This window comes from Candidatus Clostridium radicumherbarum (assembly GCF_045310525.1).
Lineage (GTDB): Bacteria > Bacillota > Clostridia > Clostridiales > Clostridiaceae > Clostridium_AT > Clostridium_AT radicumherbarum.
In genome coordinates, this window is sequence record NZ_JBJHZY010000001.1 from 519,043 (window position 1) to 576,713 (window position 57,671).

The window sequence follows — 57,671 nt, forward strand, 5'->3', positions numbered from 1 at the left end:
TTGCCTTTATTCAATATTCAAGATCCTTTACTATGCCTATAGTTCAAACTGCAAATATAGCTAATATAATACAATCAACTGTAGCTTGTGCTGAACGTGTATTCGAAATATTGGATGAAGATGAGGAAATTCCTGACAACAGTGATGCTGTAGTACTGAAAAATCCAAAGGGAGAAGTTGCCTTTGAACATGTTGATTTTAGATATGTAGAAGATGTACCTCTAATAGAAGACATGAATTTGGAAGTGAAACAGGGACATACAATTGCCATTGTTGGACCTACAGGGGCAGGTAAAACAACACTTGTAAATCTGTTAATGCGTTTCTATGAGATAAATGCAGGTAAGATATCAATTGACGGAATTAATATTAATGATATCAAACGAAGTGAATTGCGGAAGATGTTTGGTATGGTTCTTCAAGATACATGGCTGTACAATGGATCAATTAAAGACAATATAGCTTACGGTAAAGAAGAAGCTGCCATGGAAGACATTGTCCGAGCTGCAAAAGCTGCCCATGCTGACCACTTTATAAGAACACTGCCTCAAGGATATGATACAATCCTAAATGAAGAAGGAACAAATATTTCGCAGGGGCAAAAGCAGCTCTTAACTATTGCACGTGCAATACTTGCAGATCCAACAATATTAATTCTTGATGAGGCTACTAGTAGTGTTGATACCAGAACAGAAGTATTAATACAAAAGGCTATGGCTAATTTAATGAAGGATAGAACAAGCTTTGTAATTGCCCACAGACTTTCTACTATCCGTGACGCAGAGCTTATCTTAGTTATGAATAAGGGAAGAATTATTGAAATGGGTAATCACAAGGAATTGCTCAGCAAGGGTGGTTTCTATGCTGATCTATACAACAGCCAGTTCACAGGTGCTAACCTGGATAGTGAAGCTGTGTAATATATTTAAGATTAATTAAAAAGGTAAAATTAAGGTGACTCTATGCATATATAAGACCACGTATGCATAGGGTCACTTTTGATTTTATAATAAAATGTTTTTATATTGACTTATGATAAAAACTTTCCTAACATATATAATATATATGAAAAGTCTTTAAACCATCAGGAGGTCAAAATGGAAGTGAATAGCAGCACAGAGCAGTCAGCTAATGAATATATTGAAAAATTAATGATACTTTATAGAGCCCTACTAAAGGATTTTAACGAATACTTCATAGAAAAGACAAAGGAGTTTGGTTTTTCAGGTTCACAATGGTTTTCCATAAATGCAATTTATGAAAATCCAGGAATCAATCTTCAAGAATTAAGCAAAAAATTAAATTTATCAAAGAGTACTGTTTCGAGTTTAGTTGATAGATTAGTAGAGCAAGGATATATCATTCGAGAAATTCCTGAGGATAACCGTAGAATTGTAAAGTTATCCTTATCTAATTATTTTTATGAAAAATTCAATCTGAAAAATATTAGAAGTGAATATTTTGCTGATATTTCTAAAAATGCGTCAATTGAAGATTTAAAGGAAGTTGTAAATGGACTAGAAAAATTTCAGGAGCTTATCAATAAGAGTAAGTCTTTTAGATAAGCGTAATAAAGGCAGATGGTGGAGTATCTAAGAGTAATCTTACTTTTTAATAAAAGGATACAATCATACCACCTTTGCCTGCATAGGTTCCCATAGTTGCACCCATATAATTTATAATTACATCCTTGGGATTATATTTATTTATAATCTCATCTCTTAAATACTCTGCATCCTCAAGGTTATCTATATGAGTGATTCCAAACACCGTATCTTTAAAATCAGTTTTTCTTTCTCCAATTAATTCTATTGTTCTTTTTAAGAACTTTTTCTTACCACGGACTTTTTCAGTTAATTTTACTTTTCCCTCATCGTTTTCAAGTAAAACCTTGATATCAAGTACCTTGGCTAATGAACCTTGAAATTTGCTGAGACGGCCGCCTTTAACAATGTTTTCTAAGGTATCTAATAAAATTAATATATTTGAATGTTTACGATATTCCATAAGATATTCAACTATTTTTTCTATGGATAATCCTTCATCAGCAAGCTTTCTCGCTGCTATTAACTGAAGGCCATGAGCCAATGACCCTGCTAAGGTATCAAAAACAGTTACATCGACCTGAGACATATCTCTTCCAATGCAAGCTGATTGGTAAGTTCCGCTTAGCCCTGAAGATATTGTAAGGCAGAGAATTGGACCCTTACTAGCTAAAGTTTTAAATAAATCTGCAAAGGCTCCTGGCGAAGGTTGAGAAGTTTTTGGCAGCTCTTTAGAATTATTAAGCATTGTGTGAAAGTCCTGCGGCGTTAAATCAATTCCTTCTTGATATTCCTTACCATCAATGGTTATAGTTAAAGGCACTACGTGAATGTCATATTTATCAATAAGCTCCTTAGGTAAATCAGCAGAACTGTCTGTAACTAACTGAATCATCTTAATCACAACCTTACTTTTGTATTTTATAGGCATACTATATATAAATAATTTTCATTCTAAAATTTGGTATTATCTACTCTAATTATACCACTTATAGCATGAAATTTATCAATAGTGGACATGCATCTTAAAATAAAATATGTTATTATAAGATAGGAAAAATAACTATATACAATAAAGCATTATCTAAGAATTTTTTGCAAGACTGATGCTTTATTTTTTAATGCTATTATTTAAGGAGATTTAAAATGGGAAAAAAAGCAGTATTTTTTGATGTTGATGGAACTTTAATAGATTGTGTTAATGGAATGAATTACGTACTAGATTCTACAAAGGAAGCTATTAATAAAATTAAGAGAAATGGAGATCTAGCAGTACTAGCTACTGGAAGACCAAAGTCTTTTTTATACGATGAAATTACAAAGCTAGACTTTGATGCATATATAACCTCTAATGGTGCATATGTAGAACTTGATGGTAAAGCTATATACAATAGAACCATTGATAAAGAAACTATAGATAAAGTTATTTCAATGTGCCAAGTAGAGAATATGGACTATGTATTTGAGGGTCAAGAGCTTTCCTATTTTTCAGACTTTAACTCTAAAAATATAAAACAATTAGTAAGTGCCTTTTCTATACAAAAAAGATGCTTAACTGATAAAGCAGAAAGCAAAGATATTTCAGCAAATAAAATGGTATTGATTTTTGATAATGAAAGACAAAAGGAAATTAGTTTTGAGCTGCTTAAGGATCAGTTTACCTTTATGAGACACCCAGGTGAAAACTCCTATGATATATACTTCAAGGATTGCACAAAGGCAGATGGTATAAAAAGACTGATAGATTATCTTAACATTAAATTAGAAGATACCTTTGCCTTCGGTGATGGAATTAATGATATTGAAATGCTGCAAACAGTAGGCTGTGGTATAGCCATGGGTAATGCAAATGAAAAATTAAAAAAAGTTGCAAACTTAGTTACCGATGATGTTTTTTCTCATGGCATATATAACGCTCTTATTAGTCTTCAGCTTATTGCATAGGAGGCCCCTATCTGCCTAAATATGATTCTTTACCGATACTATAAGGTTCTAGCAATTTTTGCTAGGACCATTTCTTTTTTACTAATAGTGGAAAGTATATTATAATATATTTGTTACTCATAATTTTTTTGAGGTGGTATTATGGTTAAAATTATTAAAGACACTATTTATGAGAGTCCATCTGTTTTAGATGTGTTAAGCAAAATTAAAGATGAGAAGGATAATTACTGGATAGACATGGACAACCCATCCCCAGCAGATTTAGAGGAATTAAAAAAGTTTTATATGTTTCATTCTCTTTCTATAGAAGATTGTATATCAAAGACTAAACGTTCTAAAATCGATGAATTTGATAATTATCATTTTCTAATTGCAGTTACTCATCAAAGCAGCCAAGGTAATTATTATTCTTATAGGAATTTATATATTTTTATTGGTGAAAATTATTTAATCAGCATTCATTATGGTGAAAGTAAAGTTATAAGTGACATAATAAATAAGTATAAAAAGGAAATGGATATATTTCAAAATGGCATAGGTTTTCTATTGTATCATATTTTAGACGAAGCTGTAGACCAGTATTTTCTTCTAACTGATAGACTTGAGGAAGCTATTAATACCCTTGAATTTAAAGCCATGAATAAACCTGTGCAGGATACATTAAATGAGATAATGAAGACTAAGAGAGATGTAACCAAGCTTAGAAGGGTGGTTTCCCCTCTGCGTGAAGTTATAAATACACTCTTAAGACATGAGGATATTGCAGATGAAAAAAGCAGAATGTACTTTTCAGATATTTATGACCATATTTTAAGGATATATGACCTTATTGAGTCAGACCAGGAGATGGTAACCTCCTGTCTTGAGTTATATTCCTCACAGTTATCCAATTCCATGAATGTGGTTATGAAATTTTTAACTTCAATTACAACCATTATGACCTCAATAGCCTTGCTTACTGGCTGGTTTGGAATGAATTTTTCAAATATGGTAGAGCTTAACTATAAATATAGTTATCTTCTTTTTATAATCTTTGTTGTATTAATGACCGTAATTCAAATTGCCTTCTTTAAGAGGAAAAAGTGGCTCTAACTTAGGGGCGGTTAACAACTTTATGCACTCTTTGCCAGTAAGGGGAACTGGTTAGGAGTATAAAATTAAGTTTTAAAACAAGTATATATGAGAATTAATATTCTATAAAAAACTGTAATATTATATAATGAGGAATAATATACCGTATCAATTTGACAGTAAGTGATGATACTTATTGTAAGTGAAATTTTAATTGGCTTTTAATAAGAATGGGGGGATAATATGGATAAAAAGTTGTACAAATCTAATTCTAATAAAGTAATTGCAGGAGTTTGTGGAGGAATAGCAGAGTATTTTGATATTGATCCTACAGTTGTACGTTTAGGATGGGTATTATTTATACTATTAGGCGGATGCGGAATATTAGCATACTTAATATTTGCTTTAGTAATGCCAAGTAAGATTGAATGAGTATTTTATTATGAAAATATAAGATTGACAAAATACCAGATAAATTATAACTATGAGGTAAAAATTAAACAATAAGAATAAATAGATATATTACTATAGATCAAAGGTATAAAGCTTAAGGCTTATGCCTTTTTATTTTACAAAAATGAAAAATATGTAAAAATTTATAAAGAATATTGACAAGAATGTAATAGTGTATTAAACTAGTAGTACACTATTACAATAAAACAATGCTCAGCATTAAGGTGAAACAATCCCTTGGAGGTGTGATATGGAAATAATATTTGACGAAAACACGCCTATTTACATTCAGATAATGAATATCATAAAGAGGCAGATAGTATCAAAAGAGTTAAAAGGAGGAGAGAAATTGGCATCAGTAAGAGACTTATCAACTGATTTAAAGGTTAATCCAAATACAATTCAAAGAGCATACAAAGAGCTTGAAAGAGAAGGAATAGCCTACACTCAAAGGGGAATGGGAACCTTTATAACAGAGGATGAAAATATATTATTTAGTCTAAGACGTGATACAGCAAATGAAGTAATGAACTCATTTATAGAGGGAATGAAGCAATTAGGCTTCAGTAATGATGAAATACTTGATTTAGTATCAAAGAATTTGAGGAAGTAAAAGTCCTAAATGGACTTTTACGGGTAGTTTGTGAGCGGAGCGAACGAGGTTAAATTACCCCGTGTTCCGACTAAAAGGAGGTTAAAGCCCTAAATGGGCTTTAACGAGTAGTTTCACGAGGGGAGCGAGTAGTCTTAAACTACTCAGTGTTTCCGACTAAAAGGAGGTTAAAGCCCTAAATGGGCTTTAACGAGTAGTTTTATGAGCGGGAGCGAGTAGTCTTAAACTACTCAGTGTTTCCGACTAAAAGGAGGAATAAAGTATGGATTTTATATTAGAAACAAAGGGCTTATCTAAAAGCTATTTCAATAAAAAAGCCTTAAGAGAAGTAAACTTCTCTCTTGAAAAAGGAAAAGTATTAGGATTATTAGGGCCAAACGGAAGTGGTAAAACTACTTTTATAAAAATTGCGGCAGGAATTTTGAGACAGTCAAGCGGAGAGATACTAATAAATAGAAGTAAGCCTGGAGTTACAACGAAAGAACTCGTGTCTTATCTACCTGATAGAACCTATCTATATAAGTGGATGAAGATTAAGGATGCGGTAGGATTCTTTAAAGATTTTTACAAAGACTTTGATGAAACTAGATGTGATGAACTTTTAAAGTTCATGGATCTGGATAAGGATTTAAAAATAACAACTCTATCAAAAGGTATGATGGAAAAGTTAAATCTAACATTAGTCTTATCAAGAAAGGCAAAATTATATATTCTCGATGAACCTTTAGCGGGGGTTGATCCAGTAGCAAGAGAGAAAATATTAGATGCAATTATACAGAGCTATAATGAAGAAAGTTCAATGATTATAACCACACATCTTGTTAAGGATATTGAAAGAATTTTTGATGATGTTGCTTTTATAAAGGATGGAGAAATAGTCCTCTCTGGTAATGCAGAGGATTTAAGATCGGAAAAAGGAAAGTCAATTGATGAGTTATTTAGGGAGGTATTTGAATAATGGGTAAGCTTTTAAAATATGAGTTTAAAGGAAACTACAAATCGTTTTTAGGATTGTTTGCCATTATAGCGTTATTAAATATTTTGATTTTTACAAGGATTAATATCTGGAATAATGCTGCTATAATTGCACTATTTTCATCAGTAGCTGTAGGAGCATTTGTAGTAGTCTTTGTCTTTGTAGTGAGTTCATTTAAAAACGAAATGTATGAAGATAAAGGGTATTTAACCTTTACTCTACCTATAGGAGGAAAGAAAATAGTAGCATCAAAGCTTATAGCTGGAATAGTTTGGTTTATTGGACTTGGAATTGTGGTTTCAATTTCTACTAGAATATTAATTGGGTTTATTGGTCCTGAGGTTATTAATCAAATAAATTTGTATGTTAATACAAAGGCTGCATTTTTGGTAGGTGCTTTGTTTGGTATAATTAATTTAATAATGTTACTTTTAATGATTTATTTTTCAATAACTATTACCAGGGTAGCATTAAGAAAAAAGAAAATGAGTGGATTCTTAGGATTCATAGCATTTATAGTGCTTAATGTAGTTATATTTTATGTAGAATATCATTTAATGAAATTATTTCCTCAAGCTTTTAGCTTCGGGTTAGATTTTCTTCAAAATACCCAAGCAAATGGGAGCCTTATGACAATTAATAATGAATCTATGATGTCAATTAGTAATGGATCTATAAATATAAATATAGCAGCATTTATTTATAATATCATAGTATATATAGGACTATTTTTATCTACAGGATATCTAATTGATAATAAAATAGATATATAAGGAGTTGAGAGGTGTATATGGTGTCAATAAAAAGGGGTATAGGCTATTTAATTTTGGTATTAGTAGTGGTTATAAGTTTAAGCGGATGCTCAGTGAAATTCACATCTAACAACAAAAACGGTGGCATGGGCAGAGTAGATAAAAAGGTTATAGACCTAGGAAATGCGAAGGAATCAGAAGTACAGATAAAAATGGCTGTAGGGGAACTTACCATAGATAAGAGCACAGATAAAATGATGGATGGAAGTTTCACATATACAAAAGAGGATTGGAAGCCAGAAGTGGGTTATAGTGAATCAGGAGATAAAGGGATTATTGATATAAAGAGCCCATCTGATATGCAAATGAATAATAATATAAGTATTGGTAAAAGTGAATACACATGGGATTTAGCATTTAACAAAGATATTCCTATGGATATGAATATTGATATGGGAGTAGGAGAAGCAAAAGTAAATCTTCAAGAGCTTAATATGAGAAATTTATATGTTAAGACAGGAGTAGGGGCTGTTAGTATTGATATTTCAGGTAAATATAAAAATGATGTTAATGTAAGTATTGAGGGCGGAATAGGAAAGACTACAGTATATGTACCAAAGGATATAGGAGTAAAGATAAAAGCAAATAATGGTATTGGAGGCCTTAAAACTAAGGGATTTATTAAGAAAAATGATGAGTATGTAAATGATAGTTATGGAAAAACACAAAACAATATTATAGTAGATGTAAAGGTTGGAATTGGAGATTTAGAAATTAAATTAAAATAGAATATTATTTCCTGAAAGCTGGTTTTAGTAAAGGCTTAAGATTCAGCAAAAAAAAGTGTCATAAACAAGAAGGTTTGTGGCATTTTTTATTGGGGTAATATGGAACAAAGCCTTAAATAATATGAATAGCTTTATGATATAATTAACCTATAAATAGAATAGTTAAATTAATAATGCATAAATTATAATTTAAGAATTTAGAAAACTGTTTTTGTAATGGAGTAGGTGAAGGATTATGAAGGTGTTATTATTAAAAGTTACTTTAAGAGCATCTTGGGTACATTCTCTAAAGGAAAAGAGGATGGTGGTAAAGAGCATTGTTCAAAGATTAAAAAATAAGTTTAATTTATCAGTTGCAGAAGTAGCTGAACAGGATATTCATCAAATAATAGTCATAGGTATTGCAGCAATATGCGGAAGTACCGCACAAGTAGATTCAACTATGGAAAATGTAATTAATTTTATAGAAGGTAATACGGATGCAGAAATTATTGATATTCAAAGAGATGATATCGTTAGTATGTAATTAAAATATATAATTTGAAATAACTGCACATAGGGAGAAAAATTATGAGCATGAAAGTGTTACACCATGTCTGTATTCAAACAGAAAAATATGAAGAATCACTTAAATTTTATACTGAAATTTTAGGGTTTGAATTAGTATCAGAAACAGCTAATTTTCATAAAAGAGATTTTAACACCTGGCTAAGAATGGGAACGTTTATGATTGAATTGCAAACTAGCAAAAATGGAGATAAATTAAATAATTGGAGTTCATTAAATGAAGGAATAGTGCACATGTGTTTTTTAGTGGATAATGTTAACCAAGAATTTGATAGGATAAAAAAATTAGGCTACACAAATTTCAGGATTAAAAATGGAGAAGAAATCTATAAAGTTGAAGATGGATACTTATTTAAAATTAAGGCACCGGAGGGTACTGAAATTGAAATAAGGGATACGCTTATTTAAAAATCTAGAGAGTTCATTTGCCTTTATTAGTGTGAGTTCATAGATTAGGGACGGTTAATGACTATTTACACTTTAAAATTAAGTGACGGTTAAAAATATGGCTCAAAGGTGTATATATTTATTAACCGCTCCTAATATCTAAAGTGCACAAGATCATTAACCGTCCCTCTTTTCATATCTAAGGTGAACAAAGTTATTAACCGTCCCCAAAACCCATAAAAGTTTATATTTTATTTATATTTAGTTTATGGAAAATATAGGGTGATAATTTACAATAAGAATATGGGAAGCTTTCCTACAAATAGAAAAAAGAATAAAGGAGAGGTTATTATTGAAATTAAAGAAGAAAACAGTGATGCTGCTTAGCTTTACTTTAGGTACACTCTTATTTGCAACGACTGCTTTGGCTGATGTAGCTTCAAAAAGCGGCTATGACCAGATAAAAGATGCTTTAAAGTTCACAGCAGAAAGTTATAGCAGTAAACTTTCAAGCTACACAATGGATGTGTCCTTTGTCATGAAGGATAATGATGTGAATTTGTCTTCACAAAATACAGTAACTAAGGTTGATATTAAAAAAGGGGTTAGGGAAGATGTTTCAACAAATATAAATTATAATAATGAAAAGGTAGAAGGCTACAACTATACAGATAAAAATAGCTTTATAAATTATAATAGTCAGCAGAAAATTTATTATGTAGGTGAAAATAATGGGACAAATAATCAGGTAGCCATTAGAAACCCATTTAAGGAGAATTCTGCAGGTGATTTAGAGAAAATTGCTGATGCCCTTACAGCAAATCTTAAGGACTATGTTGAGGTGACTGCAAGACCTGATGGAGGCAAGATATTATCAGGGTCACTTAGTGAAGCTCAAATACCAGCACTGGTAAACGCTGTAACTTCCTTTGAATTTAAAAACTCCTATGGTGGATACTATGCAGCAAGAGCTGGGGTTAATCCTGAGAAAGCAACTAAAATAACAAGTGATATATTTGTTAAGGATGTGAAAGGAAAAATTAATGTTGATAAGAATGGCTTAATTGAAAGTATTCTTGCTACAGGAACCCTTTCTGGAAAAGATAATAAGGGAGCAGCTCACATTATAACCTTTGAATTACTTGGAAAGCTCCAGAATGTAAATTCAACTGTTATAAGTAAGCCTGATCTTACTGGGAAAAAGGTTGAAAAAGTTTCAAATAGTAAAATGCAAAATAAGCCTAATTATAAAAATTATTCAGGCCAGTATAAAGGGGACATAATAATAGACAAGGATGGAAAGCTTGTTAAAATTGGAGAGAGAATATTTGACATTGAATCTTCAGATGATAATTCTTTTACAGGAAGATACCATGAAGAGTATAGAAAAGGCTATGAGGAATATGCAGCAAATAGGAAGGATTTCAAACTTACAGCTAACTTTGATAAAGATCCATACAATCCTAGCTTTAACTATACAAATTCAGATGGTAAGAGCATAAAAGGGCAGATTGGGATTACACCATATGGAGCAAGATTATATATTAACTTCAATGAACCATCAAAAGGGAACATAATATTAGATGATTTAAGCTTATATAAGGTTTTTGACTAAGAACAATATTTAAACAAACTCTGATTAATAATGAGAATTGATAATGCAGCTACAAATACAGCCATTATCAATTCTCCGCTGTATAAATATTTGCAGGAGGCACTTATGGAAAAAGTCATTGAAATAGACCATATTACTAAGATTTTTAAAAATGGCAGGGGAATAAATGATATCAGTCTAGAAATAAATAGAGGTGATATATTTGGGTTTTTAGGCCCAAATGGTGCAGGCAAAACCACTGCTATGAAAATAATGACAGGCCTTTCAAGACCTGACAGCGGTGATGTAAAAATATTTGGCTATAGTATTCGTGAGGAATATGAAAAGGCTATGGAAAAAGTGGGATGTATAATTGAAACGGCAGAATCCTATCCATATCTAACAGCTAAAGAAAATTTAATACAGTTCGGAAGATATTACAAAAATGTTAATGAAAATAGAATAGAGGAAGTTTTAGAACTTGTGGATCTTATAAAATATAAAAATGAACAGGCAAGAAAATTTTCTTTGGGTATGAAGCAAAGATTGGGAATTGCTGCTGCCATTTTATCTAAGCCTGAAGTGATAATTTTGGACGAGCCCTTAAATGGACTTGATGTGCAAGGAATGGTACAGATGAGGAATATTATAAAAGACCTTGCAGAAAAAGAGAAGACAACCTTCTTTATTTCTAGCCATCTTATTCATGATGTTGAGTTAACCTGTACTAGAATCGGTATTTTATATGATGGAAAGATACTAAATGTAGACAGTACTGAAAATATATTAAATAGTTATGCATCACTGGAAAATTATTTTATCAGCGAGGTAGAGAGAAATGGGAGAATTTAAGGCTACTTTAATAAATGAATTAGAAAGATTAAGTAAAAAGAAAAAAGGGATAGTAGCTGTAATATTATCACTAATTTGTATTATAGCAGGACAGGTTATGCTTGTAGGCTTAAGGACTGGCTTTGGTCTAAGAGGGGCAGGCAGTGGTGAATTCCCCATACTTATACTTTCAGTTGTAGTTAATTCCATACTTCCTCTTTTTACAGCCTTAGTAACAGTAGATAGTTTTTCTGGAGAGTTTTCACAGAATACCATGAAAATTTCACTAACAAGACCTGTTACAAGATTAAAGTTTTTTACCGCAAAGCTTTCTGCCATTATGATATTTGTAGCTGCAAATCTTTTAGTAGTAATGTTTTTTTCAATTATAGTAGGGCTTATGTTTAATACAAATTCCTTTACGTTACATAGCTTAATTAAAATATTAATTTCCTATTTAGTTACGCTAATGCCAATGCTGGTTCTCACTCTTGTTATAATAACTCTTGCAAATATATTTAGAAGCGGTACAAGTGTCTTTTTTATGTCTATTCTTATATTTATCGCTTTTAAAGCCCTTGGAATTGTTTTTTCCAGGTATTCAGGTTTGCTTTTTACTTCCATGCTTGATTGGTATAATCTCTGGCTTATGAACACTCTGCCTCTTTCAAAAATCATTAGAGATTTTTTACTTATGAGTAGTTATGTTATAATATTATTTACAGGAAGCTACTATTTATTTGATAAAAAGGATTTTTAAGGAGAGCAAATGAACATTAAAAGACGCACCCTTCTCTCAAATTCAGTAATAGTTACTATTCCGATTGTGGTTACTTTTATTGCGGCTTTAATTTTAAGTATAATTGTTCCGGGAGTTTTTCATAAGAATGCAGGTTTCGAGAACTTCAAAGAATTATTGGCTGTAAAAGCTGAACTACTTGATAATAAAAGCGGCATTTTAATACAAAATCCTGAGACTATAAAGGATGCTAATTTTCAAAATTATATGAAGGCAAAGCTATTAAGCTTTAATGGGGAAATAGCAATTATAAATAATGACAAACTTCTTTATTCATCTAAAAACTTTAATAAGATTGATATAGAGAAATTTGTGGAGGATAAAAATAACCCTTCTATAAATAACAGTATAAAAGTTGAGAACATATTATATACCATTGAGACATTACCAGTAAAGCTTAATGATGGAACAACTGCAGATATAATATTATTAGCACCTATAGGGGAACAGCAGTCACTGCAGGATATTATTTTAATACTCATAATTATATTTGTAATTTCCTTCATAGCGGTAAATACCTTTGCATCCTACTTGTTTTCCAAAAGAATACTTAAGCCGGTGGAACTACTAAAAAGAGCTGCAGGAGAAATTAGCAGCGGAAATCTTGATTACGAAGTAGTTGAAGCTGGTGATCAGGAAATAATGGAATTATGCAGAGATTTTGAAAAAATGAGGATACAATTGAAGGATTCTGTACAGGAAAAAACTAAGTATGACGATAATAGAAATATGCTTGTATCTAGCATTTCTCACGATTTGAAAACACCAATAACCTCTATAAAAGGTTATGTGGAAGGTATTTTAGATGGAGTGGCAAACACCCAAGATAAGCTTGATAGTTATCTTAGAACAGTTTATTCCAAAGCGGAACTTATTGATTCATTAATTGATGATTTGCTTTTATATTCTAAACTAGACTTGAAAAAGCTGCCTTTTGATTTTGAAAAGACAGATGCTGAGGAGTATTTTAAATACTGCATATTTGACAGTGCAATAGAGCTAGAAAAAGTTAATATAAAAATAAATCTTAAAAATGATTTAGAAGGGGTAAGATTCATTACTATTGATAGAGAAAGAATGAGGAGAGTTATAATGAACATTATAGATAACTCTCGTAAATATATGGATAAGGAAGAAGGACAAATTACAATAACTCTTAGAGAGACTAATTTGAGTATTGTTATTGAAATAAGAGATAATGGTTCTGGAATTGAAAAGGAAGACGCAAATAAAATTTTTGACAGATTTTATAGGGGAGATAGTGCTAGAACAGAGACGAAAGGAACCGGACTTGGACTTGCTATAGCAAAACAAATTGTGGAAGGTCATAAAGGAAGGATATGGGCTATAAGCCACGGAAGTGCTGGTACGAGTATATTGATATCACTTGCTAAACAGGAGAGGTAGAGATTTATGAAAAGTGTATTAATTATTGAAGATGATATTAGTATTGCTAAGCTTCAAAAGGACTATTTGGAGCTTTCAAGCTTTGAGGTTGACATATGTACTGACGGTATAAAAGGACTTAAAGCCATGAAGGAAAAGGAATATGATCTCTTGATACTTGACCTTATGCTTCCCCAAATGGATGGATATGATATTTTGAAAAGAATACAAGAAGATAAGAACATACCTGTTTTAATTGTATCAGCCAAAAAAGAAGAGATTGATAAGATAAAGGGCTTAAGTCTTGGGGCAGACGATTATATAACTAAACCCTTTAGCCCTGGCGAACTTGTTGCCAGAGTGAAGACACATATACAAAATTATGAAAGAATAAAAAGCAGGATTGGCAGTAAGGAAAATAACAGCAGCATTATCATAAGAGGTCTAGAAATTCAAAAGGACTCAAGAAGAGTTTTTATTCATGGGAGAGAAGTGAATTTGCCGCAGAAGGAATTCGACCTCTTAATATATTTAGCTCAAAATCCAAACAGAGTTTTTGGCCGAGAAGAGCTATTTGAAAGAATTTGGGGACTAGATTCTTTAGGTGACAGTGCTACAGTTACAGTTCATGTGGGAAGGATTAGGGAAAAGATTGAATCTGATTCTTCAAATCCGCAGTATATCGAGACTGTATGGGGAGCAGGTTACAGGTTAAAAGTATAAAAGGAGGAAAGAAAAAAATGAGAGCGTTTAAGAGCCAATGCTCGCAATTTAAAAATTTATATATACCCTTTATAAAAGGAGAGGTTGAAAAAGAAACAGTTACCTGGATGGATCTTCATAGAAAGGAATGCAACTTCTGCAGAGAGTGGAGCAAAAGCGTGGATGAAAATAGAGAAGACAAGTAATAACAGAAATTATTGGTATTATAAGAGAAGATTTTGTTAGTAAGTAACACTTAAATATTAGAACTTTATGTTAACGTCTAAATATTCAGAATAATGTCAAAAAATGTTGTAAAATTATGGTGGATAATAGGAACTTTTGGTTGTAAAATAAAAAAAAGAGAAGTTTATATAATAATCGTCGGGTCTTATTAAATTGTGATAGTCTTCGTTCAATAATAAATCTGCTCATATCCATATATTAATAAGGGGGAGATTTTTTGAAACTTCAAATACTTATTGATTTAATAAAAGACAATCAGAAATTCCTATTAAAACGTATTTTACATTATGCTAAACTTTATGACTATGTCAAATATACTTCCACCTTAGAAGAAGCTTGGATAGCATCTGTTTCAGGTTTATCACAGACTTTAGTAAATGCAATTTTAACTAATCCTGAAGTCCATGAAATTTTTGTTGACCAAGATTTCCAGCATAGCCCCATGTCTTCTTTTGGTATTGCTGAAGCTCAAAAGCATAGAAAAAGAGGTGTTACCCTTGAAATGTTTTTGAGTCTCATGAAATATTATCGCCAATCATATTTGGACCTCATTAGGGAATCAGTTCAAGACTTAGAGCATAAATATCTGTTTGAACTATGGATAAATCGCTATTTTGATAATAACGAGATTGCATTTTGCTCAGAATGGAACTCTAAATCAAAAGAAAAACTGCTTTTAGAGCTTCAAACTACCAACCGAAATCTTACAAATGAAAAGAATAAATACTTGACTATTTTTGAAAGCATATCAAATCCAGCCTTTGTTTTAGATAATGAAAATTACTGCATTAATATAAATTATGCTGCACAACAGCTTATAAACGAAAGTATGCAATCACCTGGATATATTTATTATTCCAATTTACCTTCAAAGCTTAAATTAATCCAAGTATTACCTTGGTTATATGATGAATTTATGGAGTTTTTTCTTGGAGGTGATTTGGAAACATCAGTAGAAATAGATTTTGATTCACCTACCCAAGGACTCAGAAACCTATCTATTAAATTTAGTCGTATGTTAGATGTCAGCGATAAGTTTCAAGGAACTATTATTCTAATTGAGGATCTAACGGAGCGCAAGAAAATTGAAGGACAACTTGCACAAATGCATTTTAATGAATTACTTAAAATTCAACAAGAACAATTATTGAAAATAGAAAGAGAAAAAAATGAAGCCCTTGAAAATTCTATAAGATTAAAAGATGAGTTTTTGTATCTTATTTCTCACGAATTCAAAACGCCCATAGCAGTCATAAGTTTAGCTTTACAATCAATAAATACTTTATATAGAAGTCAGATATCTAATAATATGGGCAAGCTTATTTCAACAATTGGACAGAATACAAATAGACAACTTAGATTAGTAAATAATCTACTTGAAATTACACGTATCAATTCAGGAAATTTAAAGATTAAGAAAGGCATTTTTGATATTGTTTATCTTATCAATTCACTTGTTAACTCAGTTGAATATATTGCTGAGCAAAAGGGCGTGGAGATAAGATTTACTTCTAAATTTAAAAATAAGGAAATATTAGTTGATGAAGAAAAAATAGAAAGGATAATTTTAAATCTACTTTCTAACGCATTAAAATTTACACCATCTGGTAAATCCATAAATGTAACAGTAACTAATAAAAAATATAAAAATAAAAATATGATTTGTATTAGCGTTCAAGATGAAGGTATCGGAATACCCAAAAGCAAGCAAGCACTTATATTTGAAAAGTTTGGACAAGTTGATACAAGCTTATCTAGACATGCAGAGGGCATAGGAATAGGCCTCCACCTTGTTAAGCTGCTTGTTAATGCACTTGAAGCATATATCTTTTTAGAAAGTGAAGAACAGAAAGGCAGCAATTTTACTGTTTTGATTCCTGCCACTAAAAGAATGTCAGTAGATCAAGTTCCTTCGGGAAGCAATATAGCAGAGGATTTTGTGGAAAGAGAAAGTCGAATAGTAAAACAAATAGAAATAGAATTTTCGGACATATATTTATAATATTTGGCATAGGGACGTTTCTCGTGATACAAGAAAATGTGGCAGGAGAAGCGTCTCTATGCCACATTGAATGAGCTACAGAATCTGGTGGCTCATTATTATTAACTATTAATCAATTCTATAATTTGTTGTGTTACATTGCCTTTATATAAGCCACCATGATAGCATATCACGGCTTCTATATCATAATTTGAAAGTTTTCTTAAGGAATCTATATATAAAGAATTATTAAAATTAATACTTGAAGAAGCGGTAACAAGTGCTCCGTTTTCAACAGCTAATGCATCACCAGCAATCAGGGTTTTACTTTGTTTAAGATACAGGCAAATATGACCTGGAGTATGGCCAGGTGTAAAAATCACAATTATTCCTCCTAAGTAAGGAAGCTCTTCTCCATCAGATAACGTTCTGTCTATTTTTACATGCAAATTGCTATAGAATCCTTTTAAAGCCTCTTGTATTTTTTTAATCTGCTCAGGAAGGGAGTCAAGTCTAGCTTCAAGTGCTGCTAGCTTTACTGGGTATTTTTCACCTTCAATATATTCCTTCTCTAATTCATGTGTAAGAATTTCAAGCTTTTGTGTTGATTCCTTCAGAATGCTTGGAAGACCGCCAACATGATCTATATCTTGATGAGTGAGAATTATTTTATTGAGCTCTGAAAAAGATAGATTTGCAGTATTAAAAGATTCTTGGACTTGCATCAGCTGATTAGGATAGCCTGTATCTACCAAAATCATAGTATCCTTATCTTTTATAAGTGATGGGTAAATCATTTCTGGATTTCCCATTAAATTTACTGAAACCTCTAACATTTCTATTCCATCAGCTATCTTCATTTTATACCTCCAAAATTAATAATGGTTTTAGTATAAAATATTATAGCATTTACAATAATTTTAGCAAGCGTAAAAACTTATATCATAACACAAAAATAAAGTTTTGTCAATATATATTTTTTACAATAATTTACTGAGGAATATATCAATATATGTGGCAGGAGAAACGTCTCTATAACATGAAAATGTGGCAGGAGAAACATCCCCAAGCCACATGTCCTATTACAATGATGCTTTGTTAACCACTTTCCCAACTCCTAGCTTTCCGTCCATATACTTTATACTAATAAAAGTTAAAATAATCATTGCCGCTGACAAAATTAAATGTGTTGTGAATATGTCACTGTGATCCTTTAAGATACCCATGAATGGGAAAGCTATGGCAACTGCTAAATTTGTACAAAGACTTTGGAAGGAAAGAATGGTAGAACGCTTATCTGAAGGAATATGCTTGTTTAAATATTTTGTAGTTACTGGTCCATATATGCCCCTTGCTGCCTGTTGAAGTAGTATTGCAAAAACTCCTGGCCAAGCTCTAACCTTTCCTAATATTAAAAAGGATACTATCATAAGAGCCGACATAAAAGTTAGAGTCTTAGGCTTAGTTTTTTCCATAATATATGAACTTCTTTTTGAAATAAAAGCAGCAGTAATATTAAATATAAAAAAAATAACTCCAAAATATTTTACTGGTATATTAACGCCCTCCATATAAGGCTGAAAGTACCAAAATCCAGTTCTATAAAATACAAAAAAAATCATAGAGAAGAATACAATAGCTTTAAGCTTGTCATGATTTAAAATATACTTGCCGCTCTCTTTAATATGCTTAAAATAGTTAATGCCAAATCTGCCTTCCTTACCTTCAACTTCTGGCTCCTTAAATGTTAGAACGATGGCTATAGTTACAAGCATAAATATTATTGAAACAATTAAGGGAAGATTAACATTTTTCTCATACAAAAAGCTTGATAATACTGATCCAAGTGCCTGAGCATATAAAGAATAGGAACGTGCCTTACCTTCAATCATTTGAAATTCTTTTTCTCTTTTAAGCATCTTTAAAGAATCATAAATTAATGCAGTATCCGCACCGGACTTAAAAGCTGATCCTAGACTAAAAGTGATTTCAGATAGTGCAAATACAAAGAAGCTTTTCCCGATTACATAAAATAGAAGTCCTAAAGCCCATAGTGATGCGCCAATAAGGATACTATATTTTCTTCCTAACTTATCAGCAACTGCCCCAGTTGGAACTTCAAAGAAAAATACTGAAATAGAAGATATTGATTGAAGCAGCATTATTTCAGTAAAACTTAGCCCTTTTGCTGTAAGAAATAATACTAAAATTGGTCCCAAGATTAAAAGCTCTGCAAAGGTTGAATATAAGTAATAAAGCTTCACATTTTTTTCAATACGCATAGTTTCGCCCCCCTTTTAGATAAAAATAAAAACCCTGCAAAGTCACATTTTAGATAAGCAACTCCAACTATTAACTTATGCATGTGAAAAATCGGTGAAGATTCGATATTTCCACATGTATAAGTTAAGTTTACGTAATGCTTATCTAATTAGTGACTCCGCAGGGTTAAACTCTACGTGTAGGAAAAGGTCCCTGTACTGCTATAAATTAAGTACACTCACTTTGTTGCATTTTACCATAAATTATATTGTTTGTAAATAACTATATAAGCTTTATTATATTAAAATTATCTTTCAGCAAAGTCCAATTTTGCGGGAAAGGGTAGCCTAAGGCCCAATAGCTGATGCCTCTTAAATTATAATCCTTTACCGTATCAAATTTAGCCTGAGCACTTCTAGCATCCTCAAACCACACCACATGAGCCCTTCCTTGATTATCAACATAGTTAAAATATGGAGTCTGGCTTACTGCATCAAAATTAATAACTGCTCCATATTTAACAGCCCTTGAAATAGCTTCCTGCATACTAAAGGTTTCTGCTTCCATACCTTGAATATGTGGAAGAAGCCAGTCCCTAGCATATAATTGAAAGCCAAAGAAAATTTTATCTCGAGGTATAACAGAAACAGCGTAATCAAGCACTTGTTTTATTTTATCTAAAGGTGAAATTGCCTGGGGTGGGCCTAGGCGATAACCCCACTCGTAGGTCATTAATATAACAAAATCTACTATTCTTCCATGTGCAGCATAATCGTGAGCTTCATACAATAAGCCCTGCTGGCTTTCTCCCGTTTTTGGAGCTAGAGCAGTGGATACGAAGAAATTCTCTCTATGAAGCCGCTGCACTAAATTTTTTAAAAATTGATTATAATTCTCTCTATCCTGTGGAAGCACATTTTCAAAATCTATATTTACCCCTTGGTACCCTTTATCCTTCATAATATTAATAATGTTAGTAATGAGTTTCTCGCTGATATCTTTACTTGATAAAACCACATGTGCAAGATTATGGCCGAGCTCCGTGGAAGTAAAATTGGTTATTGACATCATGGGCACTATGCTTCCTGCATAGGCAGCATTTATTAATGAGGAATCATCAATAGTTTCTAAAGTACCATCTTCTTTAATCCTATATGCAAAAGGAGCTAAATAAGTTAAAAAGGGAGCAACTTCCCTAACAGTTTGAACAGAGCTTTCAGTAAAATCGTAAATATATCCATTTACATAAGTAGAAGGCCTTATTCTTGGAATAACTAGAATTGTGCCTGGGTAAACGAGATTTGGGTTTACAATATTATTTAATTCTATTAATCTGCTAAGGGAAACTCCGTAGCGCTGCGCTACCTGCCATAAGGTTTCTCCTGGTTTTAAGGTATATCTAACAGCTGGAATAATTAACTGGAGCCCTGGATAAATATTATCAATATTACTAATGTTGTTTGCCTGTACTATGGATTGTACAGATACCCCATAAAGCTGAGCAATTTTCCATAAGGTGTCACCGCTTCTAACAATGTAAATGGTATCTTCAGTTGGAATAATTATGGCTTGACCTATAAGCAGGTCATTAGGATATTGAAGTCCATTAACTATAATTATTTTCGTCATTGGAACATTATAAAAATTTGAGATTTGCCAAAGTGTATCCCCTGAATTAACTACATGGATTAACATTACTCTCCTCCAGATTATTGTCTTCTATTTATAGCTTATGTGAATTTAATAAATAGGTGAATAGGAGACAAACCTAACCATAAATCCACTTACTTAAGAATATTATGTATAAGGGAGGAGTGGAAATTATGGTAGCAGGAACTCATATAATAATAGCTAACTTAGTTTATAAATACCTTATAAATAAATTAAATTATAAATTAGACTGGCATTCTTTTTCTTATGGAAATATTCAGCCTGATTTAGACAAAAGTTATATTGATTGTGATCATAATCTGGAAGATAGTTTAGAGACTATCAATCATAATGCTAATGAGCTAATTAATAGTAATGTTACGGGTAAGGTATTCTCACTGGGGCTCGGCATAATATGTCATTTTATTTGCGATTATTTTTGCTTATATCATACTCATGAATATCAGAAAGAAAATATCGTAACTCATTTAGCTTATGAAGGAGCATTACATACTAGTTTTTTGAAAAAGCAGATTAATGGAGGCTTAAATATATGCTTTAAGTGCAAGCCAGAAGAAAGTGTAGAGTTAATGGTTTTAAAATTAAGAAAAAAGTATAATTCTGAGCCTAAAGGCATTAATACAGATATAAATTTTTCTGTAATAGCAGCTGTATCAATTTGCGAAATGATAACTCGTAAATGGTTAGAATATAATAAGTCATAAAACAAGGATAAATGAGAGATTTTAAACTGCATATACTATATGGTATTGTTTATAATGTTTATTTGAAGTTAAGAATTATGTTTAGTTAAAACTAAAGAAGGTGTATCATAGATATGAAGAAAGAATTTAAAAGAATTGGTACTCATGATGGAAGATTTCATGCTGATGAGGTAATGGCTACAGCTATTCTTAAGGAAATTTTTGAGGTAGAGCTAATTAGAACAAGAGATTCAGCAGTTTTAGATATGGTTGAAATAGTATACGATGTTGGCGGAGGACAATTTGACCATCATGGAGCAGAAAAAATATATAGAGAGGACAGCATACCATATGCTTCCAGCGGAATATGAAAAAAGGAAGATAAATGCAGACAGTTAGAATCGGAGAATAGAGAAGATAAGAAGAAAAACTAAGGTATAAGAAACATACCTTATATGTGGATAGGATGTGTATCTAGTGAAGAAGATAACTTCATGGAATGTTAAAGATGCTTTAATAAATATGACTGTTATTCTTATAATACTCATAGGAATTGAAAGCATACTTATAGGTTATAATCATCGGCTTGAAATCTTAACAGATATAGGTAATTATAGCTTTATTAATCCGAAAACTTTACAATTTCATAGAATCTTGTCTGTTATTATTGGATTTGGACTAATCTTTATAAGCTATCGCTTGTTTAAACGAATGAGGATGGCGTGGATAATTTCTGTATGTATGGTGTCAATCCTTACTTTCATGCACATTTTTAGAGGTGGCAGAACATTTAGACCCACTGTAATTATTGAATTAATGGTTATAGTAATTTTAGTTTCTAACTACAAGAAATTTAAAAGGGCATCTGACCCATTAAGCCTTAGAAATGGTATTTTACTTGGTCTAACGGTTATTGCAATAATTTTGCTAAATACCTGCTTTACTATCTATGTGCTGAAAATTAAAATATCAACTGTAAATGGAGTTTATGATGCAGTTTCAAATACTCTAAAAATGTTATTTCTAATTGACCCGTCTGTTTTAGGAAGAGTTTCAAGAATAAAACTAGTGATTGCCAAGTCAGGAATAGTCATAAACTGGATAGGAATAATAGCTGCATTTTTATTTATTTTAAAGCCACTTGTATATCAACCAATTGTAACTGGCTATGATAAAGAAAAGGTAAGAAAATTGCTTAAGGAATATGGAGACAATCCTCTTTCCTATGTTTCTATTGAAAATGATAAGAAATATTATTTTGGAAAAGATATAGAAGGTGTTATAGCCTATACAATTGCAGCAGGAGTTGCAGTTTGTGCAGGCGACCCAATATGCTCAGATGAAAATCTACCATTTCTTCTTACAGAATTTATAACCTACTGCAAGCAAAATGACCTAGAAATATGTTTTTGTAATACACTTGAAAAACATATTTTGTTATATAAACAGTTTGGTTTTGGAGTCACTAAGTATGGAGAGGAAGCAATGTTTGAGCTTAATACTTACAACCTTAAAGGCGGCAAAGCAGCAAAGATAAGAAATGCCATAAATCACGCAAGTGCATTAGGAATTACTGTTTCAGAATATAAGTCTTTAGAACATAGAGACAAATTAGTTGAACAGGAGATTGAAAATATTTCAAAAGAATGGCTTAAGGACAAAAAAAGCAGTGAATTATCCTTTATGTTAGGTACAACCTCCATTGATAATCCTATGGATAGGAGATACTTTACAGCTTATGACAGTGAACATAAAATGCTTGGCTTTATTGTGTTTTCACCATTTTTAGGAGGAAAAGGTTATTATGCAGATGTTACAAGAAGAAAGAGTGATGCTCCAATAGGTGTTATGGAAAAAATAACTATTGAAGCCTTTGAAAAAATGAAATTAGAAGGAGCAAAGTGGGGATCTTTAGGTCTTGCACCTCTTGCAAATGCTGCAGATGATGGAAAGGTTACCGGTAAACTGCTTGATTTTGTATACGAAAAACTTAATAGTTTCTACGGTTTTAAGTCTTTATATCATTATAAGAAGAAATATGGGCCAACATCCTGGGAGCCCAGATATTTAGTATACTATCCTAAGCTATTTACACCTAAAATTGCTTATTCAATAATAAAAGCTCAAAACCCAAAAGGAGTGGGTGATTTTATTCTAACTCAGCTTAAGTCAATATTTAATGTAAATAAGTAGTTAGTAGGCTAATAAAAAGGATGATAATTATATTAGTTTTAGACAATAAATTAATATATAATTTATAATGAAATCAACAAAGGATGGTACAAAAATGAGCAAAATAGTTTCACCAGAAGTACAACAATTTATTAATAAGAATCTAAATGATGAATTTTTTAAAAATAATGTTCCCAGTGAGGTTTCTGCCTACAAAATTATAGATATTACTGCATCAGTTGATGGAATGGATGAACAAATATACAGAAATGTGCCTAAAGAAAAGAAATTTGAAATAAAGGCAGAAAATAAAGTTGCTGAAGAGGAACAAGACATAGATAAGCTATACAATATGTTAAGAAAAGGGCTTAATCCCAGCACAGTTAGTATTATAACTATTAAGTTAATTAAACATAAAGAAGAAATAATTCCTAGAATGCTTGAGAATATAAAGAATAGTGCAAACGAGAGCTTTGTTGAAGCTGCAGCCAGGATATTTATAAAAACCGATTATAATTATTCAAAGGAAGTTTCTGAAATATTGCCTGATATTAAATATCCATATACACAGGCCGTTTTTTGCTATGTACTTGGAAAGATAGGCAAAGAGGAACATATTGAAACCTTGTATAATTACTTTAATATTTTTAAAAGAAATTATGCCAATGAAACCTATTACGAAGGCCCTTTGGTTGGAATATATGAAATGAAAAGGAGATATGAGTTTTAAACGTAAAAATGTAAGATGTTAGAGTAAAATCTCCAAGTTGTATAGGGGCTGGCGCATAATAAGGTTATTTTGCGCCAGTCCCTTTCCTTGTGAATAGAAAATACCATTAATAAAATATAGATTAGAAAAAAGAAGGCTGATATAATATTTTTGAGAATGCTTAAAAAGGAGTCATTAAATGAAATATTATTTCGCACCAATGGAAGGTATTACGGGTTACATATATAGAAATTATTATGAAAAATTTTTCCACAATATTGATAAATACTTTACACCTTTTATTGTTACTAATAAAGGTACAAGTCTTAAAGGTAAAGATTTAAGAGATGTTTTGCCTGAAAATAATAAAGTGATGAATTTAGTTCCTCAAATACTTACTAACGATTCAGAAGGCTTCATTAATACTTCTAGAAAATTAAAGCAATTAGGTTATAATGAGGTCAATTTAAATTTAGGATGTCCTGCTGGAACGGTTGTTTCAAAAAATAGAGGTTCAGGATTTCTGGCTAAAAGAGAGGAACTTGATATATTTTTAAATGAAATATTTAAAATAGATGATATGAAAATTTCTATAAAAACTAGAATAGGTAAAGATAGTCCAGAAGAATTTTATGAGCTAATAAAAATTTACAACAAGTATCCTTTAGAAGAATTAATTATACATCCGAGAATACAAAAAGACTTTTACGGAAACAAACCTAATTTTCAGGTATTTAAAGATGCATTAGCTTTAAGTACTAATCCAGTATGTTATAATGGGGATATTTTCACTGCTCATGATTTTGATAAATTAATGAAAGTTTTTCCAGAAGTAAATACTGTAATGCTAGGAAGAGGAATACTAGCCAATCCAGGATTAATAAATGAGATTAAAAATAATACTTTTCTAGATAAAAAAGTATTAAAAGATTTCCATGATGAAATTTTTAATAAAAATATAGAATTGTTTAATGAAGATAAAAATGCAATATTTAGAATGAAAGAACTATGGGGATATATGATTTACATATTTTCAGATAGTAAAAAATATGCTAAGAAAATAAAAAAGGCACAAAACTTAAAGGATTATAACGAAGCTGTATTAAGATTATTTACTGAGCAGGAAATTATCAAAGGAGCGGGTTTGTTTAGCAATCAATATTAAATATCATTAAGTTAATACTGATTATAATAAATGAAATTATAAGTTAGTGTTTTGAAAGGAGAAATTTTATGAAAATAGCTGTTATAGGTTTAGGCAATATTGCCCAAAAGGCATATTTGCCTGCAATTACATCCATGGAGGGCATTGAGCTTATACTCTGCTCAAGAAATACAGAAAAACTACAGCAGGTAGCAAATAAATACAGAATCAAGGAATTCGTAAATTCAGTTGATGAGCTTATTAAATTAGATATAGATGCAGCCTTTGTCCATACGGCAACCTCATCTCATGTGGAAATAGCTGAAAAACTTTTACTAAATGGCATAAATGTTTACATAGACAAACCACTATCTGATGATTATGTAAGTGCTAGAAGAATAGGAGAAGCTGCATCGAAATCAGGGAAACTACTTATGACAGGGTTTAACAGAAGATTTGCTCCAATGTACAAAAAGCTTAAAGAAAATGGCAAACCTGATATTATAACAATGCAAAAGAATAGAAGACATGATCCCAAACAGGCAAGAGAATTGATTTATGATGATTTCATCCACGTAGTTGACACCCTTAGATTTCTTATGGACTGCCATGTAACTAATATGGAGGTTTCAAAGGAACTTAGAGATGGAAAACTTTATAATATTGTGCTGAAATTATCCGGAGCAAACTGCACAGCCATAGGAATTATGAATCGTGACAGCGGAATGGGTGAAGAAACAGTAGAGTATATGACTGAGGATAAAAAAATTATTGTAAAGGATATGGTAAATACTATAAGCTATATAAATAACGTGGAATACGTAGAAAAATATAATGATTGGGATAATACCTTATATAAAAGAGGTTTCCAGCCAATAATAGAACATTTTATTAATTGTGTGAAAAATAATAGTAAACCAGATCAAACTATAGAGGATTCACTTATAACTCATCAACTTTGTGAGAAAATAGTAACTAGTATATAAGTTAAATTGCATGAATTTCTAAAGCCTAGTAAAATATAATTAGAAGACTGCATGCAGGTGTTTATATACCTGTATGCAGTCTTTTTTAATAATATATTTTTTTGGGAGGTTAAGCCTCAAGTATTTTGTGGAAAATCAGATCATCAACATATTCACCGGTAACTTGATTCACGTGATGCCTTAATACAGTTCCCGCATGTACAAAGCCTAGTTTTTTTACAGCATTTAAAGAAGCCTGATTGTTGCTGTACACATAGATTCGAGCTATGTTAACGCCGGCCTTCTTCATCTGATCTAAAGCAAAATTAGTAAGTTCTGCAGCAAGTCCAGAACCACGTGCATCGGGATGAGTGGCTGCTGTCAAAAATGCAGCATGGGATTTTTCAATTGATATATCACGTCTGCCTCTAACAAGGCATAAAACATGAGATGGTTCTTTCTTAGTTACAGCAACATAGGAAAGCTGTGCTGGATTGTCTATAAAATTCATGATCTCTTCTTTACCTGTAAACTCAGTAAAAGACACTTCAGATCCTTCTGCTTTTAATAATTCAATTAATGACCATATACTGTCAATGTCGTCGGTCTTTATTCTACGAAAATAATAGTTCAAAATAACACCCCGTTATTATTTATTTCTGGATGGTGAAAAAGATAAAAATAGAATCTCCTCTAAGTTTATGCCAGTAAAAATGATTTAAGTATTGTTTTATATATGCAGTAATTTTATAATTAAAGCAATATTTATTAGATAAAAGGAGAAAATCATGATAAATAAACAAAAAGATATAGCTAAGGCTTTTCTTCAAGGAGCTGTAACTGACAAAGTTCGTGAGGTTTACGAGTTATATACATTACCTAATTTTAAACATCATAATGGATTTTATAGCGGTGATAGAGAATCACTTTTAGAAGGAATGCTTCATAGTAATACAGTTTTTCCAAATAAAAAGTTAACTATAAAATTGGCAGTTTCAGAGCCACCATATGTTACATTGCTTTCTCATGTTCAAATCACAGAGGATAAAGCGGTGGCTGTGGTTCATATGTATCGTTTTGAGGGTGAAAAGATTGCTGAAATGTGGGATATATCTCAAGAGGTTCCTGAGAATTCCCCTAATGAAAATGGTATGTTTTAATAATCATTTTGAGTGCTTAACAAAATAATAGCGAAATCAACAAAGTATGTTAAAATATAAGCAAGATTTAAATATAAACTATAAGAAAGGTGATAGCATGGTAAATGTTACATTGGGAAGAACGGGAATAACAGTAAACAGGAATGGCTTTGGTGCTCTTCCAGTTCAACGTGTTTCTAACGACGAAGCAATAAAGCTTCTAAGAAATGCTTATGCAAATGGAATTAATTTTTTTGATACTGCAAGGAGTTATACTGATAGTGAGTATAAAGTAGGACTTGCCTTAAGTGAAGTCAGGGATAAAATAATTATAGCAACAAAAACACCATCCACTACTGTGGAAGGATTTTGGAGCGATTTAGAAAAAAGTCTAACTTTGCTTAAAACAGATTATATCGATATTTACCAGTTTCATAATCCAAGCTTTTGCCCTAAGCCAAATGATGGGACAGGACTCTATGAGGCAATGCTAGAGGCTAAAGAACAAGGGAAAATTCGCTTTATAGGTATTACTAATCATAGACTTCCAGTAGCTATAGAAGCAGTTGAATCAGGACTATATGACACTTTACAGTTCCCTTTTAGCTATCTAGCTGATAAAAAAGACGAAGACTTAGTAAATCTATGTAAAGAGAAAAATGTGGGTTACATATGCATGAAAGCTTTGTCAGGTGGACTTATAACAAGAAGCGATGCTGCTTATGCATATCTTTCTCAGTTTGATAACACATTACCTATTTGGGGAGTTCAACGAGAAAATGAGCTTGATGAGTTCATTTCTTATATTGAGAATCCACCTGTGATGACTACAGAGATTAAAGAATTTATCGAGAATGAAAGAAAAGAGCTTGTTGGTGAATTCTGCCGCGGCTGTGGATATTGTATGCCTTGTCCTGTAGGTATAGAAATTAATAATTGTGCAAGAATGGCACTGCTTCTTCGACGTTCTCCTACTGAAGGACATCTTTCTGAGGAAGGGCAAGCTAAGATGAAAAAAATTGAGGATTGTATAGAGTGTGGTAATTGTAAGGCTCATTGCCCTTATGGACTTGACACGCCAAATCTTTTGAAGAGAAACTATGAGGACTATAAAACATTCTTAAATAAATAGAACTTAACTAAAATTAAAATTTCAATATCTGCAACAATAAAATCCTCGGGTAAGTATTACCGAGGATTTTTCTTTTTATAACTGAATAACGAATATAACTATTAACAATGCAAAGTTATTATAAATAGATATTTTACTATATAAAAACAATAATTGGAATGAAACAAAATGCAATAAAGTTAAATAAAGTATAATAAAGTATAATAAATTACTTGACGAATACAAAAAGAATTACTATAATTTCATTATAGTTTAATTTTGAAAGGATAGATTTTTTATGGAAAATCAATTTTATACAATAGATAAAATCGCAGAAATATTAGGTATGCATCATAAAACTATAAGAAAGTTTATAACTGAAGGTAAGCTTGGTGCAACTAAAGTTGGAAAGCAGTGGAGAATTTCAGGCCATGATTTAAGTGTCTTTATAGAAAAAAATAATTGTACTATTAATGAAAAAAAGGTTAGTAAAGAGTCCAATATTGATTTTGCTATCAATGAGGAAGAGAAAGACATAGTGAATCAAAAGATAAATATATCTACTGTTGTAGACATTAATGATGTAGATAAAGATGAGTATATGAGAATTTCAAATACTCTTATAGCTTTAATGAATTGTAAAGACTCTAAAATGGGAAAAGCAAAAATTAATATGAAATATGAATATAAAGAAGAGAGATTACGAGTAATACTGTGGGGAAAGCTAGAGTTTATTGAAGGAATGCTTAGTTCAATTTCAATGCTTGTAGAGCAAACTAATTTATAGGGAGACTAACAAAATGGATTATAGGATAATAGAGAAGAACAACAAAAAATATATTGAGTGTGTTTTTAGACAGGGGAATCTTTCTGCAGAACAAGATGTGTTAGATTTAATAGGTATATGTATTGGAAATGATGTATATGCATTAGTACTTTACATTGATGCATTTTCTGAAGACTTCTTCAACCTTAAAACTGGTTTGGCAGGAATGATTCTGCAGAAATTTATAAATTATCATATAAAAGTTGCCGTTATTTTAGATAAGGAAGTAGCATTTAATGATAGATTTAAAGAAATGATTATGGAAGCTAACAAAGGAAAGCACTTCAGAACATTTAAGAATATTATGGATGCTGAAGTCTGGATTTTAAGTTAATGATATAAGGAGAAAAGTAATATGAATTTTATGGAGGAACTGCAGTTATTCCTCCTATTTTTATGGCAAAAATTAATTACATAACTATATAAAGAAAATTTTCTAAAGCCATGCTATAATATAAGCTGTGTAAAAACAAAAGCAAAGGAGGTTAAAGTCCTAAATGGACTTTAACGAGTAGTTTGCGAGTGGAAGCGAGTAGTCTTAAACTACTCAGTGTTTCAGACTAAAAGGAGGAAATTACATGAATTCAATATTTAAAGGGGAAGAAAGAAACACTTATCTGGCATATTTAGCAGTTTGTATACTTTGGGGTTCAACATATTTGGCAATAAGAATAGGGGTAAGTGAGTTTCCGCCAGCTCTATTTGCTGGATTTAGGTTTTTAACTGCGGGCCTTATAATGTTGTTATTTTCAGTTTATAAAGGGATGAAGCTTCCTAAGGATTTTTCAGAGACCTTGAAGATCTCAATAGTTGGGCTGTTTCTATTACTAGGTGGAAATGGCTGCGTAGTTTTGGCTGAGAAAAACGTAAATTCAGGGATAGCATCACTTTTAGTTGCAACCGTACCACTTTTTATGGCTCTAATAGAACTATTTTTACCTGGCAGAGCAAGGCTTAATTTAAAAGGATGGATAGGACTTTTATTAGGCTTTGGGGGAGTAGCAATTTTAGCCTTTCCGAACTCAAATGGCTCCTCAGGAAGTATTTTGGGTATAGTACTTCTACTTATAGGTTCTTTTTCCTGGGCAATGGGCTCTGTATATTCTAAAAGCTTTAAGGCAACAGCATCAATAATTCCTAACATCGCAATACAAATGCTTGCAGGCGGAATAGGCTTGATTATAGTAGGCACTTTCTTTGGAGAGTTTTCAAAACTTCATGTTACCTCAAAAGGTATTGGCGCAATAGTTTACTTGATTATATTTGGTTCTATATTAGGCTACAGCTGTTATGTTTATATACTTCATAAATGGCCTACAGCTAAGGCAGGAACTTATGCTTATGTAAATCCTCTAGTAGCAGTCTTCCTCGGAGCTATTGTACTTAATGAGCCTTTGACATTTTGGGTAGTAATGTCAACTGTTGTTATCCTAGGTGGCGTAATTTTGGTACAGACCTCGAAAACTAAAATACAATAGTATATTTGCCAAAAATCACCTATAATTATATACGGTAAATATTTTAATAATAAGCAAAGGTGAGCAGCATGGAACAAACAAAGCTAGTAAATTCCGAAAATAAACGAAACAAAGCAATAATTATGCAAATACTTGCAGCAGTACTCTGGAGTACTGGAGGAATGCTTATTAAACTTGTTGATTTAGGTCCAATGGCTATAGCTGGCATAAGAAGTTTAATTACAACCATTGTTATTTTCTCATTCCTTAAGAAATCTTCATTGAAATTAACATGGAACAAGGCCTTTGGAGCTGTATCCTATACAGCTTTGGTAGTTCTATATATATCTGCAACAAAAACCACTACCGCTGCTAATGCGATTTTACTTCAGTATACCTCACCAATATACATTGCCATATTTGGCGGGTGGCTTTTAAATGAGAAGGCTAAACTTAAGGACTGGATTATCATAATGATTATTATATGCGGAATGGCACTGTTTTTTATGGATGATATTGCAGGTGGAAGCCTTAAGGGAAATATACTTGCTGTATTCAGCGGTGTTGCCTTGGCCTTTAATACAATGTTTATGAGAAGGGAAAAAGATGCAGATCCTCTGGAAAATGTGTTTTGGGGGAGTATTTTAACCATGCTTGTAAGTTTACCTTTTGTATTTGAAAAGGTTCCAAGCCCAAAGAGCATAGTTGGCCTTATACTGCTTGGAGTATTTCAACTGGGATTTTCTTATGTACTTTATGCCAAGGCAATTAAAAAAATAACGGCTTTAGAATCAACATTTTTGTCTTTAGTTGAGCCGCTTCTAAATCCGCTGTGGGTGTTTTTAACTATTGGTGAATTACCTGGGAAATTATCAATTTTAGGAGGAGTAATTGTTCTAGCTTCGGTAACTGTGAGCTGTTTAAAGCCTAAAAGGAAGGTTACTGCGGAATTAATGGACAAGATTGAAATATAAATTGATATTAGGTAATTTCAGCATTGACAAAATCTTTATATAATCATATATTATAAATGTGTAAATATTTTTAATAATTAAACATTTCATGAAAGGGAGTGTGTTTTAATGATTGCAAATTTTAAGGTGATTGCTTCTTAAAACTAAATATGGGCAAAGATGTGACCATTAGGATAATTATATCTTTTTTTGTGTCGGATTTTTGCAGCCTAAATTAACCTTTCATAATTACTGTGTATATGTAATGCATAAACATCACCGAAGGGTGGTGCTTTTTTACCGCAAAATGCAGTCTGATTTTATGGGGTGCTTTCTGCGGTATTTTTATGCTCATTTTTAGTGAAGGAAAGGAGAGATGTTTTATGAAAAGCATATATTTAAAAGAAAAAAACAGTGTATTAATTTTAGATTTAGTAATGGAGAAATTAAAGAAAAAGTTGGAGGTAATTAATGAACAATATTATTGAAAAATATGGTTATACAGATTTTTATAAAGTACAGGAAGCTATGTATAATTCTATAGAAGGTGAACTTATACCTGGAAGAGTTGTAGAAGTTCAAAGGGAGCAGTACAAGATTATAACTAAGGAAGGTGAGAGTACTGCAAAGCTTAAGGGCTCTTTATTTTACAATACGGCTGTAATAAGTATTTATCCTTCTGTTGGAGACTTTGTACTTGTAAAGCATAATCCTTATGGAGAAGATATTATTTATCATGTACTTACAAGAAAAAGCAAGTTTTCAAGGCTTGATTCCTTTAATGAAGTAGAGCAGATAGTAGCTGCAAATTTTGATTATGTTTTTATTATGACATCTTTAAATAAGGATTTTAACCTAAGAAGAATAGAAAGATATTTAACCTCTGCCTGGGAAAGCGGAGCAGTGCCTGTAATTGTTTTAACAAAAGCTGATTTATGCAGTGACTATTCAGCTTATATTGAAGAGTTAGAACAAATTGCCTTTGGTGTTGCTATTGTTCCCATAAGTACCATTACTGGAGAGGGGCTTAAGAAATTAGAAGAATTTATTAGACCTTGCAAAACTATAGTATTTCTGGGTTCATCAGGTGTAGGGAAATCCAGCCTTGTTAATGCTATAGCAGGGGAAGAAATTATGAAAGTCAGCATCATTAGAGAAGATGACAGCAAGGGCCGTCACACCACTACTCACAGGCAGCTAATTATGCTCGAAAATGGCACTATGATTATTGATACTCCAGGCATGAGGGAGCTTGGCATGTGGAATGCCACTGAAGGCTTAGATACAGCTTTTTCTGATATTGAAGATTTATCAATTAAGTGTAAATTTAGTGATTGCAGCCATACCAGTGAACCTGGCTGTGCCGTAAAAGCAGCTTTAGTAAGTGGAGAGCTCACATCTGAAAGGTGGGAAAGCTATTTAAAACTTAAGAGGGAAATCAGGTATGCTGAAATGAAAGAAAATTCTTCAATGAGGGCAAATGAAAAGGCACGATGGAAGAATTTATCTAAGCTGCAGAAACAATTAAAAAAAGGCGGAACATTTTAATAATATAAAGGAGGCATTGCAAAATAACTTTTAAATAAGTTAGGTGCAATGCCCCTTTAATGTTTATTCGATTTTAATAGCTTCTACAGGGCAAGAAGTTTCAGCATCCTTAGCTTCAGCTTCATTTGAAGAATCTACATCTCCAATAACACCTGCCTTACCATCATCCTCCATTTCAAAAACATCTGGAGTAATGGAAGCACATAAACCGCAACCTATACAGGTTTCTTTATCAACAAAAGCCTTCATTAAAATCATCCCCTTCATATATTCATTACATAATAATAATAATCTAAATTACCAAAATTAACTGTGATTTAAATCAAAAATAAATATATAGAATATAATAAGTATACAATTTAATTTACATGGTATATAATAACTTTATATTAAAGATATGGAGGTTTATCAAAATGGGATTCTGCTGTTGTTGTTATTTAAATAATTTAATACTTTTATATTTAAATAGCAATAAGTCTGCAAATTTTTGAGATAAGCGCAACTTGAAACTAAAATTAAGATTATCTACTGCAGGTTTTTGCCTGCAGTTTATTTTTTTGAAGAAAGGGAGAATATTATGGGCTTTTCAATTTACAACACCTTAACAAGAAATAAGGAAGAGGTTAAACCTATTGAGGATGGTAAAATAAGGCTCTATACCTGTGGACCTACAGTTTACAATTATGCACATATAGGTAATTTAAGAACCTATATTTTTGAAGATGTTCTTAAAAAGTCTTTGGAGTATGCAGGTTTTAAGGTTAAACATGTAATGAATATAACAGATGTTGGGCATTTGGAATCAGACTCTGATACTGGTGAAGATAAAATGTCTAAAGGAGCAATGAGAGAGAAGAAAACTGTATGGGAAATTGCAAGATATTATGAAGAGGCATTTTTAAAGGACTGTGAACATTTAAATATCATAAAGCCAGAAGTTGTGTGCAGAGCCACAGAACACATTGAAGATATGATAAAGTTTATACAAATATTAGAGAAAAAAGGTTTTACCTATAGGGCAAATGGCAATGTTTATTTCGCCATTAAAAAGTATCCAGAATATACAGAGCTTGCAAACCTAAGCATAGATGAACTTGTGGCAGGCAGCAGGGTTGAGGTGGACATCTATAAAAAGAATCCATTAGACTTTGTATTATGGTTTACAAACTCAAAGTTTAGTAATCAAATAATGCAGTGGGAGTCACCATGGGGTAAGGGTTTTCCTGGCTGGCATATTGAATGCTCTGCAATGTCAATTAAGTATCTTGGGGAAAGGATAGACATACATTGTGGAGGCATAGATCATATTCCTGTCCATCATACAAATGAAATAGCTCAATCAGAAAGTGCAGTAGGTCATAAGTGGGTTAATTATTGGATGCATGGCGAATTTCTGGTACTTGATAATGGTAAGATGTCTAAATCAAACGGAGATTTTTTAACTGTGTCAAGACTTATAGAAGAAGGATTCAGTCCATTAGATTATAGATATTTTTGTCTTCAGTCTAAATATAGGAAGCAGCTTGTGTTTAGCTTTGAAAGTCTTACTGAGGCTAAAAAATCCTTTAATAAATTAAAAGAAAAAATTAAAAAAATAGTAGAAAGTAAAAAGCTTGGTGAAGCTTGCCATACGAATAAAGTTAAAAGCTATCAGCAAAAGTTTTTAGCTCAAGTAAGTGATGATTTAAATATTGCAAATGCTTTTACAGTTTTATCAGATGTTATAAAAGATGATAAATTGAGTACCTCAGAGAAATTTTATTTAATTGAAGATTTTGACAAGATCTTTTCTCTTGACCTAACTAAAGCGAATGATTTAAATGAAAAACTTTCGTTAGATAAAGAATATATTAATAATTTTATATTGGAAAGAGACGAGGCAAGAAAAGAAAAAAACTGGGCTAGAGCAGACGAAATCAGAAATATACTTTTAAATGAGAATATAGAATTAGTTGATTTAAGAGAAGGTACAACATGGAGAGTAAAACAATAAAGCTTATTATTTTGTGTTAGGTAGTATATATAATTATGAATTTGAAGAAATTAAATATAATAATTAGAAAGTTTCTTTAATTAAATTTGTAAAATTACAATAATTATGGTATTATCAATGTTACAGAATTTTATAGGGGGTAACTAACAAGAAATGAAAACAGAACCTGATCCTGCGAATATAACTTCGCAGTTAATTTTAATAGCCATACTAACATTAATCAATGCATTTTTTTCTGCCGCAGAAATGGCAATTGTGTCACTTAATAAAAATAAAATAAAGGTACTTGATGAAGAAGGGGATAAAAAGGCAAAACTTCTATTAAAACTAATGGAAGAGCCAACAAAATTCTTGTCTACAGTACAAGTAGGGATAACCCTTGCGGGCTTCTTTTCCAGTGCTTCAGCTGCTACAGGAATCTCAAAGAACTTGTCTTTTTATTTAAATAGGCTTAATATTCCATATAGCGAACAAATAGCCTTAGTAGGGGTAACGGTGGTTCTCTCTTATATAACCTTGGTTTTCGGAGAATTATTTCCAAAGAGAGTGGCTTTGCAAAAATCTGAAGCTTTGGCAATGGCAGTGGTAAAACCAATTATGTTTGTATCAAAAATAGCAGTTCCTTTTGTAAAACTGCTTTCTGCATCCACAAATATTTTGGTTAGATTAACTGGACTTGAAATAGAAGGACTAGACGAGAAGGTATCCAAAGAAGAAATTAGGTCTATGGTGGAAGCCGGGCAAGAAAACGGTGTTATTAATGAAACAGAAGTAGAAATGATTAATAGCATCTTTGAATTTGATGATAAACTTGCCAGCGAGGTGATGACTCCTAGAACTGAAGTGTATTTAATCAATATTGATACTCCTTTAATGGAATATTTAGATGAGTTAATTGAAGAGAGATATTCAAGAGTACCTGTCTATGAGGGAGATACAGATAATATTATTGGTATTCTTTATATGAAAGACTTCTATGCAGAAGCAAGAAAACATGGTTTTGAAAATGTAGATATAAAAACTATTCTACATCCACCATATTTTGTACCAGAAACAAAGAATATTGATGAACTATTTAAAGAACTTCAGGTTTCTAAAAAGCATATGGCTGTATTAATAGATGAATATGGAGGCTTCTCTGGAATAGTTTCTATAGAGGATCTTATAGAAGAAGTTATGGGGAATATAGAGGATGAATATGATGATGATGAACCAGAAATAAAGAAAATCGATACTAATACATCTATAGTGGATGGAATGCTTTCAATTGATGACTTTAATGATTACTTTGATGTTAAGATTGAAAGTGACGATTATGATACAATAGGTGGATTCCTAATAGATCTTTTAGGACGTATTCCTGAAGGTGCAGAAGAAAACAATATTGAATATGAAAATCTTATATTTAAGATATTGGAAGTTAAGGAAAAAAGAATTGAAAAGATAAAGGTTTATGTTCAAAAGGATTCTTAGTTTTATATTAAAATTTATGCTCTGCAGAAATGTAGAGCTTTTTTATATGCTATTTAGATTAATCTTACAACGCTTAAAAGTCTAAAAAAAGAATTATAGTTAATTTGTAGAATATATTAAAATAGAAATATTTAATTTCAAAGTGGGGGTTATATATGATGCCTTTTGATCCATTTAACAGTTTCTTATTTAATTTTACATCTATTTTTGTACCTATTATTTTTATTATTGTTTTTGTTGGGTTTATATTTGTTTTTGCTAAAGGAATTAAGACCTGGAGCTACAATAATGGGCAGCCTGTGCTTTCTGTTTGGGCAAAGGTGGCAAGTAAAAGAACCAATGTTACCAGCACTATGCATAATGATAATGGAATTCAACACCACTCCACCTCAACAACCTATTATGTCACCTTTGAGGTAGAAAGTGGCGACAGAATGGAATTTACCGTAATTGCTAATGAATATGGCATGTTAGTAGAAGGAGATACTGGGAAGCTTACTTTTCAAGGAACTAGGTATAAGGGATTTAATAGGGATAGAGGAGAATAATAGGAAATTAACAAATTAAAAAGTAAAAAAACCGACCGTAAGGTCGGTTTTGCTTTTCAATGAAGCTTCTCTAGATCTAACTTAAATTACTGGCAAAGATACATTTACTGTAGTCCCAACCCCAAGTTCACTTCTTATAGTAACTCCATACTCATTACCATAAAGCATTTTAATTCTATCATCAACATTTTTAATTCCTATTCCAGTAAAATGCTTATTTTTCGATGGAAGGTCAGAGTTAAGTTTTGATAATTGTTCCTCGTCTATACCGGTTCCATTATCTACAATTTCACAAAATAAATTATTATTCTTTTCGGAAATAAATACATGTATTCGACCTTCCTTATCACCATTAAAGGCATGAAAAAATGCATTTTCTATAAAGGGTTGGAGTATAAGCTTCGGTAGTCTATAATGCATACATTGAGGCGTTACATAAAAGCTGGTTTTTATGTCTTCTCCATAGCGCATTTCATTTATATAAACGTAGTGCTTAAGATTCTCAATTTCCTGATCAACTGTAATAGTTTCACTTGTGTTGCTAATGGTATTTTGAAGCAGGGATATAAAAGAATCAATGGTCTCACTGGTTTTCTCCTTATCACCTTTTAATGCAAGCCACTTTATAGAGGCTAAGGTGTTATATATAAAATGAGGATTTATCTGCATTTGAAGCGTAGATAATTCTGCTTGTCTTTGCTTTTTCTGGGCTATAAGAAGCTTATCTATATAAGCATTTAAATCATCCAGCATAAAATTAAAGGATCTGCTCAGCCTTTCTATTTCATAGCCACCTTGAAGGTTTATATGATTTTTAAAGTTGCCTTCTGTTACTTTTGACATCTCTTTTACTAGAATTCTTAAAGGCTTTGTTGTTTTTCGAGTAATAAAAAATAATATAATTACTGAGGAACCTACTATAAGACTGCAGATAATAACAATTTCATTTATGTTATACATTGCATCAAGGGCAACCTTTGTATCTACTCTATTAACTAAATAGAAATCATAAATGGGCATGTAATTTGATAAAACAGTATAGTTTTTACCCTTTGACTTTATATCCATATACTTTATTTTCTCGTTATTAATTTTTTTAGCAGCATTAAGCAGGTCCTCATCTTTTTGCCCTATAAGGCTCTTATTATTTGAAGAAACAATTGTACCGTCAGAAGCTATCATAAAAATATCATTTCCCTTAGTAGGAAAATTGGAATACAGCTTGCTGAACACATTTTCATTAATAGTAATATAAAGCACTCCAAACTGCTGCTTTGTATTTTTATCCTGAAGTATCTTTGTAGCCACTATAACCTTTTTATTTACTGTTGAGCTTGTATATCCAAAGCTTCTATATTGATATAGAAGCTTATCTGGGTTTTCTAGAGCATTTCTTGTAACCAGGTCTTCTCTAATGGCATCCTTGGATGAAACTAATACAGAAGAGCTTCTAACATAAGTAGAATTATTCTTGCCTAAAACAATAAAATCAATATTTACAGGGTCTAAAACTGCCTCAATAGGCTTTAGGTGTTGCTTAAGGTTGTATATAGTATTAACCTCATCTATTATGTCGCTGCTGTTATCAGTTAGATATTTTCGAAAGGCCCAACTGTTATTAACTGTGTTCATAACGGTTATTAGCTTGTCATTTAATTCTGCAGAATTATCTTGTATTTGATTTAAGATTCTAGTATTAGTTATGCTGAAGTTATTAATAAAAAGTCTTTTTGATATGTCCATTACAGAAAAAGCAGTTATAACTGAAACAGCTATACTGCTAATAAGCATTATTAAGGCCAATTTAAAAAATAGACTCAGGGATCTGAATTTTTTAATAAATTTATTCATAGTTTCCTCGTTTGCTCAACATAATATTTTTTCTGAATTTGCTAGGAGTTACTCTTTTTACTTTTTTAAATACCTTACAGAAGTAACTATGGTCTGAGTAGCCAACAAGATAACTAACTTCTGAAACAGGGATATCTTCATTCTTTAAAAGCTCTATAGCCTTTTCTACACGGATTTTATTAAGGTACTCACTAAAGCCTTCTGCCAAATGAGAGCTAAAATAAGAGGAGAGATAATAATAGTTAAAATGAAATTTATCAGCAATTTCTTTAAGTGATAATTGTTCATTATAGTGATTTGAAATATACTGGGTAATTTTATTTATAATTTCATCATTAACCGAGAATTCTTTATTATTAATTATTTTAGCTATTACTTGCTCTATACTTTCAAATATATTTAGGAGATCTAATCCATATTTTGCAGCATCAATTTTTTGAAAGTATTCAATTTTTGAGTGATTAATTTCCACCACATCAAAGTGCAGCTCATCTAAAATGCTTATTATATTATAAAGTGCACTTTGAAAAAGAGTTTTTAGTTCAAATTCACTTAAGGAGCAGTGTGTTAATGCATTAGAAATATATTGTTTCAAATAATTAAAAGCTGAAGATATATTAAGCTCATAGAGCATTTCGGAATAGTGTTTGAAATCAAATTTTTCCTTATATGCATTTATAGGGAATTCCTCCTTAGAAATAAGCTTCTTATCCTTTAAAAAGAATTTGCAGCCAAGAAGAGGCTTAAAATTATCATTATAAATCTCTTTAATTTTATTTAAGGATATAAAAATGTCACTTATAGTAAGGTAAATATCAGGATAAGCTGCTGACATATTTAACAGCATGTCATTAACCGCCTTTAAAAGTTCACCATGACTTTTCTTTTCAAAATTGATCAATAACATGAATATGTCTTTATCTATATCTAACTCATAAAAAATAAATTTATCAAAGAAGGTCTTTGATTTTTTTGATAGAAGTAATTTTATGTTCGAAGGATTTTTAGAGGCCTTATCATAAATCCTTTTGGTATCCATGCCAATAAAAATAAAGCTGTCATATGGAAAAACTTTAGTAATTAATGACAAATCAGTATCAAAACCAGAAGCAAATTTGCTTAGTTCATTACTTACATTCAATTCAATTTTATCAGTTTTTATAACTAAATTAGGAATGCTTAAGGCAATATTTTTTAAAAGAGTAAGTACCTCCTCTGGGTTTATCTTAGGTTTAAGTATATAATCGTTTACTCCAAGTTTGAAGGTGCCTTTTACATAATTAAAATCACTATAGCCGCTTAAAATTACTATTTGTATTTCAGGATAATTTTCTTTAATATATCTTACAAGCTCTAAGCCATCCATAACAGGCATAACAATATCTGTAATTACAATATGGGGTTTAAGAGTCTCAATTAAGATTAAGGCTTCTTTTCCATTAGATGCTTCACCAACTATTTCAAAGCCTTCTTTATGCCAATCCACAAGGTGCTTAATTCCTTGCCTAAGAAGGTATTCATCATCAACTACTAAGATTTTGCATAAGTTATCCAATGCTATCAAATCCTTTAATAAATAATAATAAGTTATCATTTTAATTATAGAACAGGGGATTACACTTTTCAATTACAGGACAGGGAATTAGCTCCTACATGAAAAGGTATACAAAAATATTTTTAAAATCTTAAAATTTTACTATTTTAAAAATTTAGTATATAAATAATATATTAAAATTGCACAAATTCATATAAATATATTCTTACTTAATTTTCTGAATTTAAGCTACAATATATTTAGAAACAATGTAAAGCGTTTCATTTAAGTAAAGGGGGAAAAAAATAATGAAATCAAAGAAGATAATGGCACTTGCATTAGGTGCAATTATGACTTTAGGTCTATCAGCTTGTGGGAATTCAGCAGCAAGCAATACTCAGGCTCCTCAAGATGGAGGCAAAAAGAAGCTTGTAATATGGGCATGGGATGGCACCTTTAACGTAGTTGCTGCAAATGAAGCAAAAGCTATCTATCAAAAAGAAAATAAGGATGTAGATGTTGAAGTAGTGGAAATGGCTCAGAATGATATAGTACAAAAATTAAACACGAACTTAAGTGCAAATTCTACAGATGGATTACCTAACATAGTACTTATGGAAGATTATAGAGCACAAAACTTTTTAAGTGCATACACAGATTCCTTTAAGGATATATCAGGTAAGGTTAATTCCTCAGATTTCATGAATTATAAGATTAAATCTGATAGTGTAAATGGTAAATTATATGGACTTCCATTTGATAGCGGAGTTACAGCTTTATTCTATAGAACTGATTTAATAGAGCAAGCAGGCTATAAAAAGGAAGATATGAACAATCTTACCTGGGATAAGTTCATAGAAATTGGTAAGGCTGTTAAGGCTAAAACTGGAAAAGCAATGCTTACCTTAGATCCAAGTGACCTAGGCTTAATAAGAGTAATGATGCAGTCAGCTGGTCAATGGTATGTTAAGGAAGATGGAAAAACTGTAAACATAGCAGATAATCAAGCACTTAAGGAATCTATAAAAACTTGGAAGAATCTAATGGATGCAGGAATTGTTAAGCCAATTACAGGCTGGGATAACTTTGTTGGTGCCTTCCAAAAGGGTGATGTTGCTTCAGTTCCTACAGGCTGCTGGATTTCAAGCTCAGTTATGAAATCACAAGATCAAAGCGGTAAATGGGCAGTTGCTCCTATTCCAAGATTAAGTACAGTTCCAAGTTCGGTAAATGCCTCAAATCTTGGAGGTTCAAGCTGGTATGTACTAAGCAAAGTTGGTAACTCAGATTTAGCAGTAGATTTTCTAGCTAAAACATTTGGCAGCAGTAAAGAACTTATGAATACCTTAGCAGAAAAGATCAATCTTGTAAGCACATTAAAATCTGCTTCAAGTGTTGATAACTACAATAAATCAATTGACTTCTACGGCGGACAAAAGCTGATGCAGGATTTTGCAACTTGGTCTGCAAAGATTCCAGCTGTTAACTATGGTTCAAGTACCTACAACATTGAAGATATTCTATCAGGTGCAGTTCAGAACATTGTAAGCAAAAATGCAAATCTAGATACTACACTTAAGGATGTGCAAAAGCAGGCAGAAGCTGCTGTAGCTAATCAATAAGCATATACTAATGCAAATCGCTATTTGATTTTGAGAAAAAAGTAATATAATCTCTATCAAATAGCGATTTACTTTAATAAAGGGGGTATGACTTTGAAAATTAATAAAAAAGGCACCTTAGAGAGAAAGCATAATATTATTGGCTGGTGTTTTACAATCATAAGCATATTATTGATAGTTACTTTTGTTTTTTATCCTATGATACAAGCCTTTATTACCTCCTTAAAGTCAGGAACCGGTAATAACTTAAGATACGTAGGATTCAATAATTATAAAAGGCTTTTAACGGATGATACTTTTAAAAAAGCAGTTACTAATACTTTAATATATTTAATAGTTCAAGTTCCTATAATGATTTTATTGGCTTTATTCATTTCCGTACTTTTAAATGACAAAAACCTTAAAGGAAAAGGCTTTTTCAGAACAGCAATATTTTTACCCTGTGTTACATCTCTAGTAGCCTATTCTGTAATATTTAAAAGCTTATTTGCCAACGATGGTTTAATTAATAAACTTCTATTAAATATACACTTAATTTCAGCACCAATTTCTTGGATGACAAGTCCTTTTTGGGCTAAAATCACAATTATAATAGCAATAACTTGGCGATGGACAGGTTATAATATGATATTTTATTTAGCTGGCTTACAAAATATAGATCCAGCAATTTATGAGGCAGCAAGAATAGATGGGGCTTCGGAAGTAAAACAATTCTTCAATATTACAATACCCTTACTTAAACCGATTATATTATTTACAACAATTACTTCTACTACTGGAACCCTGCAGATTTTTGATGAAGTAATGAATATCACTGGAGGCGGACCAGGAAATGCCTCAACTACAATTTCACAATATATATACAATCTAAGCTTTAAATATACAGCAAACTTTGGATATGCAGCAGCAGTTTCCTATACAATTTTAGCTATGATTGTTATATTATCACTAATTCAATTTAAAGTGGCAGGTGATAATAAATGAGAAAGACAACAAAGATACTTAAATATATATTTTTAGCAGCGGCAGCTTTAATTTCAATTTTCCCATTTCTATGGATGCTAATAAGTGCGACTAATAAGTCCATAGAGGTTAGTAGAGGCTCCTTATTACCTGGGACATATTTATTTGAAAACCTGAAAAATCTTTTTGCAAACAATTTGAACTTTGCTAATTCCTTAGTTAATTCGGCTAAAATTGCAGTAATAACAACAGTTTTGGCACTAATCATTTCCTCTTTAGCAGGTTATGGCTTTGAAATTTATAAAACTAAATTCAGAGATAAAATATTTGCTATTTTACTTTTGTCAATGATGGTTCCTTTTGCATCACTTATGGTACCCCTATTTAGGATGTTTAGAAGCTTTAAAGTATTTGGATTAAATACTACTGCTTCAGTAATTATTCCAAGTGTAGCCACAGCCTTCTTAATTTTCTTCTTTAGGCAAAATACAAAGGCTTTTCCAAAGGACTTGTTAGAGGCTGGCCGTATTGATGGCTTAAGCGAAATACAGCTGTTTACTAAGATTTATGTTCCCACTATGAAGTCTACCTACGCAGCAGCTGCTATAATTACTTTTATGAGCAGCTGGAATAACTATATGTGGCCCCTTATTACGCTGCAAACTGCAAGTAAAAGAACAGCACCGCTAATAATATCAACAATGAGTTCCTCTTACACACCAGATTATGGTATGATAATGGCGGGAATAGTTATCGCAACTTTGCCAACAGCATTAGTATTCTTTTTAATGCAAAAACAATTTGTAGAAGGAATGCTTGGTTCTGTTAAGGGCTAGTGCGGCAAAAGAAACGTCCCTATGCCGTATTTTATAAAATAAGAATAAAGAGTTAGTAATTGAGAAGATATTATAATTATTAACTCTTTTTTTATACTTAAGGAGGTAACACAATGAATTTTAAGACTCCAAGCACAGCTTGGCTTTCAGATCCATCAATTTTTGCAGTTAATAGATTAGAACCACACTCAGATCACAAATACTACTTAACTATGGAAGAAGCAAAAAAAGGGGAAATGACACTAAAGAAAAGCTTAAATGGAAATTGGAAGTTTCACTTTGCACTTAATCCAAATGATAGAATTAATAATTTTTATGAAGAAGATTTTGATTGTAATGCTTGGAAGGATATAACAGTACCAGGACATATTCAATTACAAGGCTATGATAAACCCCAATATGTAAATACCATGTATCCTTGGGATGGGCACAGCTTTTTAAGACCTCCATATATATCGAATGAATATAATCCTGTAGGAAGCTATGTTAAATATTTTACCCTGGAAGAAGAACTTAAAGACAAGCCACTGTTTATTTCCTTCCAAGGAGTAGAAAATGCGTTTTACCTTTGGTTAAATGGTAAGTTTGTAGGCTATAGTGAAGACAGCTTTACCCCCTCTGAATTTGATTTAACGCCCTTTATAAAAAATGGCGAAAATAAGCTGGCAGTAGAAGTTTACAAAAGGTCTACAGGGGCCTGGCTGGAGGATCAGGATTTTTGGCGCTTCTCCGGTATATTTAGAGAGGTTTATTTATATACGGTTCCTAAAACTCATATCTCAGACATCTTTGTAAAAACAAACTTAGATAGTGAATATAAAAATGCAGTATTAGAAATGGATTTTAAAATAATTGGTGAGCTTAAGGGGCAGGCATCATTAGAACTAATGGATAAAGATGGTTTAGCTATTGCCTTCTTAAATGAGGCTTCACTTAAGGATTTTATGTCCCTTAAGCTGGCTCTTAGCAATGTAAAGCTTTGGAGCGCTGAAGATCCATATCTTTATACACTTTATATTTATATTAAAGATAATGCAGGCAATATTATTGAAATTGTTCCTCAAAAAATTGGCTTTAGAAAATTTGAAATTATAAATAAGGTTATGAAGATAAACGGCAAGAGAATAGTCTTTAAGGGTATAAATCGTCACGAATTCAACTGCAGAAGAGGAAGAGCTATAACTAAGGAAGATATGCTTTGGGACATTAGATTTCTAAAACAAAACAATATAAATGCCGTAAGAACCTGCCATTATCCAAATCAAAGCTATTGGTACGAGCTTTGTGATGAATATGGGATCTATTTAATAGATGAGACTAATTTGGAAACCCATGGTTCATGGCAGAAGATGGGTGCAATTAAGCCTGATTGGGTTATTCCTGGCGACAAACCTGAATGGCTTAACATTATATTAGACAGGGCAGCTTCCATGCTGGAAAGAGATAAGAATCACCCATCTATACTAATTTGGTCCTGTGGAAATGAGTCCTTTGGCGGAGAAAACTTATTTAAAATGTCTGAGTACTTCAGAAAAAAGGATCCTTCCAGACTGGTACATTACGAAGGTGTCTTTAACGACAGAAGGTTCAATAATACAAGTGATATGGAAAGCAGGATGTATGCTAAAGTTAATGCTATAGAGGAATATTTAAATAGTAATCCTGAGAAACCTTACATAAGCTGTGAATATATGCATGCTATGGGGAACTCCTGCGGCGCAATGCACAAGTATACAGAGCTTGAAGACAAGTATGAAATGTATCAGGGCGGATTTATCTGGGATTATATAGATCAGTTTATAGTTAAAGAAGATAGCTTTGGCAGAGAATTCTTAGCCTATGGCGGTGATTTTGAAGACAGACCAACAGATTATAATTTCTGCGGCAACGGTATAGTATATGCAGATAGATCAGTCTCACCAAAGGTGCAGGAAGTTAGAAAACTCTATGAAAATATAAAGCTTATAGCTGATAAAAATGGAGTTTTAATTAAAAATAATAATATTTTTATAGACACCACAGAATATTATCTTGAATATTACATTGAATATAATGGCAAGGAAATTTATAAAGATAATATAGAGATTAATATTAAAGCAGGTGAAGAAAAGTATGTTGACTTCAATTTGCCTAAGGTTTATGAAGCTGGCGAATATTCCATAAATACTGCTTTTAAACTTAAAAAGGCTGCTCCATGGGCAGACAGAGATCATATAATTGCCTTTAGCCAGTATGTATACAAGGCAGAGGGGAAAGCTGCTTTTAATAAAATGGAAAAGCCTACAGTAATAAATGGCGATGTGAATATAGGAGTAAATACTAGAGACTTTAGTGTATTATATTCAAAGCAAGAGGGTGGAATAGTATCCTTAAGATATGGAGGCAAGGAGGTTATTACCAGAGTACCAATGCCAATATATTGGAGGGCCATGACGGATAATGACAGAGGAAATGGTCAGGGCTATAGATGTGGTCAGTGGCTTCAAGCAAGCATGTTTCAACGCTTAAAAGAGGTTCAAGTAGCAGAAGATGACTATAGTGTAACTGTAAAATACACCTATGCTTTACCTACTGTACCAGAAACAGAGGTAATAGCAGCCTACACCACCTATGGTAATGGTGAAATTAAGGTTTGCTGTGACTATAAAGGAACTGAAGGGCTACCAGAACTTCCTATCTTCGGCTTTTCAATTAAATTATCTGCAGAATTTGACAGCTTCAAGTGGTATGGCCAAGGACCAGAGGAAAATTATTGTGATAGACTGCAGGGCGCAAAATTAGGAATCTTTGAAAAGTCAGTAATTGATAATGTTTCAAAATATGTTGTGCCTCAAGAAAGTGGAAATCATACAGGAGTAAGACAGGCAGAGATTAAAAATAAAAACGGCTTTGGGCTAAAGTTTAAGGCATTAGAAAACCCCTTTGAACTTGGAGTGTCACCTTATACAGCCTTTGAACTTCAAAATGCACTTCATCAATATGAACTACCACCTGTAAATTACACTGTAGTTACCATTGCAGCAAAACAGATGGGTGTTGGAGGAGATGACAGCTGGGGTGCTCCAGTGCATAAGGAATATCTCATAGATTCCTCTAAAGATATACATTTTGAATTTGTAATAGGAAAATGTTAATACTTAAATTTTAAAATAATTTAAGGAACTTACTGCTGACAAAATGTCAGTAGTTTTTTCCTATAAGAAGTATTTTTTAACACAAAGCTAAATTACCAAAGTTTATTAGAAAGGTAAAGGATTAATTATGAGTATTATTTATAATAATGAACATAAAATTTTTCATTTACAGGCAGGAGATACAAGCTATGTTATGAAGGTTTTAGAAGAAGGGTATCTTACCCATCTATATTGGGGAAGGAAGGTAAGAGACATAAGTGCAGAAGAGGCATTAGTTCTTGTTGAAAGATGTTCTTTTTCGCCAAATCCTAATCGGTTAAATAAATTACTTTCCTTGGATACCTTGCCTCAGGAATATCCTACCTATGGAAGCACAGATTATCGCACTCCTGCTTATGAATTGCAGCTTGAAAATGGGTCTACAGTAACGGAGCTTAAATATGAGACTCACAAAATTATAAAGGGCAAACCAAAACTTGAAGGTTTACCTGCAACTTATACAGAAAGTGATAGTGAAGCAGAAACACTGGAAATAGTCATGATTGATGAGCTAATTGGACTTAAGGTAATATTATCCTACACCATATTCGAAGAATATAATGTCGTTACTAGAAATGTTCGATTTGTGAATAATGGTAATACAAAGCTCAAACTTCTTCGGGCTTTAAGTATGAGTATAGATTTTAATAGTGATATGTATGATTTTATACATCTTTATGGTTCTTGGGCAAGGGAAAGACACATTGAAAGAAGACCTCTCTTCCAGGGAAATCAATCAGTAGAAAGCAGGCGTGGTGCAAGCAGTCACAATCATAATCCTTTTATTTGCTTATTAAGTAAGGGAGCTTCAGAGGAATATGGTGATGTCTTTGGCTTTAGCCTGGTTTATAGCGGTAATTTTCTGGCTCAAGCAGAAGTTGCCGAGTATAGTACAACAAGAGTATCTATGGGAATAAATCCTTTTGACTTTTCATGGATATTAGCGCCGGGAGAAGAATTTCAAACTCCAGAGGTGGTAATGGTTTACTCAAGTGAGGGGTTAGGTCAAATGTCTAGGACCTATCATAAACTTTATAGAAACAGGTTGTGCAGAGGCAAATTTAGAGATGAAAAGAGACCTGTTCTAGTAAATAATTGGGAGGCCACTTACTTTTACTTTAATGCTGATAAAATAGAAGGTATAGCTAAGGTAGGAAAGGAACTTGGCTTTGAACTTTTGGTATTAGATGACGGCTGGTTTGGCAGACGAAACAGTGATACAAGTTCTTTAGGGGACTGGGTTGCAGATCCTAAAAAATTACCTAAGGGGCTTGAGGCTTTAGCTAATAGTGTTAATAATATAGGTCTACAATTTGGACTATGGTTTGAACCGGAGATGGTATCAACCGATAGCGATTTATATAGGCAGCATCCTGATTGGTGTATTCATGTACAGGGTAGAAGGCGCTCTGAGGGCAGAAATCAGCTGGTCCTTGATTTATCAAGAGAAGAGGTTTGTAATTATATTATTCATTCAATATCTTATGTTTTAAAATCAGCCCCAATTAACTATGTGAAATGGGACATGAATAGAAATATGACAGAAATAGGCTCAGAAAGCCTGCCTTATGAAAGGCAGAGAGAAACGGCCCATAGATATATTTTGGGTTTGTATAGAGTTATGGATAAAATAACTAGTGATTTCCCTAATGTATTATTTGAAAGCTGCTCAGGTGGTGGCGGCCGATTTGACCCTGGAATGCTATACTATATGCCTCAAACCTGGACTAGTGATGATACTGATGCAGTTGAAAGACTAAAGATACAATATGGAACTAGTATTGTATATCCTTTAAGTACTATGGGAGCCCATGTATCTGCAGTACCCAATCATCAAGTTCACAGAAATACATCCCTTAAAATGAGAGGGGACACAGCTATGTCTGGTAATTTTGGCTATGAGCTAGATCTTACAAAGCTTACAGAAGGGGAGAAGGACATAGTAAAAGCACAGATAGCTGAATATAAAGAATTACGAGAACTTATACAGTTTGGCAGTTTGTATAGGCTGCTAAGTCCTTTTGAAGGAAATGAAGCTGCCTGGATGGTGGTTTCAGAAGATAAAAGTGAGGCTTTCGTAGCTTATTTCAGAGTACTTGCAGTACCAAATGGACCAATCACTAGGTTAAATTTAAAAGGTCTAGACCCAAATAGAAATTATTCAATAGCCGGTAAGATTGGAGTTTACGGCGGAGATGAGCTAATGTATACAGGTCTAAGCATCCCTAAATTGCAGGGGGACTATCAAAGTGTTACATGGAGCTTAAAATAAGATTAGTGAGCCACGGGAATTTTTCTCGTGGCTCATTTTAGCATATTAAATTTCTCTTGTCTCTTCCATTAGCCAAGCTTTCTCTTCATCATTTAAATGTGGAGCAAGCTTTTCAAAGACAGCTTTATGATAATCATTTAGCCACTTAATTTCATTTTCAGCAAGCATCTCTTTATTAATTCCAGCTAAATCAATAGGACAATAGGTCACTGCCTCAAATCTCATAAACTGTCCATATTCTGTTTCTTCATCATAAGAAACCAGCATCATGTTTTCTGTTCTCACCCCGTGCTTTTCTTCCTTATATATTCCTGGTTCATTAGTAAGGATCATGCCTTTTTCAAGTATTATATTATTAACATCTTTTCTTATAGCTTGAGGCCCCTCATGAACATTTAATAAAAATCCAACCCCATGACCTGTTCCACACTTATAATCCAAGCCTACTTCCCAAATAGGTTGTCTTGCTAATATATCTAAACTAGAACCCGTAGCTCCGTATAAGAATTTAGCTTTGCTTAAGGCTATAAACCCTTTAAGAACCAATGTAAAGTCTCTCTTTTCTTCTTCAGTAAGCTTTCCTAGAACTATAGTTCTTGTAGTGTCTGTGGTGCCATCAAGATATTGACCGCCTGAATCAACTAAGAAAAAGCCTTCTTCTTTTAAGGTATAGGCAGTTTCTTTTGCTGCCTTATAATGCATCATGGCTGCGTGGTCTTTATAGCCTGCTATAGTATCAAAGCTTGGACCGATAAATAATTCCTGCTGTTTTCTAAAGTCTTCTAATTTTTCCCCAGCAGAAAACTCTGTAATTTCTTCTTTGCCTACAGAGTCTTTAAGCCATTTTATAAACTTCACCAGAGCTGTGCCATCCTTTATTTCGCAGCTTCTTATATTTTTAATTTCCGTATCATTTTTTATGCCTTTTAATTTAGTGGTAACATTAGAGCAAGCTGTTTTTGCTGCATTACTATTAATGGAATTAAATAGGGTGACATTAGTTTTATTTGCATCAAAGATAATTCCATCTTTATCTTTAAGCTCTTGTAAAAATTGCTGTATTTCATTATAACCATTAATCTCTACATCATCATTCTCAAGTTCCAATTTAACATCGCTTGGAACCTTTAAAGCATCAACAAATAAATAACATTTGCTTTCGCCAACTATTGCGTTAGCTATTATCACTGGATTATTTGGCACATCATTTCCTCTTATATTTAAAAGCCAAGCTATGTCGTCAAGTGAAGTTAATAAATAGTAGTTTGCGCCTGCATTTTTCATTTCATCTCTTACTACTTTAAGCTTTTCTACTCTTGATTTTCCTGCATATTTTACCTCGTGTATAAAAATAGGACCTTTAGGTATCTCTGGTCTGTTTTTCCACAGCTCATCAATTAAATCAAGATCTGTCTTTAAGCTTATTTTCTTTGCTTTTAATTCTTTCTCCATGCTGTTTACCATATCTACTGAAAAAACACTTCCATCAAAACCAACTGTGCTGCCTTCCTTAAGAACCTCCTTTAACCACTCTGTATAAGAAGGTACACCTGGATCGGACATTCTAAATAATTTAATGTCAGAACCTTCAAGCTGTTTTTCCGCTTGAATATAGTATCTTCCGTCTGTCCAAAGGCCGGCATCCTCTAAGGTAATAACTACAGTTCCTGCTGAGCCTGTAAAGCCGGATATCCACTCCCTGCATTTAAAGTGGTCTGCTACATATTCACTTTGATGTGCATCAAAGCTGGGTACTATGTAAGCATCCATTTTATTGTCTTTCATTAATTGTCTTAACTTTTGAGTCCTTTCTTTAATTTTCATAATTCTACCTCCACTCCATTTAAGTTTAGATTTTTATTTTCATGTTCATATAGACATATAGCTAATACTATACTAATTATTCCAGCTGTAAGCTTAGATATTATAAAGGACCCTAACATTTCTGGAGCAATACCTGAAACAAAACCAAACTGACCTCCAAATACAAAGGCTCCACTCACTGCAAAGGCAGCACATACAACCTTGCCTTTAGGATTCATCTTTTTATAAGATCCAAATACCAAAAGATTACTAGCTAAGTTTCCTAAAATGCCAGCAACTGATGCTGAGTTAATTCCAAATTTATCTCCTATTTTTTCAAATGTTTTTTTAAAAACACGGTTTATTAGCTCCAGCATAGGATAAGCTCCACCTAAAACAATGGCTATTTTGCACACTATACTTGCAGATTCGGAAAGGGGAGATAGCCCTTGGACAAAAGTAACTCCCAATATTGCGTTTATTCCCTGCAGAATTAATCCAATAATACTTAAACCAATTACTAACTTTCCAAATAAATTAAAGCCCTTCATTAACATATTATTAAACTTTAATAGTCCAATTTCTAATGCTATTGCAAAAATAAATATAGGCACAAGGTTCCATATTAGGAGCCTTAAATTTATTCCCTGCCATAAACCAGCTGCAAGACATCCTATAGGAATAGTAGTTATTCCAATCATAATCCCTTTAGAGAAATACTTTTCATCTTCTTTAGAAAGCATTCCTATGGCAACAGGTATAGAAAAACTAATAGTTGCACCTAAACTAGAGGCAATAATAACTCCTGAGAATATGCCCATTTCTTTAGTTAAAGCTAGCTTTGAAGCCATTTGATATCCTCCCATATCAATAGCAAATAAAGCTGCAGGAAACATGGAAGGATCTAAATTAAATACTCTATAAATAGGAATAATAGCGGCAGATAAATAATTTGAAAGAATAGGAGCTAAGGAATATATACCTATCATACAAAGGCCCAAGGCACCCATGGTCTTTATACCTTCCTCAAATTTTCCACCAAGCTTTAAGGGACTTCCTAATATGTAATCAACTCCACCAATTACAAAAAAAGCTCCGATTAAATACAACATTAATTTGTATCTCCAGCTGGGTTTGGCTTAGCATCAATTTCATGGGCAGCTGATCCTCTATAGCCATTTGGAGTATTAACAGCTAGTAATTTAACCTTTTTGTTAGTATAATTAGCCCAATTATGCCTTATATTTGAATTCATATGAATACTGTCGCCAGGATAAACTTCATATCTTTCACCATCTATGTAAATTGTTAATATTCCTTCTAACACATAAACAAACTCTTCCCCATCATGCTTATAGGATATGATTTCCTCTTCATTTTTTTGCGGAAGAATTTCTACAAGTCTTGGAACAATTTGTTTGTCTTCTAAGTTTGTACTTAAGCTATACTTAATAAAGCCACCTTCTTCTATATCTAGTATCTCTTGCTCATAGCTTCTAAGTACCATCTCTTCTCTTTTATGGGGATAATCAAAAAAATAGGTTAAATGCACTTCTAAAATCTTAGCTAATTTTTCTAATGAATCAACAGCAATAGTAGTAAGGCCTCTTTCTAACTGAGATAAATATCCCACAGATAACTCACTTTTCTCGCTTAACTCCTTTAGAGTAATGCCCTTTTCAGTTCTTAAATTCTTAATTTTCATTCCTATATTCATAAATTTACTCCTGTATTATAATTATATATATTATACAATATTTATAACTTATAATATACATGTGTATGAAATTATTTCATTAATATGAATATAGCAGTGTGACAGTGGGACATTTCTTATGCCACATTGAAATGCATGCGATATAAGAAACATCCCATGCCACACTGGAAAAGTCCATTTGTCACATACACTTAAGAAGTGTTACATATACTATATAAGAATATTTTAAAGGAGTTAATTATAATGAGTAATGAAGGAGCACTTTTTGCATTTCTAGCAATATGGAGCTTTATATTTTTTCTTTTTTTAGCTATTGGTATCTTACTTTATATTTTTGCATCAATGGGACTATACAAATTAGCTTTAAATCAAAAATTAGAAAACCCATGGTTAGCTTGGATTCCAATTGCTAATATGTATATACTAGGAAAGCTCATTAAAAATTTAAAGCTTGATACTTTTGAAATTCCAAATATTGAACTAGTCTTATCCTTAGGCTTTTTTGTAGTTGTGGTACTTAAATTTATACCTTTAATTGGTTGGCTTATTGGTGTAGCCTATGCAGTTTTATGTATATTATCTCTTTATAAGTTATTTAAGATATATAGACCTGATCAAGCTGTATTATGGATAATACTTAGTATAGTACTTCCTTTTATGGGCCCAATTTTTATTTATATCATAAGAAATGATTCACCAGTTTTGCAGTAAATAGATTTACCAAAATTATTTAAAAATGTAGTATAATAAGTAAAGAAATATTGAAAAAATTTTTTGACGCTGATAACGTAGAATTAACTTAAGATAGCGGAAGTGTTTACGATAAATTCTACTTCCGTATTATTAAGTGATTTCTGCAAGTTCAGCGTCTAATGTTTTTAATTAACCTAAAGAATAAACACAATTAACGAAAGGATGAAAAACAATGGCAATTGATAGAGTACGTGAATCTTTAAAAGATTTTGGAAGAGACAAGGATATATTGGAATTTGAAACCTCCAGTGCCACAGTAGAGCTAGCAGCAATAGCATTAGATGTTGAGCCTGCTAGAATTGCAAAAACTATTTCACTTAAATCAGGAGAGTCTGCCTTGCTCGTAGTAACAGCAGGAGATGCTAAGATAGATAATAGTAAATTTAAAAGTGAATTTGGCTTTAAGGCAAAAATGCTTTCACCTGAGGAAGTACTTGAGTTTACAGGCCATGCTATTGGAGGAGTGTGCCCCTTTGGGCTTAAAAATAATATACCTGTTTTTCTTGATCTATCACTTAAGAGATTTACTACAGTTTTTCCAGCCTGCGGAAGCAGTAATTCGGCAATTAAGCTTACCTTAAGTGAAATAGAGGAGTATTCTAAAAGTAAAAAATGGGTTGATGTCTGCAAGAATTGGATAGAATAAAGCTGTAAATTTTGAGTATAAGTATAATTGAAAAATAATTGTGCATTATATAAAATGGTAATAAGAGGAGGCTGATTAAATGAGTATCTATGATTTTAAGGCAAATAACATTGATGGAGAAGAGATTAAGCTTGAAGAGTACAAAGGTAAGGTTCTCTTAATTGTAAACACAGCAAGCAAGTGAGGCTTTACACCACAATTTGCAGGTTTGCAAAAAATATATGAAGACTATAAGAATAAAGGCTTTGAAGTATTAGGTTTTCCAAGCAATCAATTTCTAGAGCAAGATCCAGGAACTAATAAAGAAATACATAACTTCTGTCAAATCAATTATGGTGTTGATTTTACTATGTTTGAGAAAATTGAAGTTAAAGGAGAAAATGCGCATCCATTATTCAATTACTTAACTAGTAAAGCTCCTTTTGAAGGCTATGATTTAAGTTCTGAGAAAGGCAATTTTTTAAATTCCTTTTTAAAGGAAAAATTTCCTGAGTCTCTAAAAGGCAACGATATAAAATGGAATTTTACTAAGTTCCTAATCGACAAAGATGGGAATGTAGTAAGGAGATATGAAACTCCAATGGAGCCGGAAGAGATAGCCAAGGATATTGAAAAACTTCTATAAAGTAACTTTTATCTTGTTTCTAGAGAATAAAACCATGTTTCCTGGGAAAGCTAATGCAAGAAAGGGGCATGAGTTTTATGGATGAAAAGAAACCTAAACATGAAGCTGCTATGGAAGAGGCAAAAGATATGCTTTCAAAAGGTGTAGGTATGTCTGAAATAGAAAATCTCACAGGACTTGATGAGAGAAACATTAACAAAGCTAGAAGAAAAGTTGAAGATAGAGATTAATTAATTTGACTAGAATACTTTACCATAGTTATATTAATACCTAAGTAGAAAGAGGAGATTTTAATTCTCCTCTTTCTTCATTTTTTTGTTACACATTTTTTATTTTTTCGACACTGAACTGCCATAATGACTTTTTAAAATAAATAAGTAGCATCAGAAAAAATACATACTTAATTATTTACAGGAGGACATAATGATTACATTTTTAGATACTGGTTTTGCAAAAATTGCAACCTTTATAGCTTTACTTCTTACTATTATTTATTTTTTAAGAGTGGGGAACAAAAAATTCTTTAATAATAAAAATAAAATTTTAAAAGATATAAATAAAACTTTGAGAAAATACCATAAGGTAATGGGAATAATTTTAATAATAATGGGTTTAATACATGGCATATTCTCATCAGAATCCATTTTTAGTTTTAATTTAGGAACGGCTTCCTTAATTTTAAGCATTTTATTAGGACTAAGCTTTATGCTTAGAAGTAAATTTAAAAATAAAAGCTGGATGTATTATCACAGGGCCTTAACAGTATTGTTTTCAGTGGTTTTAATACTGCATATTGCTACAGCAAAAGCAGATAGCAGCAGAAGCAGTGATATAGAGAGTTTTAATAATAATGCGGTAAATGCTCAAATGGCTGACGCCCAATATAAGGACGGTACATACACGGGACAAGCTACGGGCTATAGGCCAGGTTTAGAGGTTAGTGTAACAGTGAAGAATAATAAAATTGAAAATATCGATATAATTAACAGCAATGATACGCCAAGATTTTTCAACAGGGCAGCTAGTGCAGTTCCAAATGAAATTATTGATAATCAGTCAGTTCAAGTGGATGCAGTTTCAAGGGCAACTAGGTCCTCAAATGGAATCATGGCAGCAGTTTCCGATGCTTTATCAAAGGCAGTAGATTAACATCTGTGGTTAGCTGAAAAGGTTCAGCTTACAGTTAATAACTTTTAAAAGTGAAAATGTGGATGGCAACAGCCTTCCATTAAGTGGGCTAACAGTCAGTGGATGTTTCCCTTTGCTTACTGCCAGTTAAGATATTCACATTTAAGCTTCTAAAATTCGTTAATAAAATTAGTTGTGCAGCTGCAAATAATACTCCAGCAATAAAATATGCTTTCCCATATCCAAGATTATTACTGAATAACATATTTTTAGCAAACAGGCCTGTTATAGTCTGAGCAATTCCCTGAGAAATAAATATTATTGAAGAATATGCAGGACGATATTCCTTATCTACTAATTCCATTGGGAGGGAGCTAAATACAGGGCTTGTGGCATTAATTAAACCAGATCTAAAAAATAGTGAGGCGCTAATAACAGCTACAACACTCATACCTGGTATTCCTCCATACCCTATAATAAACATGAATGGAACTGCAGCAAGGCAGCACCAGGCAAGCATATTAATTTGCCCCAATTTTTTAATAAGATATGGTGCAAAAGGCATAATAAGCAGGATTGCAAAGTATTGAGCAGTCATAATAAAAGAAATTGAGGCTCTATTGATTCCCAAAGTTCCTAGGTAAATGGAGACATAGGGAACTATAAGTGATACAGCTATTTTGCATATTATCATATAAGCTAAGAATATTAGTGCACTTTTACTGAAAAATGCATTTATGTTAAACTTAGTTTTTTCTTCTTGTTGGATTTTTCTATAGTCCTCTTTTGATTCTCTAATTAAAAGTATTGGTATTATACTTATTACTAAAATAAAAACAAAAAATATAAGAACATTTTTATGAGCTTCAATATAAACAGTTCTCTGCATAAAGGAAAGAGAGGAGACCTTTGAAGTTAAGACTTTTGCAGCTTCAAAGGCTATATTTAATTTCTTAGCAAAAAAACTTACAATTAAGGGCCCTCCAGTTAAGGTTCCTAATAGACAGCCAACCACATTGGTATAAAAAGCTGCTGTAAAATAGAGAGTCCTATTTGAAGCATTGGTATAACTTGATAAGTAGGGACCTAATATCACATCAAACAAAGTTAGTCCAGTAATAAGAAGTAATACAGATATACTTTTTATAAATACTTCATTTGAAAATATAATAATCAAAAGTGAAGCAGCAGCGACAATGGGTCCAAGAAGCATCAATTTTTTGTAGCCTGTTTTAGGTACCAGAAAAATTAAGCAAGCTCCAATAAAGGAAGCAATTCCTAGAAAAGAGGAAAAGCTGTTTGCTATTTCAGAGGATGTTAATTGGAGGAAGGTCATTAAAACATCAAATAGAACACCATTTAATACTCCAATAAAACAATATAGAATTATGAACATTAAGCTATTAAAGGATTCTCTTTTTTTAAAAAGTTCTTTAACCATGATCTGCTCTCCTTGCTTA

General features: G+C 32.1%; 56 protein-coding genes (1 of these 56 running past the window's edge). 44 read left to right on the top strand and 12 right to left on the bottom strand.

Going from position 1 to position 57,671, the window contains the following annotated elements; translation table 11 throughout:
• Together ACJDUH_RS02520 and ACJDUH_RS02525 are read left to right on the top strand one after the other, a co-directional pair.
• Positions 1-920, top strand: the 3' portion of a protein-coding gene (locus ACJDUH_RS02520; protein ID WP_406765001.1) for an ABC transporter ATP-binding protein. Its footprint begins 1,117 nt before the window's first position; the window shows 920 of its 2,037 coding nt (coding positions 1,118-2,037); its start codon lies beyond the left edge, outside the window; it ends in the stop codon at positions 918-920.
• Between the two features lie 177 nt (positions 921-1,097).
• Complete coding sequence (locus ACJDUH_RS02525) at positions 1,098-1,565, top strand: MarR family winged helix-turn-helix transcriptional regulator (protein ID WP_406763578.1); 468 nt, start codon at positions 1,098-1,100, stop codon at positions 1,563-1,565.
• Positions 1,566-1,611: 46 nt separating this feature from the next.
• Here ACJDUH_RS02525 and ACJDUH_RS02530 read toward each other — a convergent pair whose 3' ends face one another.
• A complete protein-coding gene (locus ACJDUH_RS02530; RefSeq protein WP_406763579.1) occupies positions 1,612-2,439 on the bottom strand; it encodes a DegV family protein in 828 nt (275 codons plus the stop codon).
• A 251-nt stretch (positions 2,440-2,690) separates the two neighbouring features.
• Here ACJDUH_RS02530 and ACJDUH_RS02535 point away from each other — a divergent pair, with 251 nt between their 5' ends.
• The 16 genes from ACJDUH_RS02535 (at position 2,691) to ACJDUH_RS02610 (ending at position 16,655) form a co-directional block, all read left to right on the top strand.
• On the top strand, positions 2,691-3,488 hold the full coding sequence (locus tag ACJDUH_RS02535; protein ID WP_406763580.1) for a Cof-type HAD-IIB family hydrolase: 798 nt from the start codon (positions 2,691-2,693) through the stop codon (positions 3,486-3,488).
• 141 nt (positions 3,489-3,629) lie between these two features.
• The gene (gene corA, locus ACJDUH_RS02540; RefSeq protein ID WP_406763581.1) at positions 3,630-4,580 is read left to right on the top strand and encodes a magnesium/cobalt transporter CorA; all 951 of its coding nucleotides are present in this window, start codon (positions 3,630-3,632) and stop codon (positions 4,578-4,580) included.
• 222 nt (positions 4,581-4,802) lie between these two features.
• Entirely contained in the window at positions 4,803-4,991 is a 189-nt protein-coding gene (locus ACJDUH_RS02545; RefSeq protein WP_406763582.1) for a PspC domain-containing protein, read from the top strand.
• A 271-nt stretch (positions 4,992-5,262) separates the two neighbouring features.
• On the top strand, positions 5,263-5,625 hold the full coding sequence (locus ACJDUH_RS02550) for a GntR family transcriptional regulator (protein ID WP_406763583.1): 363 nt from the start codon (positions 5,263-5,265) through the stop codon (positions 5,623-5,625).
• A gap of 262 nt (positions 5,626-5,887) precedes the next feature.
• Complete coding sequence (locus tag ACJDUH_RS02555; protein ID WP_406763584.1) at positions 5,888-6,583, top strand: ABC transporter ATP-binding protein; 696 nt, start codon at positions 5,888-5,890, stop codon at positions 6,581-6,583.
• Positions 6,583-7,374 (top strand): hypothetical protein, encoded by a 792-nt coding sequence (locus tag ACJDUH_RS02560; RefSeq protein WP_406763585.1) that lies wholly within the window; start codon positions 6,583-6,585, stop codon positions 7,372-7,374. The genes ACJDUH_RS02555 and ACJDUH_RS02560 overlap by 1 nt, the downstream gene beginning before the upstream one ends.
• Before the next feature lie 17 nt (positions 7,375-7,391).
• A complete protein-coding gene (locus ACJDUH_RS02565; protein WP_406763586.1) occupies positions 7,392-8,141 on the top strand; it encodes a toast rack family protein in 750 nt (249 codons plus the stop codon).
• Between the two features lie 235 nt (positions 8,142-8,376).
• A complete protein-coding gene (locus ACJDUH_RS02570; protein ID WP_406763587.1) occupies positions 8,377-8,667 on the top strand; it encodes a DUF503 domain-containing protein in 291 nt (96 codons plus the stop codon).
• 44 nt (positions 8,668-8,711) lie between these two features.
• Positions 8,712-9,116 (top strand): VOC family protein, encoded by a 405-nt coding sequence (locus ACJDUH_RS02575; protein ID WP_406763588.1) that lies wholly within the window; start codon positions 8,712-8,714, stop codon positions 9,114-9,116.
• Positions 9,117-9,447: 331 nt separating this feature from the next.
• Positions 9,448-10,710: a hypothetical protein gene (locus tag ACJDUH_RS02580; RefSeq protein ID WP_406763589.1), complete on the top strand. Its 1,263-nt coding sequence runs from the start codon at positions 9,448-9,450 to the stop codon at positions 10,708-10,710.
• Positions 10,711-10,815: 105 nt separating this feature from the next.
• Entirely contained in the window at positions 10,816-11,541 is a 726-nt protein-coding gene (locus ACJDUH_RS02585) for an ABC transporter ATP-binding protein (protein WP_406765002.1), read from the top strand.
• Positions 11,528-12,280 (top strand): ABC transporter permease, encoded by a 753-nt coding sequence (locus tag ACJDUH_RS02590; RefSeq protein WP_406763590.1) that lies wholly within the window; start codon positions 11,528-11,530, stop codon positions 12,278-12,280. Before ACJDUH_RS02585 ends, ACJDUH_RS02590 begins: the two co-directional genes overlap by 14 nt.
• A 9-nt stretch (positions 12,281-12,289) precedes the next feature.
• The gene (locus tag ACJDUH_RS02595; protein WP_406763591.1) at positions 12,290-13,726 is read left to right on the top strand and encodes a HAMP domain-containing sensor histidine kinase; all 1,437 of its coding nucleotides are present in this window, start codon (positions 12,290-12,292) and stop codon (positions 13,724-13,726) included.
• 6 nt (positions 13,727-13,732) lie between these two features.
• Complete coding sequence (locus ACJDUH_RS02600; protein ID WP_406763592.1) at positions 13,733-14,428, top strand: response regulator transcription factor; 696 nt, start codon at positions 13,733-13,735, stop codon at positions 14,426-14,428.
• A 17-nt stretch (positions 14,429-14,445) separates the two neighbouring features.
• Entirely contained in the window at positions 14,446-14,613 is a 168-nt protein-coding gene (locus tag ACJDUH_RS02605; protein ID WP_406763593.1) for a hypothetical protein, read from the top strand.
• 257 nt (positions 14,614-14,870) lie between these two features.
• On the top strand, positions 14,871-16,655 hold the full coding sequence (locus ACJDUH_RS02610) for a sensor histidine kinase (protein ID WP_406763594.1): 1,785 nt from the start codon (positions 14,871-14,873) through the stop codon (positions 16,653-16,655).
• A gap of 101 nt (positions 16,656-16,756) precedes the next feature.
• Here ACJDUH_RS02610 and ACJDUH_RS02615 read toward each other — a convergent pair whose 3' ends face one another.
• The 3 genes from ACJDUH_RS02615 to ACJDUH_RS02625 all read right to left on the bottom strand — a co-directional run bounded on the left by ACJDUH_RS02615 (position 16,757) and on the right by ACJDUH_RS02625 (position 20,591).
• A complete protein-coding gene (locus ACJDUH_RS02615) occupies positions 16,757-17,494 on the bottom strand; it encodes an MBL fold metallo-hydrolase (protein WP_406763595.1) in 738 nt (245 codons plus the stop codon).
• 222 nt (positions 17,495-17,716) lie between these two features.
• Positions 17,717-18,916, bottom strand: coding sequence for an MFS transporter (locus ACJDUH_RS02620; RefSeq protein WP_406763596.1), 1,200 nt, complete (start codon positions 18,914-18,916; stop codon positions 17,717-17,719).
• 262 nt (positions 18,917-19,178) lie between these two features.
• Positions 19,179-20,591 (bottom strand): LysM peptidoglycan-binding domain-containing protein, encoded by a 1,413-nt coding sequence (locus ACJDUH_RS02625; protein WP_406763597.1) that lies wholly within the window; start codon positions 20,589-20,591, stop codon positions 19,179-19,181.
• Positions 20,592-20,719: 128 nt separating this feature from the next.
• On the opposite strand from ACJDUH_RS02625, the gene ACJDUH_RS02630 reads away from it, so the two are divergent.
• The 6 genes from ACJDUH_RS02630 to ACJDUH_RS02655 all read left to right on the top strand — a co-directional run bounded on the left by ACJDUH_RS02630 (position 20,720) and on the right by ACJDUH_RS02655 (position 26,261).
• Entirely contained in the window at positions 20,720-21,271 is a 552-nt protein-coding gene (locus ACJDUH_RS02630; protein ID WP_406763598.1) for a zinc dependent phospholipase C family protein, read from the top strand.
• Between the two features lie 113 nt (positions 21,272-21,384).
• Entirely contained in the window at positions 21,385-21,621 is a 237-nt protein-coding gene (locus ACJDUH_RS02635; RefSeq protein WP_406763599.1) for an MYG1 family protein, read from the top strand.
• Positions 21,622-21,727: 106 nt separating this feature from the next.
• Positions 21,728-23,443 (top strand): phosphatidylglycerol lysyltransferase domain-containing protein, encoded by a 1,716-nt coding sequence (locus tag ACJDUH_RS02640; RefSeq protein WP_406763600.1) that lies wholly within the window; start codon positions 21,728-21,730, stop codon positions 23,441-23,443.
• Positions 23,444-23,537: 94 nt separating this feature from the next.
• A complete protein-coding gene (locus tag ACJDUH_RS02645) occupies positions 23,538-24,152 on the top strand; it encodes a hypothetical protein (RefSeq protein WP_406763601.1) in 615 nt (204 codons plus the stop codon).
• A gap of 178 nt (positions 24,153-24,330) precedes the next feature.
• On the top strand, positions 24,331-25,296 hold the full coding sequence (locus tag ACJDUH_RS02650; RefSeq protein ID WP_406763602.1) for a tRNA dihydrouridine synthase: 966 nt from the start codon (positions 24,331-24,333) through the stop codon (positions 25,294-25,296).
• Between the two features lie 68 nt (positions 25,297-25,364).
• The gene (locus ACJDUH_RS02655) at positions 25,365-26,261 is read left to right on the top strand and encodes a Gfo/Idh/MocA family protein (protein WP_406763603.1); all 897 of its coding nucleotides are present in this window, start codon (positions 25,365-25,367) and stop codon (positions 26,259-26,261) included.
• Between the two features lie 109 nt (positions 26,262-26,370).
• Here ACJDUH_RS02655 and ACJDUH_RS02660 read toward each other — a convergent pair whose 3' ends face one another.
• The gene (locus ACJDUH_RS02660; protein WP_406763604.1) at positions 26,371-26,874 is read right to left on the bottom strand and encodes a GNAT family N-acetyltransferase; all 504 of its coding nucleotides are present in this window, start codon (positions 26,872-26,874) and stop codon (positions 26,371-26,373) included.
• A 154-nt stretch (positions 26,875-27,028) separates the two neighbouring features.
• Between ACJDUH_RS02660 and ACJDUH_RS02665 the strand changes: the two genes are divergently transcribed.
• The 7 genes from ACJDUH_RS02665 to rsgA all read left to right on the top strand — a co-directional run bounded on the left by ACJDUH_RS02665 (position 27,029) and on the right by rsgA (position 33,274).
• A complete protein-coding gene (locus ACJDUH_RS02665; protein WP_406763605.1) occupies positions 27,029-27,400 on the top strand; it encodes a nuclear transport factor 2 family protein in 372 nt (123 codons plus the stop codon).
• A 97-nt stretch (positions 27,401-27,497) separates the two neighbouring features.
• Positions 27,498-28,511 carry an aldo/keto reductase gene (locus tag ACJDUH_RS02670; protein ID WP_406765003.1) on the top strand — a complete coding sequence of 338 codons (1,014 nt, stop codon included), beginning with the start codon at positions 27,498-27,500 and terminating at the stop codon, positions 28,509-28,511.
• A gap of 277 nt (positions 28,512-28,788) precedes the next feature.
• Positions 28,789-29,277 (top strand): helix-turn-helix domain-containing protein, encoded by a 489-nt coding sequence (locus ACJDUH_RS02675; RefSeq protein ID WP_406763606.1) that lies wholly within the window; start codon positions 28,789-28,791, stop codon positions 29,275-29,277.
• 13 nt (positions 29,278-29,290) lie between these two features.
• On the top strand, positions 29,291-29,650 hold the full coding sequence (locus tag ACJDUH_RS02680) for a DUF4180 domain-containing protein (RefSeq protein WP_406763607.1): 360 nt from the start codon (positions 29,291-29,293) through the stop codon (positions 29,648-29,650).
• Positions 29,651-29,894: 244 nt separating this feature from the next.
• On the top strand, positions 29,895-30,794 hold the full coding sequence (locus ACJDUH_RS02685; protein WP_406763608.1) for an EamA family transporter: 900 nt from the start codon (positions 29,895-29,897) through the stop codon (positions 30,792-30,794).
• Positions 30,795-30,862: 68 nt separating this feature from the next.
• Positions 30,863-31,747 (top strand): DMT family transporter, encoded by an 885-nt coding sequence (locus ACJDUH_RS02690; protein ID WP_406763609.1) that lies wholly within the window; start codon positions 30,863-30,865, stop codon positions 31,745-31,747.
• 450 nt (positions 31,748-32,197) lie between these two features.
• A complete protein-coding gene (rsgA, locus tag ACJDUH_RS02695; protein ID WP_406763610.1) occupies positions 32,198-33,274 on the top strand; it encodes a ribosome small subunit-dependent GTPase A in 1,077 nt (358 codons plus the stop codon).
• A 63-nt stretch (positions 33,275-33,337) separates the two neighbouring features.
• On the opposite strand, the gene ACJDUH_RS02700 is transcribed toward rsgA, so the two are convergent.
• Entirely contained in the window at positions 33,338-33,523 is a 186-nt protein-coding gene (locus tag ACJDUH_RS02700) for a ferredoxin (protein WP_406763611.1), read from the bottom strand.
• A gap of 328 nt (positions 33,524-33,851) precedes the next feature.
• On the opposite strand from ACJDUH_RS02700, the gene cysS reads away from it, so the two are divergent.
• The 3 genes from cysS (at position 33,852) to ACJDUH_RS02715 (ending at position 37,288) form a co-directional block, all read left to right on the top strand.
• Positions 33,852-35,267: a cysteine--tRNA ligase gene (cysS, locus tag ACJDUH_RS02705; RefSeq protein WP_406763612.1), complete on the top strand. Its 1,416-nt coding sequence runs from the start codon at positions 33,852-33,854 to the stop codon at positions 35,265-35,267.
• Positions 35,268-35,420: 153 nt separating this feature from the next.
• A complete protein-coding gene (locus tag ACJDUH_RS02710; protein ID WP_406763613.1) occupies positions 35,421-36,740 on the top strand; it encodes a hemolysin family protein in 1,320 nt (439 codons plus the stop codon).
• Positions 36,741-36,895: 155 nt separating this feature from the next.
• Entirely contained in the window at positions 36,896-37,288 is a 393-nt protein-coding gene (locus ACJDUH_RS02715) for a DUF2500 domain-containing protein (RefSeq protein ID WP_406763614.1), read from the top strand.
• An 81-nt stretch (positions 37,289-37,369) separates the two neighbouring features.
• Here ACJDUH_RS02715 and ACJDUH_RS02720 read toward each other — a convergent pair whose 3' ends face one another.
• Together ACJDUH_RS02720 and ACJDUH_RS02725 are read right to left on the bottom strand one after the other, a co-directional pair.
• Positions 37,370-39,139 (bottom strand): sensor histidine kinase, encoded by a 1,770-nt coding sequence (locus ACJDUH_RS02720; protein WP_406763615.1) that lies wholly within the window; start codon positions 39,137-39,139, stop codon positions 37,370-37,372.
• Positions 39,132-40,733, bottom strand: coding sequence for a response regulator transcription factor (locus ACJDUH_RS02725; protein ID WP_406763616.1), 1,602 nt, complete (start codon positions 40,731-40,733; stop codon positions 39,132-39,134). Before ACJDUH_RS02725 ends, ACJDUH_RS02720 begins: the two co-directional genes overlap by 8 nt.
• Before the next feature lie 248 nt (positions 40,734-40,981).
• On the opposite strand from ACJDUH_RS02725, the gene ACJDUH_RS02730 reads away from it, so the two are divergent.
• From ACJDUH_RS02730 to ACJDUH_RS02750, 5 genes are all read left to right on the top strand, one after another.
• Complete coding sequence (locus tag ACJDUH_RS02730; RefSeq protein WP_406763617.1) at positions 40,982-42,295, top strand: ABC transporter substrate-binding protein; 1,314 nt, start codon at positions 40,982-40,984, stop codon at positions 42,293-42,295.
• Between the two features lie 87 nt (positions 42,296-42,382).
• Positions 42,383-43,279, top strand: a complete 897-nt coding sequence (locus ACJDUH_RS02735) for a carbohydrate ABC transporter permease (RefSeq protein ID WP_406763618.1) — start codon at positions 42,383-42,385, stop codon at positions 43,277-43,279.
• Positions 43,276-44,094, top strand: coding sequence for a carbohydrate ABC transporter permease (locus ACJDUH_RS02740; RefSeq protein ID WP_406763619.1), 819 nt, complete (start codon positions 43,276-43,278; stop codon positions 44,092-44,094). The genes ACJDUH_RS02735 and ACJDUH_RS02740 overlap by 4 nt, the downstream gene beginning before the upstream one ends.
• Before the next feature lie 113 nt (positions 44,095-44,207).
• Complete coding sequence (gene lacZ, locus ACJDUH_RS02745) at positions 44,208-47,228, top strand: beta-galactosidase, LacZ type (RefSeq protein WP_406763620.1); 3,021 nt, start codon at positions 44,208-44,210, stop codon at positions 47,226-47,228.
• Positions 47,229-47,355: 127 nt separating this feature from the next.
• Positions 47,356-49,539 (top strand): alpha-galactosidase, encoded by a 2,184-nt coding sequence (locus tag ACJDUH_RS02750; protein ID WP_406763621.1) that lies wholly within the window; start codon positions 47,356-47,358, stop codon positions 49,537-49,539.
• Between the two features lie 45 nt (positions 49,540-49,584).
• Here ACJDUH_RS02750 and ACJDUH_RS02755 read toward each other — a convergent pair whose 3' ends face one another.
• The 3 genes from ACJDUH_RS02755 to ACJDUH_RS02765 are packed head-to-tail and all read right to left on the bottom strand — an operon-like array spanning position 49,585 to position 53,059.
• Complete coding sequence (locus tag ACJDUH_RS02755) at positions 49,585-51,363, bottom strand: aminopeptidase P family protein (RefSeq protein WP_406763622.1); 1,779 nt, start codon at positions 51,361-51,363, stop codon at positions 49,585-49,587.
• On the bottom strand, positions 51,360-52,454 hold the full coding sequence (eutH, locus tag ACJDUH_RS02760) for an ethanolamine utilization protein EutH (RefSeq protein ID WP_406763623.1): 1,095 nt from the start codon (positions 52,452-52,454) through the stop codon (positions 51,360-51,362). Before eutH ends, ACJDUH_RS02755 begins: the two co-directional genes overlap by 4 nt.
• On the bottom strand, positions 52,454-53,059 hold the full coding sequence (locus ACJDUH_RS02765) for a helix-turn-helix domain-containing protein (RefSeq protein ID WP_406763624.1): 606 nt from the start codon (positions 53,057-53,059) through the stop codon (positions 52,454-52,456). The genes eutH and ACJDUH_RS02765 overlap by 1 nt, the downstream gene beginning before the upstream one ends.
• Positions 53,060-53,302: 243 nt before the next feature.
• Here ACJDUH_RS02765 and ACJDUH_RS02770 point away from each other — a divergent pair, with 243 nt between their 5' ends.
• The 5 genes from ACJDUH_RS02770 to ACJDUH_RS02790 all read left to right on the top strand — a co-directional run bounded on the left by ACJDUH_RS02770 (position 53,303) and on the right by ACJDUH_RS02790 (position 56,232).
• Entirely contained in the window at positions 53,303-53,770 is a 468-nt protein-coding gene (locus ACJDUH_RS02770) for a hypothetical protein (RefSeq protein WP_406763625.1), read from the top strand.
• A gap of 214 nt (positions 53,771-53,984) precedes the next feature.
• Positions 53,985-54,458, top strand: coding sequence for a YbaK/EbsC family protein (locus tag ACJDUH_RS02775; protein ID WP_406763626.1), 474 nt, complete (start codon positions 53,985-53,987; stop codon positions 54,456-54,458).
• Between the two features lie 79 nt (positions 54,459-54,537).
• Positions 54,538-55,083, top strand: coding sequence for a glutathione peroxidase (locus ACJDUH_RS02780; protein WP_406763627.1), 546 nt, complete (start codon positions 54,538-54,540; stop codon positions 55,081-55,083).
• Between the two features lie 77 nt (positions 55,084-55,160).
• Positions 55,161-55,313, top strand: a complete 153-nt coding sequence (locus ACJDUH_RS02785; protein ID WP_406763628.1) for a hypothetical protein — start codon at positions 55,161-55,163, stop codon at positions 55,311-55,313.
• Positions 55,314-55,506: 193 nt separating this feature from the next.
• Complete coding sequence (locus tag ACJDUH_RS02790) at positions 55,507-56,232, top strand: FMN-binding protein (RefSeq protein WP_406763629.1); 726 nt, start codon at positions 55,507-55,509, stop codon at positions 56,230-56,232.
• Positions 56,233-56,320: 88 nt separating this feature from the next.
• On the opposite strand, the gene ACJDUH_RS02795 is transcribed toward ACJDUH_RS02790, so the two are convergent.
• Entirely contained in the window at positions 56,321-57,652 is a 1,332-nt protein-coding gene (locus ACJDUH_RS02795) for an MFS transporter (RefSeq protein WP_406763630.1), read from the bottom strand.
• Positions 57,653-57,671: the final 19 nt, after the last annotated feature.

What these genes read in the sequence shown, in the direction of transcription:
- ACJDUH_RS02770 (WP_406763625.1), top strand. Translation starts at nt 53,303, where the DNA reads ATGAGTAATGAAGGAGCACTTTTTGCATTTCTAGCAATATGGAGCTTT.
- ACJDUH_RS02755 (WP_406763622.1), bottom strand. Translation starts at nt 51,363, where the DNA reads ATGAAAATTAAAGAAAGGACTCAAAAGTTAAGACAATTAATGAAAGAC.
- ACJDUH_RS02655 (WP_406763603.1), top strand. Translation starts at nt 25,365, where the DNA reads ATGAAAATAGCTGTTATAGGTTTAGGCAATATTGCCCAAAAGGCATAT.
- ACJDUH_RS02630 (WP_406763598.1), top strand. Translation starts at nt 20,720, where the DNA reads ATGGTAGCAGGAACTCATATAATAATAGCTAACTTAGTTTATAAATAC.
- ACJDUH_RS02700 (WP_406763611.1), bottom strand. Translation starts at nt 33,523, where the DNA reads ATGAAGGCTTTTGTTGATAAAGAAACCTGTATAGGTTGCGGTTTATGT.
- ACJDUH_RS02735 (WP_406763618.1), top strand. Translation starts at nt 42,383, where the DNA reads ATGACTTTGAAAATTAATAAAAAAGGCACCTTAGAGAGAAAGCATAAT.
- ACJDUH_RS02710 (WP_406763613.1), top strand. Translation starts at nt 35,421, where the DNA reads ATGAAAACAGAACCTGATCCTGCGAATATAACTTCGCAGTTAATTTTA.
- ACJDUH_RS02525 (WP_406763578.1), top strand. Translation starts at nt 1,098, where the DNA reads ATGGAAGTGAATAGCAGCACAGAGCAGTCAGCTAATGAATATATTGAA.
- ACJDUH_RS02690 (WP_406763609.1), top strand. Translation starts at nt 30,863, where the DNA reads ATGGAACAAACAAAGCTAGTAAATTCCGAAAATAAACGAAACAAAGCA.
- ACJDUH_RS02720 (WP_406763615.1), bottom strand. Translation starts at nt 39,139, where the DNA reads ATGAATAAATTTATTAAAAAATTCAGATCCCTGAGTCTATTTTTTAAA.
- ACJDUH_RS02725 (WP_406763616.1), bottom strand. Translation starts at nt 40,733, where the DNA reads ATGATAACTTATTATTATTTATTAAAGGATTTGATAGCATTGGATAAC.
- ACJDUH_RS02560 (WP_406763585.1), top strand. Translation starts at nt 6,583, where the DNA reads ATGGGTAAGCTTTTAAAATATGAGTTTAAAGGAAACTACAAATCGTTT.
- ACJDUH_RS02750 (WP_406763621.1), top strand. Translation starts at nt 47,356, where the DNA reads ATGAGTATTATTTATAATAATGAACATAAAATTTTTCATTTACAGGCA.
- ACJDUH_RS02680 (WP_406763607.1), top strand. Translation starts at nt 29,291, where the DNA reads ATGGATTATAGGATAATAGAGAAGAACAACAAAAAATATATTGAGTGT.
- ACJDUH_RS02565 (WP_406763586.1), top strand. Translation starts at nt 7,392, where the DNA reads ATGGTGTCAATAAAAAGGGGTATAGGCTATTTAATTTTGGTATTAGTA.
- ACJDUH_RS02795 (WP_406763630.1), bottom strand. Translation starts at nt 57,652, where the DNA reads ATGGTTAAAGAACTTTTTAAAAAAAGAGAATCCTTTAATAGCTTAATG.
- ACJDUH_RS02585 (WP_406765002.1), top strand. Translation starts at nt 10,816, where the DNA reads ATGGAAAAAGTCATTGAAATAGACCATATTACTAAGATTTTTAAAAAT.
- ACJDUH_RS02570 (WP_406763587.1), top strand. Translation starts at nt 8,377, where the DNA reads ATGAAGGTGTTATTATTAAAAGTTACTTTAAGAGCATCTTGGGTACAT.
- rsgA (WP_406763610.1), top strand. Translation starts at nt 32,198, where the DNA reads ATGAACAATATTATTGAAAAATATGGTTATACAGATTTTTATAAAGTA.
- ACJDUH_RS02775 (WP_406763626.1), top strand. Translation starts at nt 53,985, where the DNA reads ATGGCAATTGATAGAGTACGTGAATCTTTAAAAGATTTTGGAAGAGAC.
- ACJDUH_RS02545 (WP_406763582.1), top strand. Translation starts at nt 4,803, where the DNA reads ATGGATAAAAAGTTGTACAAATCTAATTCTAATAAAGTAATTGCAGGA.
- ACJDUH_RS02635 (WP_406763599.1), top strand. Translation starts at nt 21,385, where the DNA reads ATGAAGAAAGAATTTAAAAGAATTGGTACTCATGATGGAAGATTTCAT.
- ACJDUH_RS02785 (WP_406763628.1), top strand. Translation starts at nt 55,161, where the DNA reads ATGGATGAAAAGAAACCTAAACATGAAGCTGCTATGGAAGAGGCAAAA.
- ACJDUH_RS02715 (WP_406763614.1), top strand. Translation starts at nt 36,896, where the DNA reads ATGATGCCTTTTGATCCATTTAACAGTTTCTTATTTAATTTTACATCT.
- ACJDUH_RS02625 (WP_406763597.1), bottom strand. Translation starts at nt 20,591, where the DNA reads ATGTTAATCCATGTAGTTAATTCAGGGGATACACTTTGGCAAATCTCA.
- ACJDUH_RS02530 (WP_406763579.1), bottom strand. Translation starts at nt 2,439, where the DNA reads ATGATTCAGTTAGTTACAGACAGTTCTGCTGATTTACCTAAGGAGCTT.
- eutH (WP_406763623.1), bottom strand. Translation starts at nt 52,454, where the DNA reads ATGTTGTATTTAATCGGAGCTTTTTTTGTAATTGGTGGAGTTGATTAC.
- ACJDUH_RS02670 (WP_406765003.1), top strand. Translation starts at nt 27,498, where the DNA reads ATGGTAAATGTTACATTGGGAAGAACGGGAATAACAGTAAACAGGAAT.
- ACJDUH_RS02765 (WP_406763624.1), bottom strand. Translation starts at nt 53,059, where the DNA reads ATGAATATAGGAATGAAAATTAAGAATTTAAGAACTGAAAAGGGCATT.
- ACJDUH_RS02605 (WP_406763593.1), top strand. Translation starts at nt 14,446, where the DNA reads ATGAGAGCGTTTAAGAGCCAATGCTCGCAATTTAAAAATTTATATATA.
- ACJDUH_RS02595 (WP_406763591.1), top strand. Translation starts at nt 12,290, where the DNA reads ATGAACATTAAAAGACGCACCCTTCTCTCAAATTCAGTAATAGTTACT.
- ACJDUH_RS02790 (WP_406763629.1), top strand. Translation starts at nt 55,507, where the DNA reads ATGATTACATTTTTAGATACTGGTTTTGCAAAAATTGCAACCTTTATA.
- ACJDUH_RS02550 (WP_406763583.1), top strand. Translation starts at nt 5,263, where the DNA reads ATGGAAATAATATTTGACGAAAACACGCCTATTTACATTCAGATAATG.
- ACJDUH_RS02615 (WP_406763595.1), bottom strand. Translation starts at nt 17,494, where the DNA reads ATGAAGATAGCTGATGGAATAGAAATGTTAGAGGTTTCAGTAAATTTA.
- ACJDUH_RS02600 (WP_406763592.1), top strand. Translation starts at nt 13,733, where the DNA reads ATGAAAAGTGTATTAATTATTGAAGATGATATTAGTATTGCTAAGCTT.
- ACJDUH_RS02620 (WP_406763596.1), bottom strand. Translation starts at nt 18,916, where the DNA reads ATGCGTATTGAAAAAAATGTGAAGCTTTATTACTTATATTCAACCTTT.
- ACJDUH_RS02740 (WP_406763619.1), top strand. Translation starts at nt 43,276, where the DNA reads ATGAGAAAGACAACAAAGATACTTAAATATATATTTTTAGCAGCGGCA.
- ACJDUH_RS02650 (WP_406763602.1), top strand. Translation starts at nt 24,331, where the DNA reads ATGAAATATTATTTCGCACCAATGGAAGGTATTACGGGTTACATATAT.
- ACJDUH_RS02675 (WP_406763606.1), top strand. Translation starts at nt 28,789, where the DNA reads ATGGAAAATCAATTTTATACAATAGATAAAATCGCAGAAATATTAGGT.
- ACJDUH_RS02590 (WP_406763590.1), top strand. Translation starts at nt 11,528, where the DNA reads ATGGGAGAATTTAAGGCTACTTTAATAAATGAATTAGAAAGATTAAGT.
- ACJDUH_RS02535 (WP_406763580.1), top strand. Translation starts at nt 2,691, where the DNA reads ATGGGAAAAAAAGCAGTATTTTTTGATGTTGATGGAACTTTAATAGAT.
- lacZ (WP_406763620.1), top strand. Translation starts at nt 44,208, where the DNA reads ATGAATTTTAAGACTCCAAGCACAGCTTGGCTTTCAGATCCATCAATT.
- cysS (WP_406763612.1), top strand. Translation starts at nt 33,852, where the DNA reads ATGGGCTTTTCAATTTACAACACCTTAACAAGAAATAAGGAAGAGGTT.
- ACJDUH_RS02685 (WP_406763608.1), top strand. Translation starts at nt 29,895, where the DNA reads ATGAATTCAATATTTAAAGGGGAAGAAAGAAACACTTATCTGGCATAT.
- ACJDUH_RS02645 (WP_406763601.1), top strand. Translation starts at nt 23,538, where the DNA reads ATGAGCAAAATAGTTTCACCAGAAGTACAACAATTTATTAATAAGAAT.
- corA (WP_406763581.1), top strand. Translation starts at nt 3,630, where the DNA reads ATGGTTAAAATTATTAAAGACACTATTTATGAGAGTCCATCTGTTTTA.
- ACJDUH_RS02575 (WP_406763588.1), top strand. Translation starts at nt 8,712, where the DNA reads ATGAGCATGAAAGTGTTACACCATGTCTGTATTCAAACAGAAAAATAT.
- ACJDUH_RS02555 (WP_406763584.1), top strand. Translation starts at nt 5,888, where the DNA reads ATGGATTTTATATTAGAAACAAAGGGCTTATCTAAAAGCTATTTCAAT.
- ACJDUH_RS02730 (WP_406763617.1), top strand. Translation starts at nt 40,982, where the DNA reads ATGAAATCAAAGAAGATAATGGCACTTGCATTAGGTGCAATTATGACT.
- ACJDUH_RS02665 (WP_406763605.1), top strand. Translation starts at nt 27,029, where the DNA reads ATGATAAATAAACAAAAAGATATAGCTAAGGCTTTTCTTCAAGGAGCT.